Source organism: Janthinobacterium sp. BHSEK (assembly GCF_056174685.1).
The window spans coordinates 113,227-169,101 of record NZ_JBWBYV010000030.1 but is presented as its reverse complement, the minus strand read 5'-3'; the positions used below and the strand labels follow the sequence as shown (position 1 = coordinate 169,101).

Here is a 55,875-nt window from a genome sequence, read left to right as displayed (position 1 = left end):
CACCGTCACGCCGCACGGCGTGAATGCGCTGGCCAGGGTCAACGCGCAAGCGGTGGGCAACTGGCGTGCCGGGCGCCTCGATTTCGAGGACGCCACCCTGGCCGAGGCGCTGGCCGAATTCCAGCGCTATGGCGACACCAACCTCGTGCTCGACGATCCGGCCCTGGCCGGCCTGCGCCTGAACGGCAGCTTCGACGCCAAGCTGCCGGCGCAATTTGCCGCCGCCCTGCCGCTGGCCTTGCCCGTGCGCCTGCTGCGCCAGGACGGCAAGCTGCATATCGTCGCCCGCTGATTTGTCCCCATGTCGCGAAATAAAATCAATCCGCACGTCAGGGTAAATGATACTCATTCGTTTTAACTATGAAGGATCACCAACATCACCATAGGAAAAACATGCATTTGACTCCACCACGCCACCCCTTGCCCGCCCGCCTGTCTCCCCTCTTACTGGCCATCGGCCTGGCCTTCGGCACGCCCGCCGTGCATGCCGCCGCCGCGCCGGTGGCGCAGGTGGAATGGCACATCCCCGCGCAGCCTCTGAACCGCGCGCTGAACGAGCTGGCGCGCCAGGCCGGCATGGTGCTGCTGGCCGACGCGCGCCTGACTCAGGGACGGCAAAGCGCGCCGCTGCAAGGCCGGCATTCGCTGCCCGAGGCGCTGCGCCAGCTGCTGGCCGGCAGCGGCCTGCAGGCGCAGCTGCAAGGCGGTACGACCATCATCATCAGCGCGCCGGCGCCTGTCTCTGCCGGCGCGGTGCAGATCGGCACTCTGCGCGTGAATGGCCAGGGCGGCAGCGGCACGTTCGAGGCGGACGACACGGATCCGGCTGACCTGCCCTACGTCACGTCCGCATCGTCCGCCTACATCGGGCGCGAGCAGATCGAACGCTTCCGCGGCACGTCGCCGGCCGATATCTTCAAGGGCGTGGCCGGTGTGCAGGTGGGCGACAGCCGCAACAGCGGCGCCGTCGACGTCAACGTGCGCGGCATGCAGGGCCAGGGCCGCGTGCCCGTGCTGATCGACGGCAGCCTGCAGTCGTCCACCGTCTACCGCGGATACGCGGGCATCGCCGACCGCAGCTACATCGACCCTGACCTGATCAGCGCCATCCGCATCGACAAGGGCCCGAACCTGTCGGCGCAAGGCGCGGGCGCCATCGGCGGCATGGTCAGCATGCAGACCCTGCGCCCCGAAGACATCCTGCGACCGGGCCAGCGCACGGGCGTGCGCCTGCGCGGCGGCATGCAGGACAACAGCGTCTCGGCGCCCGCCGATTTCGGCAGCGCGCCGCGCACGCACCGCAACAAGCTGGGCGACCCGCGCAGCGGCTTTGGCAGCATCGCCGTGGCCACGCGCCAGGATGACTACGACCTGGTGGCCGCCATCAGCCACCGCAGCATCGGCAATTATTTTTCCGGCACGCGCGGCTTCGGGCGCTATCAAATGCTCAACGAATGGGGCGACGACAATGGCGTGACGCAGTTCTTCAAGAAGGGCGACGAAGTGCTGAACACGGCCAACCGCACCACCTCGGCCCTGTTGAAGGCCAACCTGCACCTGCCGCACGAACAGAAGCTGGAGCTGGGTTACCGCTATTTCGACAGCAGTTATGGCGAAATCATGCCGTCGCAGATCTACCGCAACAGCACCGGCAGCATCCCGCAGTGGGACCCCAGCCAGGTGCGCACCAATGCCCTGACGGCGCGCTACGAGTGGAAGCCGGAAGGCCAGCAGCTGATCGACCTGAAGGCCAACCTGTGGCTGACGGACATGCAGAGCAAGTCGCGCAACGGCGACATCTTCAGCAATCCGCTGGAAGGCAAGCCCAATCCGGGCGGCCATGAATGCAAGGAATGCGTGGAAGTGCTGTACCTGGCGAAGAACCAGGCGCGCCGCGTCGGCGCGGACCTGACGAACAGCTCGCGCTTCGCCACCGGCATGGGCGCGCTGAAGCTGGACTATGGCCTGTCGCTGCAGAACGAGGATATCGGCCCGGCCGACAGCGTGCGCATCCTCGACGAAGACCTGAACGCCAACCACACGCTGCGCAACGGCAAGCGCCACGAGCAGAGCGCATTCGCCTCGCTGCAGTGGCAGGCGCGCGACTGGCTGAGTGTCGAGGTGGGCGGGCGCTTCCAGCGCTTCGAGTCACGCGACCGCAACCGCCGCGCCGAACAGCAATACCAGCCGCAAGGCTGGCAATGGGTCACCATGTGGGACAAGGACGGCGATCAGCTCGGCGCAGCGAAGTGGTACCAGGATGCGCAGGGCCGGTTTACGCCCGCCACCAATCCCGCGCTGGTGGGCGGCATGGTGGAAAAATACGGCGCCGAGCCGGCGCCGCTGGACGTCTCGCAGGTCGCCGACTGGAGCGGCAGTGATTATGTCTTCCGCGACGCCATCCCCGGCCTGTTCAGCTACAGCAAGCCGATCCGCCGCAAGGACCACGGTTTTGCGCCCACGTTTGCGCTGACGGCGCGCCTGTCCGACAGCGTCAGCCTGTTCCTGCGCGACGCGCGCGGCCTGCGCATGCCCAGCCTGTATGAGTCGACAATGGGATTCTCGGCCACGTATTCGTCGCCCTTGAATGCCGAGCGCAGCCACAACCGCGAGATCGGCGTGAGCCTGGTCAAGGATGGCGTATGGAGCGCCGCCGACAAGCTGCGCCTGCGCGTGGCGTACTTCGACAACGTCACCCACGGCTACATCACGCGCCGTCCGCTTCCCGACTTGCCGGCCTACGCGCAGAATTTCTCGATGGCGAATACGGACAAGTACAGCGTTTCGGGCATCGAACTGCAGTCGTCATATGACCGGGGTAGCGTGTTTGCCGACTTTTCCGGCACCTGGAACCGCAAGACCCTGATCTGCGACGCGGCCACGGCGGCCTATTTGCGCACGGCCAGCAAGTGGCAATCGGATATCTGGAACACGCCCGACTGCTCGCCCATCGGCTTTAGCAGCTCCTACGTGAGCAACCATATCCAGCCCAAATTGAGCGCCAACCTGACCCTGGGCACGCGCTGGCTGCAGGAGAAACTCACCGTCGGCACGCGCCTGACGCACGTCGGCCATCCGCTGGCGCGTCAGGATGACAAGGCCGTGTGGCAGTCGTGGACGGGCACCTCGCCGCAGGTGCTGACGCAGGCCTACACCCTGGCCGACCTGTTCGCCAGCTACAGGATCACGCCCAACGCCACCGTCGACGTGGCGGTGGACAACCTGACGGACCGTTACTACCTCGATCCGCTGACCCTGAGCCTGATGCCGGGACCGGGCCGCACGGCGCGCGTCACGCTTGGCCTTCGTTTCTGATTTGATTCATCCTTATAATAGAGAGCAGATATTCCATGCATGCAAGCGACACCACCAGTACCTTGAACGCCGTTCCGACCAACGCGGCCCCGACCCGCAGCCAGCGCCTGAAAGCCGACACCATGGCCACCCACGAATTGCTGGACCAGCGCATCATGGCCAGCGCGCCGTTTTCCAGCCGCGACAATTACGCGCGCTTCCTGCAGGCGCAGTACGCGTTCCTGCGCGACGTCGACGCGCTGTACGACAACGCGCAACTGGCCGCCCTGCTGCCGGATCTGGAACAGCGCCGCCGCTACGCCAGCATCGCGGCCGATCTGCGCGACCTGGGCACCGCCCTGCCAGCCGATGCGGCCACGCCGCCGTTCGACGCGCAGCTGGACCTGGCCACGGCGCTGGGCTGGCTGTACGTGAGCGAAGGCTCGAAGCTGGGCGCGGCCATCCTGTATAAACTGGCCGGCAAGATCGGCCTCGATGAACACCACGGCGCGCGCCACCTTGCGGGCCACCCGGACGGGCGCGCGCGCCACTGGCGCGAGTTTACGTCCGTGCTCGATACGGCCGCCCTTGATGACGCCGGCGAAGCGCGCGTGATCGAGGGCGCGCGCGCCGCCTTTTTGCGCATGTACGGCCACGTGGAGGCCTGCGCCTGATGGAGGAACCAGTGACCCGAGCAAACGCGGAAGCGCACACGGCACGGCTGCGCCGCTGGGCCTGGACGGTGGCCGGCATGCTGATGGTGGCGCTGGGCGTGATCGGCGCCCTGCTCCCCGTCATGCCGACGACGATCTTCCTGATCCTGGCGCTGGCCTGCTTCAGCCGCGCCTCGCCGCGCCTGGAACACTGGCTGCTGCACCACCCGCGCTTTGGCGCGCCGCTGCGCCAGTGGCGCGAACACCGCGCCGTGTCGCGGCGCGGCAAGATCCTCGCTTGCCTGGGCATGGCCATCGGTTTTGTCGCCATGTGCCTCGGCCATCCGCCCTGGTGGGTCATCGTCCTCGTGGCAACGATGGAAATCGCCGTCATCCTCTATCTGCTGCGTCGCCCGGAGGGTCCGGCGCCGGCGCCAGAAAAGCCGCCGCCGCCGGAGTGGCACAAGCCGCTGACCATCGCCACGGTCTTCGCCGTGCATGGCGCCCTGCTGGGATGGGCCGTGCACCACCGGGTGCCAGCGGCGCCCGTACTGGCCATCGCGCCCGACTCCGCACAGCCGGCCATGCTGCTGTTCCTGCCGGCCGCCGCCCCGCCCCGCCCTTTGGAGCAGAATCTTGCTGAACAGGTCAGCGCGGCCGCCGCGCCATCGCACGCCCTTGCCAAAAAGGCAGTGCCGGCCATCCCGCAGTTCGTGCTGCCGCAGCCCGATGCCGCGCCCATGCCGCCGCAAGCCGAGAGCATCGCGGCCGTTGCCGAGGTGCGCCATGCCGCCGTCACGCCGGCACCGGTAGCCACGGCGTCTGTCGCGGCGGCACCGCCCTCGCCTGCCCTGCCGCCCGCGCCACAGGAGCTGCGCAGCGGCGTATCGAGCTGGGAAGGCAAGGTTTTGGCGCGCATGGAGCGCTTCCGCCGCTACCCGACGGCGTCGCGCGCGAAGCAGGAACAGGGCGTGGTGTATCTGCGCTGCCGCATCGACCGCGATGGCCAGGTGCTGGCGGCCGCCATCGAGCGCAGTTCCGGTTCCGCGGCGCTGGATCAGGCCGCGCTCGACACTTTGCAACGGGCGGCGCCACTGCCGCGCATTCCCAAGGAACGGCCGGACCCGCTGGAATTATCGATTCCCGTCGAATTTTCCATCGGCTGAACACGAAAAAACCGCGTTTACTCTCGCCAAATACCCATATAGACATTATTTGCATATTCAAAGCAAGATTCTGTCGTAGGAGTAATAACACGATCGGAGGTATACTACGCAACCGACGTAACAGGCTGGGCGATTTGGCCCCTGCAAGCACGCCTGTCACGGTCCAATAAAAAAGGAAACACTGCATGACCACACCACACCGTACGCCGGTGATTCGCATCGATGGCGCGAACAAGACCTTCGCGCTGCCCAAGGGCGAACAATTCCACGCGGTCAAATCGGTCACGCTGGAAGTCTATCCCGGTGATATTTTCGGCCTGATCGGCAAGAGCGGCGCCGGCAAATCGACCCTGCTGCGCCTGATTAACCTGCTCGAACGTCCCGACAGCGGCACCATTACCGTGGCCGGGCGCGAGCTGACGCGCCTGGGCAAGAGCGCATTGCGCGACGCGCGCCAGAACATCGGCATGATTTTCCAGCAATTCAACCTGCTGCAAAACGCCAGCGTCTTCGACAACGTCGCCTTCCCCCTGAAAATCCATGGCACGGCCAAGGGCGAGCAGATCGCCGCCAGGGTCGAGGAATGCCTGGCGCTGGTGGGCCTGTCCGACAAGCTGCACAGCTATCCGGCGCAATTGTCCGGCGGACAGAAGCAGCGCGTGGCGATCGCCCGCGCCCTGGCCAGCCACCCCGACGTGCTGCTGTGCGACGAGCCGACCTCCGCGCTGGATGCGGAAACGACGCGCGCCCTGCTCGACACTTTGCGCGACATCAATGCGCGCCTGGGCGTGACCATCGTCATCGTCAGCCATGAGCTGTCGGTGCTGGGCGCCATCTGCAACCGCGTCGCCGTCGTGGAAAACGGCGCCATCGCCGAACAATTCGATCTGAGCGACACGGCCACCCCGCGCAAGACGGCGCTGGGACGCGAGCTGGCTTATTACGGCACCGAGGCGTTTGAAGCCACCGCATGGAAGGATGCAACACATGTTTGAAGAATCGATCAATAACGTCGTCAACCTGCTGCCGGAAATCTGGGTGGCGCTGGGCCAGACCATGACCATGCTGGGCATCGGCCTCACGGCCGCCATCCTGATCGGCGGCCCCCTGGGCATTTTGCTGTTCCTCGTCTCGGAAGGCCAGTCGCTGGAAAACCGCCCCCTGTCGACCATCCTCGGCTGGCTGGTGAATACCGTGCGCAGCTTCCCCTTCATCATCCTGCTGGTCGCCCTGACGCCGTTTACGCGCATCATCGCGGGCACCTCGATCGGCCCGCTGGCAGCTGCCGTGCCGCTGTCGTTCGCCGCCATTCCCTACCTGGCGCGCCTGGTGGAACAGAACCTGCGCGAAGTCCCGCGCGGCGTGATCGAGGCTGCGCACGCCATGGGCGCGTCGGAGCTGCAGATCATCTTCCGCGTGCTGCTGGTGGAAGCGCGTTCCGGCCTCGTGCTGGCACTGACCGTGCTGTCGATCAGCTTCCTGTCGTATTCGGCCGTGGCCGGCGTGGTGGGCGGCGGCGGCATCGGCGACCTGGCCATCCGCTACGGCTACTACCGCTTCGAGACGGACATCATGGTCGCTACAGTCGCCATCCTGATCGTGCTGGTGCAAACCATCCAGTTCGCCGGCACGCGCATCGCCAAGCGCCTCGACAAACGTTAATTCAAATTCAGAAACAAGGACCTGCATGAACCACATTCGCCGCACCCTGCTGCTGGCCGCTGCCAGCCTGACCCTCGCCACCGCCGCCCACGCCAAGGACCCGAAGGAAATCGTCATCGGCACCAGCTCCGGCCCTTACTCGGACCAGCTGAAGCTGGGCATCAAGCCCATCCTGGAAAAACAGGGCTACAAGGTCAAGATCGTCGAATTCAACGACTACGTGCAGCCGAACTACGCGCTGGCCGAAGGCTCGCTGGACGCCAACGTGTTCCAGCACATCGTGTATCTAACCAAGTTCGCCACCGATAACAAGCTGCCACTGAGTTCCCTGATCACCGTGCCGACCATGCCGATCGGCCTGTACGGCGGCAAGCAAAAGACGCTGGCCGAAGTCAGGAACGGCGCCACCATCACCATGCCGAACGACCCGACCAACCAGGCGCGCGCGCTGGTGATGCTGGCCAAGATGGGCTGGATCAAGCTGAAACCGAACGTCGACCCGCTGCGCGCGTCCGAGCGCGACGTACTGGAGAACCCGAAGAAGCTGAAACTGGTGCCGCTGGAAGCGGCGCAGCTGCCACGCTCGCTGGCGGACGCCGACTACGCTTTCGTCAACGGCAACTTCGCCCTGGCCGCCGGCATGAAGCTGACGTCGGCCCTCGCCGTGGAAAAGATCTCGGACAGCTACATCAACCTGGTCGCCATCCGCACGGCCGACAAGGCCAAGCCCTGGGTCAAGGACCTGGAAGCGGCCTACCGCTCGCGCGCCTTCCTCGACGCCACCAACAAATACCTGGCCGGCTACGAAAAGACGGACTACCAGCTGGCGCTGGAAAAGACGCTGAAAAAATAAACGACGCATGCAATGCAAAAAGGACGGCCAAGGCCGTCCTTTTTTATTGTCCGCGCCTTGCGGGCGCTATTCCGGCTTAGAAACGGTAGCCGACGCCGATGCCGATCAGGATAGGATCGACCTTGACTTCGCTGGCCTTGGCGCCACCGATGAACACATCGCTGCGGATCTGCACTTTCTTGATGTCGAAGTTCAAGGACCAGTTTTTGTCCAGCTTGTAGTCGACACCGGCTTGCAGCGAGTAGCCCCAGCTGTCATGCTCGAGGCGGCCGGCGCCATTCAGCAATTTCACGTCCGAGATATTCGTGTAGTTGATGCCGGCACCCACGTAAGGGCTGAACTGTTTTTCAGGCATGAAGTGGTATTGCAGCGACAGGGTCGGCGGCAGGTGCTTGAAGGTACCGATATTGTTGCCGTCGAGCTTGACGTCATGCTTTTGCGGGTAAGTCAGGATCAGCTCGGCAGCGATATTCGGGGTGAAGAAGTACGAAATATCGATTTCAGGAATCGTCTTGCTGCTGACCGTCAAACGGTCGGATGCGCCGACGCCACCAACAGGAGCAGATTTATCGGCCGGATCGATGTGCACGGCGCGCGCACGGACCAGCCATGGGCCTTCCTGTGCCATTGCGTTGCCGGCGAATGCGCCGATGGCGGCCAAAACGATTGCTGCTGCAGTTGCGGACTTTTTCATTTTATTTTCCTCTGTCGTTAAGTAACGCTGCGAAGTCTAAGAGTGCAGTGCAACAAAAACTTTGATCCACATCAAATAGTGCTAGATGGCATCAACAGAGGGATTTTTTCCTTTGCCCAGGTCAAGAAAATGCGGCATTGCAAAATCAGGCCGCCTCGGCGAACAGGCTGGCGACCCAGTCTGCAAACACGCGCACGCGCGGCGACAATTGCCGGTGGTGGGGATACAGCACGGACACGGGCAGCGGGTCGGGACGCCAGTCGCGCAGCACCTCCACCAGCTCGCCGGACGCCAGCGCCCGCTCCAGGTGATAACGGGGCGCCTGGATCAAGCCCAGGCCCGCGCGGCAGCAGGCGTGATACGCGTCCGCGTTATTGACGGACACGCTGCCCGGCAAGGCCACGCTGTGCCGCTGCCCATCCGCCTTGAAATCGAAGGGCCAGACCTTGCCCGTCTGGGCGGAAAAAAAATTGACGGCGCGGTGGCCCGCCAGCTGCGCCAGGTTTTCCGGCGTGCCGTGTGCGGCCAGGTAGGCGGGGCTGGCGCACGTCACCTGCTCCAGCAGCGCCACCCTGCGCGCCACCATCGACGAATCGCTCAACTCCCCCACGCGCAGCACGCAATCGACGCCTTCGCGCACCAGGTCGACGAGGCGGTCGCCCATGCCGATTTCCAGTTCGATCAAGGGATAGCGGGCGCAGAACCGGTCCAGCACGGGCATGACGAAGTGCATGGCCAGGGTCGCGTGCAGGTCGATGCGCAGCTTGCCGGCCGGCTGCCGCACCGCCGAGGAAAACACGGCTTCCGTTTCTTCCAGGTCCGCCAGCAGGCGCGCGCAGCGCTGGTAATACGCCTCGCCATCGGGCGTGGGCGTCACTTGCCGCGTGGTCCGCTGCAGCAGGCGCACGCGCAGCCGCGCTTCAAGCTGCTTGATCGCATGCGTGACGGTGGCCTTCGGATAGCCAAGGTCATGCGCCGCCTGCGTGAAACTGCGCAGTTCGACGATGCGGGTAAAGATGCGCATCGCATCGAATCGGTCCATGACCCCTCCATTGTTATTGTCTGCTGCACAGTGTAGCGATCCGGGTGCCATTTTTCCATTCTTAACTATCGCGCTGGCAAACTTGTCCGCAACGCAAGCACTACTTGCACCGATGTCACTGGATTGCCGCCTGCCCATGCAGCATACTATTTTCAATGCGCACATGAGAATGGTAATGATTATCATTTGCGATATAATGGCTTACCTCGCTCAGCGATTACAAAAAGGAATGGGAGACATGGATATATTGAGGGAACTGCGTGAATCGGGATTGAAAGTGACCATCCCCCGCTTGCGGATTCTGCAGCTGTTCCAGGAAGGCACGATCAAGCACCTGAGTGCGGACGATGTCTACAAACTCTTGCTGGCTGAAAAGATCGACGTGGGCCTGGCCACCATCTACCGCGTGCTGATGCAGTTTGCCGAAGCGGGCATTTTGTTTCGCCGGCACTTCGAATCGGGCCACGCCGTCTTCGAACTGAACGAAGGCCAGCACCACGACCACCTGGTCTGCACGGGTTGCGGCAAGGTCGATGAATTCGTCGATGAAGGCATCGAACTGCGCCAGAACGAGATCGCCGCCGAGCGGGGCTTCGTGCTGCACGAGCACGCGCTGTCGCTGTACGGCACCTGCGCCGAGTGCACGGCGAAGAAAATCCCGCCGCGCCGGGTCTGACGATGCCTGGGCCGCCTGGGCGCCACTGCCTTGCGGTAAGATTCGCTCACGCTCGATAAAGGATCACCCATGTACATCGGAGAAATCGCCCGTCTGGCGGGCACCTCGCCCAAAGCCTTGCGCCACTATGAGGCGCTGGGCTTGCTGGGCGATGTGCGCCGTTCCGGCGCCTACAGAGTCTACACGCAGCAAGACCTGGCGCAAGTCAAGCTGATACGCCAGGCGCAGGTCCTGGGCTTCCGCCTGGCCGAACTACTGCCCGTCCTGGCCGGCGATGACACGGACTGGGCCGCCCTGTCGCGGCACATCGACGCCAAGCGCGCGCAGGTGCGGCAGGATATCTCCCGCCTGCGCCAGCTCGACGCGCAGCTGGCCGACATCGACACGGAAATCCGCGACTGCCTGGCGCGCCAGCAATTGCAGGCAGCCTGACATTCCGCGCTTGACTCTGCCACTAGGGGCAGGCTTTAGCATGCAAGCTCTTCTTTAACGGACAGCCTGCATCATGACCAAGACGACACCCAAGCGCATATTGATTCTCCTCGGCCACCCGTCCAGCGACAGTTTCTGCGCCGCCCTGGCCGAGGCCTACGCCGCCACGGCCCGCGGCGCAGGCCATACCGTGCGCGAACTGCGCCTGGGACAGCTGGACTTCGACCAGAACCTGCATAAAGGCTACCGCCAGGTGCAGCCGCTGGAGCCGGACTTGCTGGCCGCGCAGGAAGCCATCAGCTGGGCCGAACACCTGGTGTTCGCCTACCCGATCTGGTGGGGCGGCGCGCCGGCCCTGCTGAAGGGTTTTGTCGACCGTATCTTCCTGCCCGGCTTTGCCTTCAAATACCGCCCGGGCAAGGCGTTTCCCGCCCAGCTGCTGAAGGGCCGCACGGCCCAGCTGCTGGTGGCGATGGACACGCCGCCCTGGTATTTCCGCTGGGTCTACCACATGCCCGGCATTCACCAGCTGCGCAAGACGACCCTGGAATTTTGCGGCGTCAAGCCCGTCAAGGTGGCCTGCTTCGGCCCCATGATCGATTCCACCGGCACGCAGCGCGCACGCTGGCTGGAGCAGGCACAGGCGCTGGCCAGGCGTCTGTAAGCCCGGCAACGGATTGCCATGCAGCCATCTTGCATACGGTTTTGACAAGTCGGTAATCAAGCCGTCACATTCGACGGCTACCATGATGATATTGCCTGTTTGTCAGTCGCCTTGCCCGCGTGACAACAAGGGTCCGATCGTCATGTAAAGGTAGCCGCTGTGGAGTTCAACGCTTCTCGATTGCATCTTCCCCGTTATCGCACGTCCGTGGCGCTTGACCTGTGCATTCCCACGGAATCCGTGCAGGCCGACGCCAGCAACTTCGCCGTGCTGGAACTGTTCACGGAGCGGCGTGACATGATGAGCCTGCCCGTCACGGAACAGCAGAAGCCCATCGGCTTAATCAGCCGCAACATCTTCATGTCGCAGATGTCCAAGCCCTTTTATCACGAGGTGTACGGCAAGAAGAGCTGCATCGCCTTCATGGACAAGGAACCGCTGATCGTCGATGGCGCCATGAGCATCGAGGACCTCACCTTCCGCGCCGTGGAAGCGGGAGAGAAGGCGCTGGCCGACGGCTTCATCATCACCGAAGACGGCGCGCTGGCCGGCGTGGGCTTCGGCCTGCAGCTGATGAACGTGGTGGCCACCATGCAGGCCGAAAAGAACCGGCAGATCATGCACAGCATCGATTACGCCAGCGTGATCCAGCGCGCCCTGCTGCGCACCTCCGATGCGGAACTGCGCGCGGCCCTCCCCGACGCCCACCTGGAATGGCAGCCGCGCGACGTGGTCGGCGGCGACTTCTACTTTTTCGAACGCTACGAAGGGGGCTGGTTCGCCGCCATCGCCGACTGCACGGGCCACGGCGTGCCGGGCGCCTTCATGACCCTGATCGCCTCGTCGGCCCTGAGCCAGGCCCTGCGCGAACGGGGGCCGCGCGATCCGGCCGCCCTGATCGGCGCCGTCAGCCGCGCCATCAAGACCCTGCTGGGCCAGGACGGCGCCGACAGCGGCGCGGCCACCGGCCACGCCGGCTCGAACGACGGCATGGATTGCGCCTTTTTGTGCTACGACGAGGCCAGCGCCAGCCTGCGTTTCGCGGGGGCGAAACTGGCGCTCTACGTGGCGGCCCCCGGCGAAGAAACCGTGCGCGCCATCGACGGCGCTCGCATGGGCGTGGGCTACGTCGACACGCCGGCCGGCTACTGCTGGCACAACGAGACGCCCGACATTCCCGCCGGCAGCCTGCTGTTCCTCACCACCGACGGCTTGCTCGACCAGATCGGCGGCGCGCGCGACATCGCCTACGGCAAGCGGCGCATGCGCGAGCAGCTGCTGGCGCGGCGCGACGCGCCGGCCGGCGAGGTGGCGGCGGCGCTGCTGCAGGACAGCGCCGCGTGGCAGGGAAAACAGCCGCGCCGCGACGACCTGACCTTTTTCTGTTTCCGCCTGTAGTTTGGGCGCCATCGAGCCACCTTATCAACAAGAAACCGGGTCACCGGCTAGCCAGGAGCACGCACGTGCTGTACGAAGAATTCAACGAGTTTTGGGATGTGGCCCGCAAGCGCAACATCATCTTTTTTTACGTGGGCTATTTCTCGCAGCACGTGGTCAGCGCCATTTCCGAAACCATCAAGGCGCGCCTCGATACGGCCGGCGCGGCCGGGCCCACGCGGCGGCGCATCTTTTCCTCGTTCATCGAGATGTCGCAAAACATCATGCATTATTCGGCCGACAGCCTGACGCCCGATGCGCAGCTGGACCAGCAGATGCGGCGCGGCTCGTTCTGCATCGGCACGCGCGGCGACAGCTTTTTCCTGCTGTGCGCCAACCCCGTCTCGACGGACAACGTGGCGCAGATCCGCGCGCGCCTGGAGCCGCTGCACACGATGACGATGGAAGAAATCCGCCTCGCCTACAAGAAGGCCCTGCGCGAGGAAGCGCCGTCCGACAGCAAGGGCGCGGGCCTGGGCTTCCTCACCATGGCGCGCGACGCCAGCGAGCCGCTGGAATTCGAATTCGTCCAGGACCCACAGGAGCCTGGCCACACCATCTTCTGCATCAAAGCCATCATTTGAAAGAGCCGACTCAGGAAAGCATATGCAATTACCGTCACCACTGTTCATCGCCGCGACCCCGAGTTCGCCCGAAATCGACTTCCGTTTCGAGCAGCACACCCTGTCGATCAAGGGCGAGTCGTATCCGGAAAACGCAGCCGCCTTCTATGGCCCGCTGATCGCCGCCGTGCGCGCCTACCTGGAAGACTGCCGCGCAGCAGCCATCACCGTCAACGTCTCGCTGGCCTACTTCAACAGCTCCAGCACGAAGATGCTGTTTACCCTGTTCGACACCCTGAACCAGGCGGCCGTGGACGGCAACCAGGTGCGCCTGAACTGGTATCACGACGAGGACGACGACACCATCCTGGAATTCGGCCAGGAGCTGCAGCAGGACTTTACGGCGCTGGACTTCCACGACCATCCCGTGCAAGGCAGCTAGGGCATGCGCGCCGCCATCTCCGAGGCCGGACCGGAACCCGACCTGTTCACCGTGGAAGCGGCGGCGCTGGCTGCCGCGCGCCGCATGCACGCCGACCTTCACGCCAGCGGCGAGGCGCAGCGCCGCGTGCTCGGTGAACTGATCGTTCACTACGAGCGGCTGATGCGCGAGACGCGCCGGCTGATCGGCCGCAGCGACCGCGCCGAGCGCGACATGCATCTGCTGAACCGCCAGTTGCAGACGCTGGCCGGCCAGCTCGAATACCGCGCCACGCACGACCCGCTGACGGGCGCCCTGAACCGCGGCGCCGTGATCGACCACGCCTCGCGCTGCCTGGAGCAGGGCGACATGGCGCTGATCGTGCTCGATATCGACCTGTTCAAGCAGGTCAACGACGACTTCGGCCACCCGGCAGGAGACGGCGTGATCCAGGCCGTAGTCGACTGTTTAAAAGGATTATTGGGACAGGAGACGGCCATCGGCCGGGTCGGCGGCGAAGAGTTTTCCGTGGTCTGGCCCACCTCTTCGCGCGACGACGCGGCGCAGGTGGCGCAGCGCATCTGCGAGACGGTCGGCCGCCAGCGCCATGCGGCGCCCATCACGCGCGCCATCACCGTCAGCGTGGGCCTGAGCTGGAACCGCGCCGGCACGCCGTTCGACACGGCCTACAGCCATGCGGACCAGGCCCTGTACCAGGCCAAGCGCGAAGGGCGCAACTGCGTGCGCCAGTGGCTGGAGAGCTGAGTCAGCGCACCGGATCAGCGCAGCTGTTCGCGCGCCATGCTGCCGTCGCGGCGCATGGCCGCCGCCGCGCGCTGCATGGCCGCCACCTGCGTCTCGGACACCTTGAGGTTGCAGGCCAGGTAAGTCTGCACGCGATTAAAAGTCAGCAGCGGCACCACCTTGCCCTCCCATTCCTTGCCGACGAAAGGCTTGCTGCCCACCGCCAGCCCGACGGCCCACAGGTCGATGCGCCCCAGCAGCAGCTTTTGCGGATTGAGCCACTCCTGCGTGACGGGCGCCACGTTCAGGCCGTGCTGGCGCAGGTAATCGTCGCGCGCGTCGCCCAGCACCGTGCCGATTACCAGGCCGCGCGCATCGGCCAGGGTGCGCAGCGCCAGATGCCGCTCGGCCAGGCCATACAGTATCCACTCCGCTTCGTTGAGGGGGCCGATCCAGCGAAACTGCGCTTCGCGCTCTTGCGTGCGCGTGGTGGAAAAGATGCAGGTGTCAGGCTCGCGCAGCGCCTGCGCATACGCGCGTTTCCACGGCAGCAGTTCCATCGTATAGCCGATGCCGGCGCGCGCCATGATCTCGCGCACCTTCAGCGTTTCGCGTCCCACGACGACATTGCCTTCCATCATGCTTGACGGCGGCAAATGCTCGCCGACGATGCGCAGGCCTCCCGCCCCGGCCGCCGCCGGCAGCAACAGTGCCGCCAGCAACCATGCCATGCTTGCTTGTTTCATGCTTGCCTTCTTCTACCACAGGGGATACGCATCCCTGCCACCTGCCCGATGGTATCATCGGCCCCCGCCAGCCATGGCCGAACATTATCAATTAAACCATTATTTTCCCGTAACGTGGCTCAGGGCCAACGCCGGGATCATCATGCGAGGGGGAAGATGGCGAGAAAGACAAGTGGCGGAAAACAGTAGGAGTCGAACCTACGGGAGAACGTCTGACGCCCTCCACCGGGTTTGAAGCCCGGCCACATCACCGGATGAGTGTGCTTTCCGCGGTGCCTGAGCTAGTCGTTGGGCAAGGCTGCGGTGTAGGACCACAATGCTTGCGGACGCAACAAATGCCCATTGCCAACACGGCGAGTATAACCGACGCGGTCGAAGAACTCCAGAACCTGGATCGCCCGCTTGCGGCCCAGGCCGCTGGCATCGCGGAAAGTGGCCGCGCCCACGGCGCCATTGCCGGCTGGCAAACCGGCATCCTCTTCCGCCTGGCGCGCCAGTTCCCGCACCAGCTGCGCCAGCCCGGCCAGCGCCGCCTGGTGATAAAACAGGTCGTGCACCACCTGGCTGATCTGCCCTGCCTTGGCCAGTTTGCGCAAGAGCCGGCGCGTGTCGTCCTCGGCCAGGCCGAGGTCGCGCGCCAGGTCGCGCGTCCAGGGCGGATCGGCACGCCCCTGCTCCAGCGCGGCCAGCAAGGGCTCGGCCAGCGCCTGCTCCTGCGGCGTGAGTTCCACGCTGTGCGTCGGCAAGTGCAGACTGGCGCCGCGCGCCAGGATGCCGCCCTGCGCCAGCAAGCCTTCGATCAGGTGGCTCCACAAGGCGTCTTCCATCTCCGCGTCGACGATGCGTTTCAAACGCCACAGTTCCGGCCCCGCCTCGTCGGGGGCGCGCGCATGGAAGACCGCCAGGGCGGCCAGCACCCGCTCTTGCAGCGCCAGCAAGGCTGCTGGCGCCAGCAGCAGGGCGTCGTCGCCGCGCAGGGCAATGCGCCGCGTGTCTGGCGGCAGCGCGATGGCGTCCGCCGGCAGCAGCGACAGCCGCACCAGCAGCGACTCGCGCAGCCCCAGCGGGCTTTGCGCCAGCAGGGCCGCATAGTCGCCCTGCGCCACAAACGCGGCCAAGGCATCGAGCCAGGCCAGGCGCGCCGGGCTGCGGCGCTTGCGCGCGGGGCCGAACGGGTCGAGCACCATGCCGCCGCCCACCGTCTGCGTCGCCTGCGCATTGCGCACCACGAAACGGTCGCCCGGCACGCCGTGCATGGGCGCCTCGAACACCAGCTGTACCCTGCCCGTCTGGCCCGGCGACAGGGTTTCGCCATCGAGCATGACGGCGCGCGCCAGCTGGTGCGCGGCGCCCAGGTGTACGTGCAGCGGCGACCAGGCTTTCAGCTGCACGCCGGCGTCGGGCAGCAGGGTCAGTTCCACGTCGAGGCGCTCGGAGCACTGCGCCAGTGCCGGCGCGACGATCCAGTTACCCCGTTCGATGCGTTCGCGGTCGATGCCGGCCAGGTTCAGCGCCAGGCGCTGGCCCGCCATGCCCGTCTCGGCCGCGCGGTTCTGCGCATGGATGCTGCGCACGCGCGCCGGCGCGCCGCCGGGCGCCAGCTGCAGCATGTCGCCCACCTGTGCGCGTCCCGCCAGCGCCGTGCCGGTGACGATGGTGCCCTGCCCCGACAAGGTGAACACGCGGTCCACGCCCAGGCGGAACAAGCGCCGCTCGTCGCGTTGCGGCAGGCTGCGCGCCACCAGCGTCAGGTGCGCCAGCAAGGCCGCCACGCCCGCATCGCTGTCGCGGTTGGCGGCGGTGGGGAAGATCGGGCTGCCGGCCAGCGGCGTGCCGGCCAGCAGCGCCTCGATGTCCGCCTCCACCTGCGCCACGCGGGCGCTGTCTGCGCGGTCGATCTTGGTCAATGCCACGGCGCCGCGCGTCACGCCCAGCAGCTGCAAGATGGCCAGGTGCTCGTGCGTCTGCGGCATGATGCCATCGTCGGCCGCCACCACCAGCAGGGCGAAGTCAATGCCCGTCACGCCGGACGCCATGGTGCGGATGAATTTTTCGTGGCCCGGCACGTCGATCACGCCCAGCACCGTGCCGTCCGCCAGCGGCAGATAGGCGTAGCCGAGTTCAATCGAGATGCCGCGCGCCTGCTCTTCCTTCAGCCGGTCCGTGTGCACGCCCGTCAGCGCGCGCGTGAGGGTCGTCTTGCCATGGTCGATATGGCCTGCAGTGCCGACGATCATGCGGACAACCCGGCCAGCTGCGCAATGAAGGCCGTCTCGTGCGCCGCTTCCAGGCAGCGCAAATCGAGCCACAGCGTGTCCTGGCCGATGCGGCCGATCACGGGGCAAGGCAAGGCGCGCAGGCGCTGTTCCAGCACACCCAATGGGTTGCTCAGGCGCGAGCCGGGGGCGCTGCGGATGGCCAGGCCAAAGCTGGGCAGCTGATCGACGGGCAAGGCGCCGCTGCCGATCTGGCTTTGCATGGCTTCGGCCGTGACCACATAGGCGACACCGAGCACGCCTTGCAACTGCGGCAGCAGGGTTTGCGCCTGCGCGCGCATGGCGGCCGCGGGGCGCGTCAAGAGGCGCAAGGTGGTCAGGCGTTCGGCCAGCAGGTCCGGCGCGCGGTACAGCTGCAGCACGGGGGCCAGGGCCGCCAGGGTGAGCTTGCCCACCCTCAGTGCGCGTTTCAAGGGATTGCGCTTGATTTGCGCGATCAGGTCGGCGCGCCCGACGATGACGCCGCATTGGGGGCCACCGAGCAATTTGTCGCCGCTGAAGGTCACCAGGTCGGCGCCCGCCGCGATGGTTTCGCGCACCGTCGTTTCATGCGGCAAGCCGTATTGCGCCAGGTCGACGAGGGTACCGCTGCCCAGGTCCACGGCCGTAGGAATCGCGTGTTGCGCCGCCAGCGGCACCAGTTCGTCGAGTTCCACGCTTTTCGTGAAACCCGTGATCGCGTAATTGCTGCAATGGACCTTCATCAGCAGGCTGGTATGCGCGTTGATCGCGTCCGCGTAATCGGCCAGGTGCGTGCGGTTGGTGCTGCCCACTTCGCACAGCACGGCGCCCGCGCGCGTCATCACGTCGGGGATGCGGAAGGCGCCGCCGATTTCCACCAGTTCGCCGCGCGAGACGATCACTTCCTTGTTCTGCGCCAAAGTGTTCAGCATCAGCAGCACGGCGGCCGCGTTGTTGTTGACGATGGTGGCCGCTTCGGCCCCCGTCAGTTCGCGCAGCAGTTCCTCGACCAGGTCGTCGCGGTCGCCGCGCTTGCCCGTTTCCAGGTCGAATTCCAGGTTCATCGGCCACTGCAGCGCCTCGACCACGGCGTGCACGGCGGCGTCGGGCAGCAGCGCGCGGCCCAGGTTCGTGTGCAGCACGGTGCCCGTCAGGTTGAACACGGGGCGCAGCCGCGGGTGCGCTTGCGATTGCAGCCGTTCGTCCACCTGCGCGACGATGGCGGCGATTGACGCGCCCTCTTCGCAGACTGCACCGGCGAGCATGGCCGTGCGCAGGTCGGCCAGCACGGAGCGCGCGCAGGCCAGGGTCTGCGCGCGGCCGTATGCGGCGATCAGCTCAAGGCAAGCCGCGTCGCCCAGGATGCGGTCCACCGACGGCAGGCGCACGGTCTGCCCCGTCGTCATGCTTGCTGGCCCTCGCCGCTTTCGCCCTTCCCCAGCCACAGCAGCGGATTGCCGCTGGCGCGCTGGTAGCCCGCTTCGCCCACCAGCAGGTCGAGCATCAGGCTGGCCAGATCGTCGGCCAGCGGTTCGACGTTGTAATCGTGTTCCTGGTTGAAGACTTTTCGATAGGTATGGCAATCGTCGCAGGTTTCCGCGCGCGCCACCTTCTTCGGGTCATTCGCCTTGTTGGGTAACTTGTCGTCCTTCGCCGCCACGGGGTCGAACGGCGCGGCGTCGGCCGCATCGAGACCCTGGTAGGCGATCTTGCCATTCTGTTCGCAGGTCGAGCACTTCACGCGCACCATATGCCATTCGCTTTCGCAGATGCCGCAATGCAGGTAGCGGTAGCCCTGCGACTGGCCGCCGATGCGGATCACGCTGGCGACGGGGTGCGAGCCGCAGACGGGGCACAGGGTGCCCGTTTCCAGGTCCGGCACGCGCGCGGCGCGCAGTTCGCTGGCCGACACCGACCACAGGATTTGCAGGGCGGCCGCGACGAACGGCGCGTGCATGGGATTGAGGTTGTCGCCGTTTTCATCGAGCACGGCATCGGCGCAGGCGTCCAGCGCTGGCGCGTCGAGCGCGCGCAGTTGCGCCAGCACCTGCGTCAGGCCGCCGGACAGGGCCGGCTGGCGTGCCGCCGTGGCGGCCAGTTCATCGAGCAGGCTGGCAAAGATGTCGCGCCAGACGGGCGGACGGGCGCCGCTGACGGGCAACACCGGCATGCGGTGGGCGATGGCACGGCGCAGCGCATCGGGGTCGGCGGCAGGCACGGCGCCGGGCGCCAGTTTTCCCACCACGGCGGCCTGCGCATCGGCCAGCGCGGCCATCAGCACCAGATAGCCCTGCATGCCCGCGTCGACGGGGATGCCCTTGATATTGCCCTGCGCCAGTTCGCGCAAGCGCAAGGCACGCGCCGTAAACAGGCTGACTGGCTGCGGCAGCAGCAGGCGCGGAATCGCGTTGTGGTCCAGGCCTTCGATTTCGCCTGGCTGAAGAATACGTTGTACCAATGGAGTTCCCATCAAAAAAGGGGATGTAAAAGTATTTTAATCGATACAGTCATAGCAAGCCGCAAAAGAAAACAGGGGTCAGACCCGGCGGGTCTGACCCCAGCATTTAGTGCGGAGGTAAATCGCTTCCGCCTATTTTTCCGTATGACGGATCACGGCCTCAAACCACTTCGGATGGTGCTTGCGCGCCCAGCCATAGGTGACGGTGCCGCGCACCATGGCGCCGACCGAGCCCTTGACCCAGATCGCCGCGTAGATGTGCACGATGATGGCGCAGATGATGCCGAATGCGCAACCGGCATGCAGCAAGGCGGCAAAGCGCACCACGCCGATCGGGAAATAGAACGCGAAATACGCGCGCCAGATCACGATGCCCGACAGCAGCAAGCCCACCATGCAGAACAGCAGCACGAAGAACAGGATCTTCTGGCCGGCATTGTATTTGCCGATCTTCGGAAGCTTGTCCTCGCGGTTGTTGAGCACGTCATCCATCTGTTTCAGCCACTGCTTGTCGCCGTCCTCGAACTTGTTGTGGTGCCAGAAGCGCACCACGAGGATCGCGAACGAGACGAACATCACCAGGCCGGCAAACGGATGCAAAATGCGCGTCCATTGCCCGCCGCCGAACAGGTTCGCCAGCCACGCCATCGAGGGATGGAACATGGCCAGGCCGGACAAGGCCAGCATGACGAAGGTGATGGCCGTCACCCAGTGATTCGTGCGCTCGTTCGGGTTGTAGCGTTCGATCAAGGGATTGCCATCCTTGTCGCGCAGCTTTCCATCATGCAGGTCACTGTGGCTCATTATGTTCCTCCCGGATGCGCCTGGCTTCTTCCAAAGCCTCGTGCTCTTCTTCCTTGCTCACTTCGTTCGGACCGACACGCGTGTAATGGAAGAAGCCTGCCAGCGCCGTGGCGGCCATGCCGGCCACCGCCAGCGGCTTGGACCAGCCTTTCCAGAAGCCCACCATCGGGCTGATGCGCGGGCGTTCCGGCAAGTTCGAATACAGCTTCGGCTTGTCGGCATGGTGCAGCACGTACATCACGTGCGTGCCGCCCACGCCCAGCGGATCGTACAGGCCCGCGTTTTCGAAACCGCGCGACTTCAGGTCGACGATGCGCTCTTCCGCATGCACCTTCATGTCTTCCTTGGTGCCGAAGACGATGGCGCCCGTCGGACAGGTCTTCACGCAAGCCGGTTCCTGGCCCACGGCCACGCGGTCCGAGCACAAGGTGCACTTGTAGGCGCGGTCGTCCTTTTTCGAAATGCGGGGCACGTCGAAAGGACAGCCGGCCACGCAGTAGCCGCAGCCGATGCAGTTTTCCTGGTGGAAATCCACGATGCCGTTCGTGTACTGCACGATGGCGCCCGGCGCCGGACAGGCTTTCAGACAGCCCGGGTCCTCGCAGTGCATACAGCCATCCTTGCGGATCAGCCACTCGAGGTTGCCGTCATTGTTTTCGTGTTCGGCAAAACGCATCACCGTCCACGATTGCGGCGTCAGGTCCGTCGGATTGTCATAGGTGCCATGGTTTTCGCCGACTTCGTCCCGCAAGTCGTTCCATTCCATGCACGCCGTCTGGCAAGCCTTGCAGCCGATGCATTTCGACACATCGATCAGCTTGGCCACGGTGCCCGTCACCGGGCTGCGCCCTTGCGGCGGCGTTACCGTGGTGGCCGACAGGCGCCGGATATCTAAGGATTGCAGTGCCATTATTGAGCTCCCATCATGCTTTTTCCACCTTCACGAGGAAGGACTTGAATTCCGGCGTTTGCGAATTCGCATCCCCCACGCCCGGCGTCAGGGTATTGATCAGATACCCCGGCTTGGCCACGCCCGTAAAGCCCCAGTGCAGCGGCAGGCCCACGGTATGCACCGGCTTGCCTTCGATCATCAAGGCCTTGATGCGCTTGGTGACGACGGCCTTGGCGATGATGTGCCCCCGCTTGGAACTGACGCGCACTTCGCCGCCAGCCACCACGCCGATGCTCTTGGCCAGCTCTTCGCCGATTTCGACGAATTGCTGCGGCTGGATGATGGCGTTCAGGCGCGCATGCTTGGTCCAGTAATGGAAATGCTCGGTCAAACGGTAGCTGGTGGCCACATGCGGATATTCCTCATGCGTGCCGAACAGCTTGCGGTCATCGGCGAACACGCGCGCGGCCGGATTGCTGGTCGCCTGCGGGTTTTTCGGATGCATGGGGTTGTAGCCCAGCGGATTTTCGAACGGCTCGTAATGCTCGGGGAACGGCCCTTCGGCCATGGCGCCGCGCGCAAAGAAGCGCGCCACGCCCTCGCCCAGCATGATGAACGGCCCCATGCCGTTTTCCGGCGGTTCGTCGACCTTGAAGTCGGGAATATCGGCCCCGCTCCAGTTCGTGCCATTCCACTCGATCAACTTGCGGGTCGGATCGAAGGCCTTGCCCTTCAGGTCGCACGAGGCGCGGTTGTACAGCACGCGGCGGTTCGCCGGCCACGCCCAGGCCCAGCCCAGGGTCTGGCCGATGCCGGTCGGGTCGCTGTTGTCGCGCCGTCCCATCTGATTGCCCGCCTGCGTCCAGCTGCCGGCGAAGATCCAGCAACCGCTGGTGGTGGTGCCGTCGTCGCGCAATTGCGCAAACGAGGCCAGCTGTTCGCCCTTCTTCACCAGCAGCTTGGTCGGATCTTTCGGATCGTACAAGTCGGCCAGCGCCTTGCCGTTGAATTCGCGGGCGATTTCTTCCGGCTGCGGGTTATGCGGCTGCGCATAATTCCACGTCAGGTTGACGATAGGATCGGGGAACTTGCCGCCCTCTTTCTTGTACATGCTGCGCATGCGCAGGAACAGGCCGGACATGATCTCCAGGTCGCTGCGCGCCTGGCCCGGCGGTTCGGCCGCCTGCCAGTGCCACTGCAGCACGCGCGAAGAGCTCACCAGCGAACCGCGTTCTTCGGCGAAGCAGCTCGTTGGCAGGCGGAACACTTCCGTCATGATCTTGGTGGGATCGACTTCGTGGTATTGCCCGTGCGCCTTCCAGAATTCGCCCGTTTCCACGGCCAGCGGGTCCATGATGACGAGGAACTTCAGCTTAGCCAGCGCTTCCGTGACCTTCTGCTTGTTCGGCGCGGACGCCAGCACATTGAAGCCCTGGCAGATATAACCCGTCATCTTGCCTTGGTGCATGTTCTCGATGGCTTGCATCAAGTCATACGGCTTGTCGAGTTTCGGCAGATAGTCGAAGGCGTAGTTATTGTCCGCGGTGGCGAAATCGCCCCACCACGTCTTCATGAAGCTGACGTGGAACTTACGGTAATTGCTCCAGTAGCTGAGCTGATTCGGCCGCAGCGGCTTGGTGGCGCGCGCGGCGATATAGCCGTCGAAATCCTGCTCGCCCTCGTTCGGCAGGGTCATGTAGCCTGGCAACAGGTTCGACATCAGGCCCAGATCGGTCAAGCCCTGGATGTTCGAGTGGCCGCGCAAGGCGTTCATGCCGCCGCCCGCGATCCCCATATTGCCCAGCAACAGCTGCACCATGGCGCCCGTGCGGATGGTTTGCGCACCCGTCGAGTGGTGCGTCCAGCCCAGCGCGTACAGGATGGTCCCGGCGCGTCCCGGCACGGCGGTCGAAGCCAGGGCTTCCGCCACCTTGTGGAACTTGTCGGCCGACACGCCGCACGTGCGCTCGACCATTTCGGTCGTGTAGCGCGCGTAGTGCTTCTTCATCATCTGGTAGACGCAGCGCGGGTGTTCCAGGGTCGGGTCGACCTTGGCGTAGCCGTCGTCGCCGATCTCGTAATCCCAGGTGGCCTTGTTGGTGTACTTGCCTTTTTCCTTGTCGAAACCAGAGAACAGGCCGTCTTCGAACGCATAGTCTTCGCGCACGATGAAAGGCATGTCCGTGTAGTTGCGCACGTACTCATGCTGGATCTTGTCGTTCGTCAGCAGATAATTGATGATCGCGCCGAGGAAGACGATGTCCGTGCCGGTACGCGTGGCGCAGTAGTAATCTGCCACGGATGCGGTACGGGTAAAACGCGGATCGACAACGATCAGCTTGGCCTTGTTATGCGCCTTCGCTTCCGTTACCCATTTGAATCCGCAAGGATGTGCTTCTGCTGCATTGCCGCCCATGACCAGGATCACGTCGGCATTCTTGATATCGACCCAATGATTCGTCATCGCGCCACGGCCAAACGTCGGGGCAAGACCTGCCACCGTCGGTCCGTGTCATACACGCGCCTGATTATCAAAGGTCAGCATCCCCATGCTGCGCACTGTCTTGTGGGTCAGATACCCGACTTCGTTGCTGCCGGCGGACGCGGCCAGCATGCCGGTGGAGAGCCAGCGGTTGACGGTCTTGCCGTCGGCATTCTTTTCGATCAGGTTGGCGTCGCGGTCATCCTTCATCAGGCGCGCGATCTTGTCGAGCGCCACATCCCAGGAGATCGGTTGCCATTCCGTGCCGCCCGGTGCGCGGTACTCGGGCACTTTCAGGCGGTTCGGGCTGTGGATGAAGTCGACCAGGCTGGCGCCTTTCGGGCACAGCGTGCCGCGGTTCACCGGGTGATCGGCATCGCCTTCCACGTGGATGATGCTGGAGACGGCGTTTTTCGCGCCATCGCCCAGGCCATACAGCAGGACGCCGCAGCCAACGGAACAGTAAGGACAGGTATTGCGGGTCTCGGTCGTGCGAGCCAGCTTGTATTGCCGTACCTCTGCCAACGCCTGCCCCGGCGCGAAACCGAGCAAGGCGAGGCTGGAGCCAGCAATCGTGGCGCCAGTTACCCGAAGGAACTGGCGCCTGGATATCTGAACCATATCAGACCTCTATGATGTGAGTAAATAAAAAGTCATACGGCGTCATGATAGTGTCATATCACCAAGATATAAGCACCATGCCTGTGCCGTATGACGCGTATTTTACCCCTCAAACCCAGTCAAGGCTCAGTCCGCCGGAAAAAATTGCCCACAGTCAACATTAATTTATCCATACCGAACACTTCCTCTAAATGGGCAGGCATGAAAAAACCCGCTCGCGAGCGGGTTCTTTCGGGGAACGGCAAAAATTACAGGCTGTAGCGCAAGGTCAACGCCACGTTGCGCGGCGCGCCCGGCAAGCTCAGGTTCGGGCTGGAACCGTGGCCCGACACGATGTAGCGCGTGTCGCCGATATTGTTGACGTTCAGCTGCACTTCATAGCGGCCCGTGCGGTAAGCGGCCATGGCGTCGGCCGTCACGTAGCCGGGCAGGACCACCGTGTTGCCCGGATTGGCGAAACGGCTGCCGACGGCATTCGCGCCGCCGCCCACCGTGAAGCCGTGGCCCAGGTCTTTCGTCAGCCACAGGTTGGCCGTATTGCGCGCGGTCAAGGTGGCGCGCTTGCCCTTGACCGGCACTTCTCTGGCGACGGTGCTGCCTGGCACATTGACGCTCTTGTCCTTGGCGATGGAATCGGTGATGGTGGCATCGAGGTAAGCGTAGCCGGCCATCATTTTCCAGCCATCGTGCAAGTCCGCATTGAAGGTCAGCTCCAGGCCATCCGTGCGCTGCGTGCCGACGGGCACGATGCGGTTGGTGATCGGGTCGCTGGTCTTGATATTGTCGCGCTCCAGGCGGAACAGCGACACGGTGGCGTTGGCGCGGCCGCCCCACAGATCGTACTTGGCGCCCACCTCCGTGTTGCGCGTGGTTTCCGGCGCCAGGTCGGCATTATTCGCGGCCAGGGCGAAGTTCTCGCCGCTCGGCTGGAACGAACGGCTCCACGACGCGTAGTACGACTGCGCAGCGCCCGGTTGCCAGACGAGACCGGCGCGGGGGCTGTAGGCCGAATCCGTGCGCGACAGGTCCGCCGTCGTCACGCCTAGCGCATTGGCCAGGCGCGACTGCTGCTTGTAGCGGTCATAGCGCAGGCCGGCCAGCGCCTTCCACTCGTCGCTGAAACTGATGGCGTCCTGCACGTAGGCGGCGGCCGTATCATAGGTGCCGAAGGTATCGCCGCGCGCGCCCAGCTTGGTCCGGTCGACCACGGGCAGCACGGGATGGAAGATCGACACATTCGTCGCCACCACGGTCGAGGCCCAGCTGCTGGCATCCTTGTTCTGCTTGCCGAACTCGGCGCCGTACAGCACTTCGTGGCGCAGGCTGCCCGTGACCAGCTTTTGCGTCAGTTCCGTCTGGTTGAACCAGCCGCTCTCGTCGCGGTTCAGCTTGGCATGACCTAGGCTCATCGTGCCATTGACTTCGTTGACGTTGCCGGAAATATTCGTGTTGTTGCGGTCCAGGTGATAGTCGTAGTAGCGGAAGGCATTGCGCAGCGACAAACTATCGCTGAACTTGTGCGTCAGGGTGGCGGCCGTGGACACCACGCGCGACTGGCTGAAATCCGCATCGCGGGCATTCGCGGCGCCATAATAGGTGCCCGCATCGACGGCGACGGGACGGCCGTGCCAGGAAGGGATGCCGAAGTCCGTCAGGCGGCGGTCTTCCAGGTAGTCGCCCTGCAGCAGCAGTTTCGTCGCGTTTGAGAGGCGGATGGCCAAGGAAGGCGCCAGCGCCGTGCGGTTGATGAATTGCTGGTCGCGGTAGCTGTCGGACAATTCGCGCGCGCCCGTGACGCGCCAGTCCACCGTCTCACCGACACGGCCCACATCGACTTCGCCGCGGCGCCCTGCCGTATTCGTCAGGCTCAAAGCCACGTCCGTGATATCGATACCCGGCTTCTTGGTGATGCGGTTGACCAGGCCGCCCGAGGAACCACGGCCGTACAGCACGGCGGCCGGCCCCTTGATCACTTCCAGGCGCTCGACGTTCGACAGGTCGCGGAAATACAGGGCGTCATCGCGGAAGCCGTCGACGAACTGGTCGCCGATGGCCGTGAAACCGCGGATGAACACCTGGTCGCGCTGGCCGTCGCCCGTGGACAGGCCCACGCCGGGGATATTCTTCATGATGTCCTGGATCGACATGGCGTTCTGGTCGCGGATCACGGCGGCCGGCACCACGTTGATCGTCTGCGGCACGTCGCGCAGGGCCATTTCCGTCTTGGTGCCGCTGGCGGAGGTGGCGGCGACATAGCCATCCTTGTCCTTGGCCGCGGTCACGGTGACGGCGGGCATGCTTTCCTGCGCCCATGCCGCCAATGGCGTGGCGCCGAAGGTCAAGGCGCCCAGTACGGCGATGGTGATCGGTTTGCATCCTGGCTTGCGACGTTGCTGCATACAATTCCCTGGTCGATGGTTTAATACGAATGATTATCATTAGTATTTTATCAGCCACGAATGGAAAAAGTAAGGCGGAATGTAAGTGATAGTACTTATGGACGAGGGACTTGATGTAAAAAAGCAACAGGAAATCAATATCAAAAAATAATTAAAATTGCCGTAAGAAACTATTTCTGTGCGTCAATGCTATACTTGCGGCTTGCTGGGCAACGGTCAGCCTGACCGGCATGCCCCCTGCTTCACCTCCAACGCCACGCTCAGCGCGGCGCGCCGCACAGCCATCACGCGGCACCCGAAGACCCCGATCCCCTGCGCCTTGCGGCGCCTGTCCGCCCCTGCTGGCGGCGGCGATCATGACTATTAAACTGTTAGGAATTACATGAAAAACCTGAACATCGGCAGCCGCCTTGGCGTCGGCTTTGCTGTCGTATTGCTGTTGCTTGCCGCCTTGACCGTTACCGCCCTCGTGCGCATGCAAACGGCCAGCGATCTGACTTACCGCCTGATCAATACCAGCATCAAGAACCAGCGCATGGTGGCCGAATGGTCGAAGATCATTGAACTCAACAGCGTGCGCGGCGTCGCCTCGTTCGAGATCACCGATCCCGTCGTGCGCGCCAAGATCGAGGAAGACCTGAAGGTCGATGCGGAACGTTCCAGCAAGCTGCAGGACGACATCATCGCCTCCTTGCTCAACCCGGCCGTGATCGAGCAGTTCAAGGTCGTGCGCAAGGTGCGCACCGACTACGTGACGACGCGCGCGCGCGCCTTCAAGATGAAGGCCGACGGCGACGTAGCCGGTGCCAAGATCGTATTCGAGAAGGAGGTCGCACCGATCACCGTGGCCTACCTGGCCGAAGTGAAACGCTTTGCCGGCATGCAGATCAAGGCTGCCGACGGCGTCGGCGCCAGCATCATCGAAGCCTACAGCGGCACGCGCATCTTCCTGATCACCATGGGCGTGCTGGCCGTGCTGATGGGCATCGGTTTTGCGTGGTGGATCACGCGCTCGATCACCGGCCCCATCCGCGACGCCGTGAAAGTGGCGGAAACCGTGGCAGCTGGCGACCTGAGCAGCACCATCACGGTGCAGGGCCGCGATGAAACGGCCCAGCTGATGCATGCGCTGAAAACCATGAACGACAGCCTCGTCGGCATCGTGGGCCAGGTGCGCAGCGGCACCGACACCATCGCCACGGCGTCCGCGGAAATCGCCGCCGGCAACCAGGACCTGTCGTCGCGCACGGAACAGCAAGCCAGTTCGCTGGAAGAAACGGCCTCGTCGATGGAAGAACTGACCTCGACCGTGAAACAGAATGCGGACAATGCGCGCCAGGCGAATAAACTGGCCGGCGACGCGGCCGGCATCGCCAGCCGCGGCGGCGCCGTGGTGGCCGAAGTGGTCGCCACCATGGGCGAGATCAATACCTCGTCGAAGAAAATCGTCGATATTATCTCTGTCATCGACGGCATCGCCTTCCAGACCAACATCCTGGCCCTGAACGCGGCCGTGGAAGCGGCGCGTGCCGGCGAACAGGGCCGCGGCTTCGCCGTCGTGGCAACCGAGGTGCGCAACCTGGCGCAGCGCTCGGCAGCGGCAGCGAAAGAGATCAAGGGCTTGATCGACGATTCCGTGCAAAAAGTCGACGTGGGCACGGACCTGGTCGACAAGGCGGGCAAGACGATGGAAGAAATCGTGCAAAGCATCGGCTTCGTCACGTCCATCATGAGCGAAATCAGCAACGCCAGCGAAGAGCAGAGCGCGGGCATCGAGCAAGTCAACCAGGCCATTTCCGAAATGGACCAGGTAACCCAGCAAAATGCGGCGCTGGTGGAAGAAGCGTCGGCAGCGGCCGAAGCGATGCAGGAACAGGCGAGCGAACTGGCGCAGGTGGTCAGCGTCTTCCGCCTGGACGCCAACGCGGCGGCCACCGACCGCTTCAGCGCCAAGGCGGCGCAGCGCAGCGCGCCGGCAACCCCGGCAGCGCCAGTCCGCAAGGCATCGGCCCCTGCCCTGCGCCTGCCCGCGACGCGCGCCAGCGGCAAGGCAACGGCACCTGCCGAAGGCGAGTGGGAAGAGTTTTAAAGCTGCTGCAAGCCGCGCGGCATCAAGCCGCGCCGGCTTGCGCTGTGGCGATCAGTGCCGCCAGCTCGCGCGGCGCGGATTGCCCCAGGAATGCCAGCGCCAGCGCCTCCGGATCGATGGCGGCGTCCATCGGCAAGCCATGCTCGAAGCCGCCCACCATGATGCGGCAGAAATGCGGCGATTCGGCCCGCGTTTCCACATACCAGCAACCCGCATGGCCTTGCACGAAGTATTCGCCGATAAAGTAGCCGAGCATGGTCTTCACCCATTGCCAGCTCTCGTCGCGGATGACGATGGTGCGCATGGCCGCATCGATGTACGGCAGGTACTCGGCCGCGTTGCTCAGCACTTCGTGCGCGGGCTGGATGCCCAGGCGCTCGACGAAATTCACCAGCGACGCACCCAGCGCGTCATAGTAGGCATCAAAAGCCGTCTGGCTTTGTTGCAATAATTGTTCTTGTTCGTACGACAGCATTCACACTCCACAGACATTCGACAATTCCGCCCATCCCGAGAAATCGGGCGGAGCAGACTTTCCCATATTTTACGCCACGCTCACATCCACCCCGGCCCGCTGCAGCAAGGCCTGGTTACGGGCGGACAGATGCGTCACCTGCAGGTGCTTGCCGGCCTTGTCGTAGCGCTCATACAAGGCTTCGATGGCCGCGATGGCCGAGTGATCGGCCATGTGCAGATGCCGGCAATCGAGGATGACGCGGGCCGGATCGGCGGCCGGCTGGAACAGTTCCTGGAAATGCGTGGTCGAGGCGAAAAACAGGGTGCCGTGCGGCAGGTACACGCGCACGCCGGAGCTGCCATCATCGATGTCGGCGCGCATCTCGCGCGCATGTTGCCAGGCAAAATTCAAGGCGGCAATCACGATGCCGCACAGCACCGCCATCGCCAGGTCCGTAAACACCGTGATCACCGTCACGGCGACGATCACCAGCGCATCCTGCAGCGGCACCTTGCCCAGCACGCGCAGGGAACCCCAGGCAAACGTCTGCTGCGCCACGACAAACATCACGCCCACCAGCGCGGCCAGCGGAATGCGTTCGATCAGCGGCGAGAGGAACAGGATGAACAATAAAATCATCACGCCGGCCGTGACGCCGGACAGGCGCGAGCGGCCGCCCGAGCTCAGGTTGATCATGGTCTGCCCGATCATGGCGCAGCCGCCCATGCCGCCAAACAGGCCCGACACGACGTTCGAGGCGCCCAGGGCGATGCATTCGCGATTGGGCTGGCCCCGCGTTTCCGTCATCTCATCCGTGAGATTAAAGGTGAGCAAGGTTTCCAGCAGCCCCACCATGGCCATCAGCGCCGCATACGGAAAGATGATGTGCAAGGTGGCCATGTTCAGCGGCACCGTGGGCCAATGCAGGGCCGGCAAGCCGCCGGCGATATGCGCGAGGTCGCCCAGGGTGCGCGTGGGCAGGTGCAGGAAATGGCTGAGCACGCCCACGCCCAGGATGGCCACCAGCGCCGGCGGCACGGCGCGCGTGATGCGCGGCAGCACGTAGACGATGGCCATGGTGAGCAGCACCAGCGCACCCATCGCATACAAGGGCGTGCCTTGCAGCCATTGTTCACCCTGCGGCGTGGCCTGGCGAAAGTGTTCCAGCTGGGCCATGGCGATGACGATGGCCAGGCCATTCACGAAGCCCAGCATCACCGGGTAGGGCACCATGCGTATCAACTTCCCAAGGCGCAAGAGGCCGAACAGCGCCATGATGATGCCGCTCAGCACCACGGTCGCCAGCAGGTATTGCACGCCATGCTGGGCCACCAGCGCCACGATGACGACGGCCATGGAACCGGCCGCGCCGGAAATCATGCCGGGGCGCCCGCCAAAGATGGCCGTGAATGCGCAGATGATGAAGGCGCCATACAGGCCCATCAGGGGATTCAACTGCGCCACCAGGGCAAAGGCGATGCATTCCGGCACCAGCGCGAACGAGGTGGTCAGGCCCGCCAGGACGTTTTTTTGTATGTTCGAGAACCACTCTTCCCGAAAAGTTGCGTTGATCATTGATGCGTATCCAAAGTCGGAACAGAGAAATGCCGGCCTGATGAAAAATAACCAGGCGCAGCCAAGCCAGCGGGCGTCACAGAAAAGTTGCGCTGAGGTTGAACGGAGCAGGAAAGTCGTCAGTGACTACATCGGTCTGGCGGAAAGGGGAAGTTTCATCAAGGCGCCAGGCGGCGCGGCTGAGCTTGCCGGCATTATACAAGAGGCACAGCGGGCAAAGTCTGGCGAGAGCGCAGACAAAAAAATAGCCCACTCGAAAGTGGGCTATTTTTTTCATCTGGAGGCGAGGACGGGAATCGAACCCGTCTAAACGGCTTTGCAGGCCGCTGCATAACCTCTTTGCTACCTCGCCAGAGGAACTGCTTGGATGCGCCTTGCGGCCCACCTTGAAAACTGGAGCGGGAGAAGAGTCTCGAACTCTCGACCTCAACCTTGGCAAGGTTGCGCTCTACCAACTGAGCTACTCCCGCATTGGAGCTTGTTTACCGCCTGATCACGCCGCATGACTGCGTTGCGGCGGATAAAAAAAGGAAGCCAGCTGAGCTCCCCTTTAGAATTCTGGAGCGGGAGAAGAGTCTCGAACTCTCGACCTCAACCTTGGCAAGGTTGCGCTCTACCAACTGAGCTACTCCCGCATTGGAGCTTCTATTTTCTGCTACTGCCATTCTTGCTGTACTGCTTCAGCTTTCGCTGGAGCGGGAGAAGAGTCTCGAACTCTCGACCTCAACCTTGGCAAGGTTGCGCTCTACCAACTGAGCTACTCCCGCATACGAACCGCTATTTTACTGCTTTTTACTACCGTTTACCAGTGCTGCTTTACTGCTGATCCAGTGTTCACTGGAGCGGGAGAAGAGTCTCGAACTCTCGACCTCAACCTTGGCAAGGTTGCGCTCTACCAACTGAGCTACTCCCGCAGTGGACAACATTGTATCAGAAGCTCTACTACATCGCCAGTACTACTTTTTACTGCATTCGCTGTTTTTACCTATGACACGATCCAGAAAACTGGAGCGGGAGAAGAGTCTCGAACTCTCGACCTCAACCTTGGCAAGGTTGCGCTCTACCAACTGAGCTACTCCCGCGTCATCAACAACAGGCCAGCATTATAGAGGGATTACAGGGGCTGTCAACGGGCAATATCTGGTCTTTTGCAAAATATTCCGAAGAAAGCCGTCGACTGCCTAATCCCTGTGCAATTAATGGAGATTGCCGGCCTTTTCCTTGATCAAGGGCCATGCCAGGCGCAAGTAATAGAACATCGACCACACTGTCAGCACGCAGGCGATCCACAGCAGCTTCTCGCCCCACACATGGGTGTCGATCGCGCCGAAGATCACTTCGTGGTACAGCAGCAGGGGAATGGCCGTCATTTGCGCGGCCGTCTTGATCTTGCCGATCGAGCTGACGGCCACCGATTTCGACGCGCCGATCTGCGCCATCCATTCGCGCAAGGCGGAAATGGTGATTTCGCGGCCGATGATGATGAAGGCCAGCACGGCATTGACCCGGTCCAGCTGCACCAGCACCAGCAAGGCGCCCGCCACCATCAGCTTGTCGGCCACGGGGTCGAGGAAGGCACCGAAGGCCGACGTCTGGTTCCAGCGCCGCGCAAGAAAACCATCGAACCAGTCGGTCACGGCCGCAACGATGAAGACCAGGGTGGCAACCAGGTTCTGGTCGCCATGCAGCAGCATCGACGGCGGCAGGTAAAACACGCCGACGACGAGCGGTATCAGGGCCACGCGCAGCCAGGTCAAAAGGATGGGAATATTAAAAGGCATAAGAGAGCAATCGGCCGACGGGTAAATTGAGCATGAAGAAAGCGTGAAGAAAGCGCCACTAGTCTACATGGCCCGGCAACATTAGCCTAGTCCGGTTGCGGCAGCGCCGGACCAGGCCACGCCGCCATCAGTGCAATTGGCGGTAAATCTCTTCCGCCAGCTGCGTGGAAATTCCCTCCACCGACATCAGGTCCTCGACGCTGGCGTCGACCACGCCGCGCAAGCCGCCAAAGCGCGACAGCAGTTTCTGGCGGCGCTTGGCGCCGATGCCTTCGATCTCCTCCAGGCGCGAGGTCTGGCGCGTCTTGGCCCGCTTGGCGCGCATGCCCGTGATGGCGAAGCGGTGCGCCTCGTCGCGGATCTGCGCGATCAACATCAGCGCCGCCGATTCCTTGCCCAGTTCCTGCGCCGCGCGGCCATCGACGAACAGCAGGGTTTCCAGGCCCACCTTGCGCCCTTCCCCCTTGGCTACGCCGACAATCAAGCTGATATCGAGTCCCAGCTCGGCGAACACCTGGCGCGCCATTTCGATCTGGCCCTTGCCACCGTCGATCAGGACCACGTCGGGCATCACGCCGTCGCCATTCGCCACCTTTTCATAGCGGCGCATCAAGACCTGGCGCATGGCCGCATAATCGTCGCCGGGCGTGATGTCGTTGATGTTGTAGCGCCGGTATTCGCCGTTCTGCATGGCGTGGTGGTGGAACACCACGCACGAGGCCTGCGTCGCTTCGCCCTGCGTGTGACTGATGTCGAAACACTCGACGCGCAGGCTGTCGAGGTCTTCCGTTTCCAGGCGCAGCGCCTCGGCCAGCGCGCGCGTGCGCGACTGCTGCGAGCCCTGCTCCGACAGCAGGCGCGCCAGCGAAATCCCGGCGCCCTTTTGCGCCATTTCCAGCCACTGGCGGCGCTGTCCCTGCGGCTGGAAGATCAGGTTGATGCGGTGGCCGCACTGTTCCATCAGCGCCACCATCAGGGCCGGCTGGTCGAATTCGATGTTCAGGATCAGGGTGCCGGGGATGAATTTCTCCGTGTAGTGCTGGGCCAGGAAGGCGGCCAGCACTTCCACCTCGATGGCTTCTTCGGCAATCGCCGCCGCATCGCTGAGCTGGCTGGGGAAATACGCGCGGTCTCCCAGGTGGCGCCCGCCGCGCACCATGGCCAGGTTGACGCAGGCGCGTCCGCCCTGGACCAGCACGGCGATGATGTCGACGTCGGCGTCGCCCGTCGTTTCCATGCTCTGCTGGTGCAGCACGCGCGACAGCGAAGCGATCTGGTTGCGCACCACGACGGCCTGCTCGAATTTCAGCTCGGCGGCAAACGCGTGCATCTTCTTTTCCAGGTCGGCCAGCACTTCGCTCTGGCGCCCACGCAGGAAGCGCGCCGCGTTTTCCACGTCGTTTTTATAGTCTTCCTTGCTGATCAGGTCCACGCAGGGCGCGCTGCAGCGGCCGATCTGGTGCAGCAGGCAGGGCCGCGTGCGGTTCGCGTAGACGCTGTCCTCGCAGGTGCGGATCAAGAACACCTTTTGCAGGATCTGCATCGATTCCTTGACGGCCCAGGAACTGGGGAACGGCCCGAAATACTGGTTTTTCTTGTCCACCGCGCCCCGGTAATACACCATGCGCGGCGCGTCGCCATTGGTGATTTTCAGATACGGATACGATTTATCATCGCGGAACAGGATGTTGTAGCGCGGCTGCAGCGCCTTGATCAGGTTGTTTTCCAGGATCAGCGCTTCCGCCTCGCTGTGCGTGACCGTCGTTTCCAGGCGCGCGATGCGCTCGACCATCATGGCGATGCGGGGACTGGCCAGGTTTTTCTGGAAATAGCTGGAGACGCGCTTTTTCAGGTCGCGCGCCTTGCCGACGTACAACACCTTGTCGGCGGCATCGAAATAGCGGTACACGCCGGGCAGGTTCGGCAGCTTGGCGACGGTGGCCAGCACCTGCGCGCGCGGGTCGGGCGGCGTTTCCGTGGAATTGAGGTCGGGTATTGCTTCGGTCATTGCTGGCTCATTCTTGCACTGCCTGTTCCACGATCACGAACGCGACCGCATATTCTTCTTCATCGCTGATGGTCACTTGCGCGCTCAGCCGATGTTGCACCATGAAGTCCGCCAGCACGCCGCTGCAGACGATCATCGGCTTGCCGCTGGGGTGGTTCAGCATCTGCGCGGCGGGCCACGTCATCGGCATGCGCAGGCCCAGGCCGATGGCCTTGGAAAACGCCTCCTTGGCCGCAAAGCGGGTGGCCAGGAAGCGCACGCCGCGCACGGCGTTCTTGGCGCTGCGGGCGCGGAACTTGTCCAGCTCCTGCGGTCCCAGTATCTTTTTGGCGAAACGCTCGCCGTGGCGCGCCAGGGCCGCCTCGATGCGGGGAATCTTGCAGATATCGGTGCCGATGCCGTAGATCATGCCGCCTCCTTGCTATCTATGATCAAGCCCGGTGGCCGAGGCGCGTGGCCACCATGATGGCCTTCATTTCGCGCACGGCATTTTCCCAGCCGACAAACACGGCATGCGCGACGATGGCGTGGCCGATGTTCAGTTCGGCGATATCGGGAATGGCGGCAATCGCTTGCACATTGGTGTAATGCAAGCCGTGACCCGCGTTGACCTTCAGGCCGCGCCCGACGCCGAACAGCACGCCCGCCTTGATGCGCTCCAGCTCCGCCTGCTGTTCCGCGCCTGCCGTATCGGCATAGCGCCCCGTGTGCAGTTCGATCACGGGCGCACCGAGTTCGGCGGCGGCGGCGATCTGCTGCTCGTCCGCATCGATGAACAGGCTCACGCGGATGCCCTCGCCTTGCAATTGCTTCACGGCCGCCTGCACTTCCTTGAAGTAGCGCACCACGTCCAGACCGCCCTCGGTGGTCACTTCCGTGCGTTTTTCCGGCACCAGGCACACGTCCGCCGGGCGGATGCGGCAGGCGAAGTCGAGCATTTCCTGCGTCACGGCCGCTTCCAGGTTCATGCGCGTGAGCAATTGCGGCGCGATGGCGATCACGTCCGCATCCTTGATGTGGCGGCGGTCTTCGCGCAGATGCAGGGTGATGGCGTCGGCACCCGCCTGTTCGGCCAGCAGGGCAGCGCGGACCGGGTCCGGATACGCGGTGCCGCGCGCATTGCGCAAGGTGGCCACGTGGTCGATATTGACGCCCAGGTCGATGACGGGGCCGGCAGGCTGCAAAAAGCTCATAGTGATGGTATCCGTAAAGTGCCGTAGCGCTGCAATGTAAAGAGCAGCACTACAGCTGCATTAAATCGATCAGTATCTGGCGCGTGTTCAAGGTGGCGCCCCCCAGTTGATGGGCCAGCAAAAAGCGCATCAGCAGCTTGCTTTGCGCCTGCGTGGCCACATCGAGATAATCTTCGCGCTCCATGTCGAGCAGGGTCTTGCCCGTGATCTTGGGCCAGGCGTCGGCGGCGCGCGCCGGGCGCGGCCCCCGTTCCGGGTCGACCACGTACACCTGCCCCGCTTCGACGGCCTGGCGCGTGCCCGTGCAGCGCGTCAGGTCGGCCGCCACGCCCGTTTCCTTGAGCAGCGCGCGCTCGAACTTGCGCAGCACGATGGGCGGCGGCTCATTGTGCGCCAGTTGATTCAAGGTGGCAACGTAGTGGTCGAACAGGACGGGATGCGGATCGTCGCGCGCCAGCAGTTTCACCAGCAATTCGTTCAAATAGAAACCGCACAGCAGGGCGGTCTTTTCCAGCGGCAACATGCCGCCCACCCATTCCGCGCCCGTCAGGATGCGCAGCTCGGACTTCCCCGTCCAGCCCGCCTGCAGCGGCTGAAACGTCTGCAGCACGCCGCGCAACTGCGAATGGGGCCGCTTGGCGCCCTTGGCGACGAGCGCGATGCGGCCGTACTCGCGCGTAAACACGTCGACGATGAGGCTGGTTTCTTTATGCGGGTAGCTGTGCAGCACGAAGGCGGGCTGGCCCGTGATGCGGCCGTCGCGCGCGGGCGGACGGCTGCGCCGTGGAGGCGCCGACGCAGGCGCTGCGGAAGGTGCGGCCGGCGGCGCGATGGCCGCCGGCGCGGGGACGGGTGCAGATGCAGCAGATGAAGCTGGCGCAGGATCGCGCTGCGCTGGCGTGGTGGTGCTCATGCGTGTAGCGTCGCCCCCGGGTTGCGGATTACTCGTAGCCGTAGGCGCGCAAGCCCGCCTCGTTGTCGGCCCAGCCCGACTTGACCTTGACCCAGATTTCCAGGTACACGGGGCCGCCGAACAGCTTTTCCATGTCCAGGCGGGCCTGGGTGGAGACTTCCTTCAGGCGCGCGCCCTTGTTGCCGATAATCATGGATTTATGCGTATCGCGCTCGACCAGGATGGCGGCGAACACGCGGCGCAGATCGCCTTCCTGCTCGAATTTCTCGATCAGCACGGTGCTCGTGTACGGCAGTTCGTCGCCCACGAAGCGGAACAGTTTTTCGCGCACGATTTCCGAGGCGAGGAATTTTTCGCTGCGGTCCGTGATGTCGTCCGGGCCAAAGATGGGCTGGTTTTCCGGCAAGAAACGCTTGATCTCGTTCTGCAAGCCTTCCAGCTGGAAATGCAGCTTGGCCGAGACAGGCACGATGGCGGCGAAGTCGCGCATGGCGGCGATCTTTTGCGCGAACGGCAGCAGCACGGCCTTGTCCTTCACGCGGTCCGATTTATTGATGACGAGGATGCACGGCACTTCCTTCGGCAGCAGGTCCATCACTTGCTGGTCGGCCGGACCGAAGGTGCCCGCCTCGATCACGTACAGGATGACGTCCGAGGAAATCAGCGTGTTCGTGACGGTCTTGTTCAGCGTCTTGTTCAGCGCGTTCGAATGGCGCGTCTGGAAGCCAGGCGTGTCGACGTAGATGAATTGCGCGTCCGGCAGCGTCTGGATGCCCGTGATGCGGTGGCGCGTGGTTTGCGCCTTGCGCGAAGTGATGCTGACCTTCGCGCCGATCAGCACGTTCATCAGGGTCGATTTGCCCACGTTGGGGCGGCCCACGATGGCGATATAGCCGCAGCGGAAGTTGTCGGGCATTTTGGTGGCTGTCATGCTAGTGTCGATTCTGTTTAGTGTGAGCGGCGATCGCTGGGGCAGCGGTGGCTTGCGCGTCGTCGCTCTGGATGGTGGCAATGCCGGCCAGCTTGAGCTGGGCGGCGCGCGGTTTGGGCTTGCGGCTGGCGGCAGGCGACTTCAACAGTGCCTGCTCGGCCACGTCCAGCGCCAGTTTGGCGGCGGCTTGCTCACCGGCGCGGCGGCTTCCGCCACGGCCGTAAACCTGGATATTCAATTTCGGCACCAGGCATTCGATCTCGAATTCCTGGCTGTGGGCGGCGCCGTGGGTGGCCACCACGTTGTACTGTGGCAGCGAAATTTTCTTGCTCTGCAGAAACTCCTGCAGCAGGGTCTTGGCATCCTTGCCCAGCGTTTGCGGATCGACCGAGTCGAGGATGGGGATATAGAACGCGCGGATCACCGTGCTGGCGGCGTCGAAACCCGTGTCGAGGAAGATGGCGCCCAGCAGGGCTTCCAGCGTGTCGGCGAGGATCGATGGACGGCGGAAGCCGCCCGATTTCAGCTCGCCTTCGCCCAGGCGCAGGAATTGCGACAGTTCCAGCTTTTGCGCGATCTCATACAGCGACTGCTGCTTGACCAGGTTGGCGCGCAGGCGCGACAGATCGCCCTCGTCGATGGACTTGAAACGCTCGTACAGGATGGAGGCGACCACGCAGTTGAGGATGGAGTCGCCGAGGAATTCCAGCCGCTCGTTATGCAAACTGCTGTGGCTACGGTGCGTCAAGGCTTGCTGCAACAGGCCAGCATCCTGGAACGTATAGCCTAAACGGGTTTGCAATAGCTGAAGATTCATTATTGTTTCTGTGTCATCTGAGTAATTCGGCTGGCCGCCGCGCGGGGAATCGGCGCGGCAGCCAGGGGCGGTCCATTACAGACCAGGCCGGCTTAGTGTATGCCGCCCACGCGTTTCGGATTGCTGAAGTTCATCCACACCAGGAAAGCCTTGCCGACGATGTTCTCGTTCGGCACGAAGCCCCAGTAGCGGCTGTCCGCGCTATTGTCGCGGTTGTCGCCCATCATGAAGTAATTGCCTTGTGGCACCACACACGTAAAACCGTCTTCGTTGTAGTTGCACGCCTCCTTGTGCGGGAAATCCTTCACTTCACGCAAGTTCAACGTGGGAGCGGGCTCGTCGTTGAGGATGCGGTGGCTCACGCCCGTCAGGTTTTCTTCCAGCTGCTTGTGGTAGACCGTGCTTTCGTCATCGAGGTAGTCGTCCAGCGGGGTGTACGCCACTTCCTTGCCGTTAACCGTCAAGCGCTTGTTTTCATAGGTGATTTTATCACCGGGCACACCGATCACGCGCTTGATATAGTCTTGCGACATATCTTTCGGGTACTTGAACACCATCACGTCGCCGCGCTGCGGATCGTTGACTTCAATGATGCGCTTGTTGACGATCGGCAAACGAATGCCATAGGTGAACTTGTTGACCAGGATCAAGTCACCGACCAGCAAGGTCGGCACCATCGAGCTCGACGGGATCTTGAACGGCTCGTACAGGAACGAGCGCAGACAGAACACCAGGGCGATGACGGGGAAGAAGCTGCCCGAATACTCGACCCAGGTGGGCTGGCGCAACAGGGCCGCCTCGATGCTCGCGCGGCTGCCGCCCGCATCGGACTTGATGCCCTCGGCGGCCAGCTTGGACTGGCGCGCATCGAACTCGGCCAGGGCGCGGTCGGCCGCCTTGCGGCGCTGCTTGGACAGATAAAACACATCCAGGCACCAGACCAGGCCCGTCAGCACCATCAGCACGAACAGGATTAAAGCGAAATTTCCTAAGATCACTTGCAGGTTCATTTATCGTCCACTTGTAAAATTGCCAGGAATGCTTCTTGCGGGATTTCCACGGAACCCACTTGCTTCATGCGCTTCTTGCCCGCCTTTTGTTTTTCCAGCAATTTCTTCTTGCGGCTGATATCGCCGCCATAGCACTTCGCCAGCACGTTCTTGCGCAGGGCTTTCACGTTCTCGCGCGAAATGATGTTCGCGCCGATGGTCGCCTGGATCGCCACGTCGAACATCTGGCGCGGGATCAGTTCGCGCATCTTGGCGGCCACCTGGCGGCCACGGTACTGGCTGTTCGAACGGTGGACGATGATGGCCAGCGCATCGACTTTTTCGCTGTTGATCAGCATGTCGACCTTGACCACGTCGGCCGCGCGGTATTCCTTGAACTCGTAGTCCATCGAGGCATAGCCGCGCGACGTCGATTTCAGGCGATCGAAGAAGTCCAGCACGATCTCGGCCATCGGCATTTCATACACCAGCTTGACCTGGCGGCCGTGGTAGCTCATGTCCATCTGGATGCCGCGCTTGGCGATGCACAGGGTAATCACGGAACCCACATATTCCTGCGGCATGTACAGGTTGACGGTGACGATAGGCTCGCGCACTTCCTCGATGCGCGACGGGTCCGGCATCTTCGACGGGTTGTCGACGTTGATCAGGCTGCCATCGCGCTGGATCACTTCATACACCACGGTCGGCGCCGTCGTGATCAGGTCCATGTCGAATTCGCGCTCGAGGCGCTCCTGCACGATTTCCATGTGCAGCAAGCCCAGGAAGCCGCAGCGGAAACCGAAGCCCAGCGCCTGCGACACTTCCGGCTCGTACATCAGGGCCGCGTCGTTCAGTTTCAGCTTTTCCAGCGAGTCGCGCAGCGCGTCGTACTGGTTCGCTTCCACGGGGAACAGGCCGGCGAACACCTGCGGCTGCACTTCCTTGAAGCCAGGCAATGGCTCGGCGGCGGGACGATTGGCCAGGGTGACGGTGTCGCCCACTTTCGCCGCTTTCAATTCCTTGATGCCGGCGATGATGAAGCCCACCTGGCCAGCGGAGAGTTGCGGCAGGGATTGCGAACGGGGCGAAAATACGCCGATGTCTTCCACCAGCTGCACCGAATCGGTGGCCATCAGGCGGATCTTGTCCTTTGGCTTCAGGGTACCGTTGACCACGCGCACCAGCATGACCACACCCACATAGGAGTCGTACCAGGAATCGACGATCAGCGCCTGCAGCGGCGCATCCGGGTCGCCCTTCGGCGGCGGCACCTTGGCGATCAGGGATTCCAGCACGTCCTGCACGCCCAGGCCCGTCTTGGCCGAGCAATGCACGGCGTCGCCCGCGTCGATGCCGATCACGTCTTCGATCTCGGCAATGGCGTTCGGCGGGTCGGCGTTCGGCAAGTCGATCTTGTTCAGCACGGGCACCACTTCCACGCCCAGGTCCAGCGCCGTGTAGCAGTTGGCGACCGTTTGCGCTTCCACGCCTTGCGACGCGTCCACCACCAGCAGCGCGCCTTCGCACGCTGAGAGCGAGCGCGACACTTCATAGCTGAAGTCGACGTGGCCCGGCGTATCGATCAGGTTCAGGTTGTAGATCTGGCCGTCGCGCGCCTTGTAGTGCAGGGCCGCCGTTTGCGCCTTGATGGTAATGCCGCGCTCGCGCTCCAGATCCATCGAATCGAGCACCTGCGCCTCCATCTCGCGGTCGGACAAGCCGCCGCACAATTGAATGATGCGGTCAGCCAAGGTCGATTTACCGTGGTCAATATGGGCGATGATGGAGAAGTTGCGTATGTTGTTCATTAACTAATATAAGTGCGAAGTTGACGACACTGCTTTAACAGGAATCAGGGGGATCATGTCCGGGCCAAACAGGGCCAAAACCAGGCGCCCCACTCATGATGAAAAAAGCGCTCCGAGCAGGACATCTGCATGCCCAGGCGAGCGCTTTTGAAGCGACAGAAGCTGCTGCCTCGGACAGTAGCTTTTTCGACCTCCCCATTTTACCGGATTTCAGAGTAGAAAGCCCGTCTTATGAGGCCGGCACCGGGGCAAGCCGACATTTTCGGCTGTTTTCAGCACCAGAATGGTGCATTGCAGTGTCAATATTGGCAATTAAGCTACACCAGGCAGCGCCGCACGGCCGCCTCGTCGAGAAAATAATGACAGAGTTCGGGCTGCGCCAAGTCGCCAAACAGCACCGGCACCAGCTCGTCGAAACGGGCCAGCAGCGTGGCATCGGGCGAGGCATCGATATCGATCACGTCCACCGTGAACGGTTTTTCAGGTGGCTGCAGCAGGAGCAAGGCGTCGAGCATGTCCTGGCATAAATGGCAATAACTGCGGGAATAGAGGGTGAAGTGCATGAAGAAAGGGGAAAGGCATCCCTGCCGGAGCCGGGATGCGGGTGAATCAGCAACTTACTTGGCCGACGGACGCAGCGAAACGAATTGCGCCGTATCGCCACGGCGCACCAGCACGGCCGACGATTTCTTCGGATCGAGCTTGGCCACCAGGGCATTGAACTGCTTGGCATCTTTCACGGCAACATTATTCAATTGCAAGATCACGTCGCCAGGCTGCAGGCCGGCCAGGGCCGCCACGCCATCGGCATCCTCGACCAGCACGCCGGCGTCGATCTTCAATTCCTGCTTCTTCGCGGCCGGCACGTCGCTGACCTTCAGTCCCAGCGCATTGACGGCTTGCGCTTCCGGCTCCCTGGCGCCCTTCTTCGCCGTTTTCTCGCTTTCCAGCTCGACGACGGTGACGGGAATGTCCTGCTGCGCGCCCTTGCGCCAGACGGTGACCGTGGACTTGCCGTTGACGGCGGCGCCGCCCACCAGGCGCGGCAGGTCGGACGAACGCTCGATCGGCGCGCCGTTGAATTTCAGGATGATGTCGCCCGGCTTGATGCCCGCCTTGTCGGCCGGACCGCCCGGCTCCACCATCGACACTTGCGCGCCCTTGGCGTTCGGCAAGCCCAGCGATTCCGCCACATCCTTGCTCACCTCGCCGATCTGCACGCCGATGCGGCCGCGCACGACCTTGCCCGTCTTTTTCAGCTGCTCGCCCACGCGCATGGCTTCATCGATGGGCACGGCAAACGAAATGCCGTTGTAGGCGCCGGACAAGGTGGCGATCTGCGAATTGATGCCGATCACTTCGCCGCGCATATTGATCAAGGGACCGCCCGAGTTGCCGGGGTTGACGGCGACGTCGCTCTGGATCAGGGGCAGGTAGTCGCCCGTATCGCGCGATTTGGCGGAAATGATGCCGGCCGTCACCGTGTTTTCCAGGTTGAACGGCGAGCCGATGGCGATGACCCACTCGCCCACGCGTATCCTGTTCGAGTCGCCGATGGTCAGGCGCGGCAGGTTGCCGCCCTCGATTTTCAGCAGGGCCACGTCGGTGCGCGCATCGGCGCCGATCACCTTGGCCTTGAATTCGCGCTTGTCCGTCAGGGTCACGTAGACCTCATCGGCGCCATCGACCACGTGGGCATTGCTCAGCACGTAGCCATCGGCCGAGATGATGAAGCCGGAACCGACGCCGCGTTGCACTTCCTGTTCCTGCGGCACGGCGCGGCGGCCGCCGCGCGGCGCCTGCTGGCGCGGGGTCGGCATGGCGCCGCCGAAGAAGCGGCGCAGAAATTCCTGCATTTCCTGCTCGTCCTGGCTACCGGCGCCAGCGCCGGGGCCGCCCATTTTCAGGCGCTCGGTGGTGCGGATATTCACGACGGCGGGGCCGACGGCGTCGACCAGGTCCGAGAAATCAGGCAGCTTCACAGCCGGCACGGCGGCCTGCGCCTGCGGCGCCAGCCCCAGCATGGCGGGAGCCAGAAACACGCCAGCGGTACCGAACAATAAGGCGGAAAGCGTCTTCACGGAAAACGACTTGCTGGCGGCACACATGTTTTTTTTCATGGAAAGGATCTCTTCGAAGATATAAACGGATCAAAACGCGGATCAGGCGATTGCCTGCGTGCATGATTTGGCCACAATGACGGCACCTCAGGGACATCCACACCCGGCAGCGCGCATGGCAGCAACAATATATCGCAAAAGCAAGATATTGCCTGCACACAGTGTCAATCGTACCGAAGTCCAGTGTCAAGAGGGTGACGCGGGCGTTAAGCCTGGCATAAGATGGAAAGCAGCCCTGGCGCTAGCGCTGCGCCAGCGGTCCCGCCTCCAGCGGCTCGGCCGCACCGGTCGGCACGATGGCGGCGGACAAGGGCAGCACCGGCTCCGCATGGGCAACCGGGTCCTCAGGCGCCGCCTCGGCGGCCAGGCGGCTGGCCAGGCGCCCGTCGAACTGGGCGCTCAGCGCGTGGCCGCACTCCTCCGAGCGCAGCACGTCACCGATATGGCGATAGGCATTCCAGGCTTGCCGCCCCGATGGCGTATCGAGAGCGGCAAAAGCCAGTTCGAGTTCGCTCGCCGCCAGCTCGCCATCGGCCAGCGCGGAAATAGTCTCGTGCAATCGTGTATGCGTATCCATGATGGGTCCTGCCATTTCAAGAGGATCGGTGCGAAAACCGGACGCAGCCATGCCAACCTCATACTCCTCAGATTACCAGCGCTTGTCAATCGGCATGTCCAACAACGGTTTCAATTTCTCCGCAATCACTTCGCGCGCACGAAAAATCCGGCTGCGCACGGTGCCGATGGGGCACGCCATGATCTCCGATATTTCTTCATAGCTCAGGCCCTCGATTTCGCGCAGCACGATGGCCGTGCGCAATTCGATGGGCAGCACATCCATGGCCGCATTGACGGTGGCCGCAATCTGTTTGCTGGCCAGCACCGATTCGGGTGTATTGTTGTCGCGCAATTTATTGCCATCATCGAAGGACTCCGCCTGCTCGGCGTCGGCATCGCTGGACGTGGCGGCGCGCCTCCCCTGCGTGACGAGATAATTCTTGGCCGTATTGATGCCGATGCGATACAGCCAGGTATAGAAGGCGGCATCGCCGCGAAAATGGCGCAGCGCCCGGTACGCCTTGATAAAGGTTTCCTGCACCACATCTTCGGCCTCCGCCGGGTCATGCACAAGACGCGACACGAGACGCATCAAGCGGCGCTGATATTTCGATACCAGCACATCGAATGCCCGTTTGTCGCCAGCCTGCACCCGCTCGACCAGTAACTGATCATACTCGCGCTCTGTCCTCACGCCCAATGTCCCTGTAGTCATGCAGCGTGGGCGCCTGTATGGATATAGAGTTGGCCCGCTGCAAGAAGTTCAGTGTTCATCCCACTTTTATTCTTCCCCACTCCGCGCCGCGATGGCCCGGCACGCCACGGCCAGCGGACGGAAGGCGGGGCAACTGCCGCCGCGCTGCACCAGCACCTGCATGTGCCGCCCCGCAGCATCGGCCAGGCACAGCACCAGCAGCGACGGCCACAGGGTCGAGCCCGGCAACAGGCGCAGCCCTGACGGCGGCGCCAGCCCCGCGCCGGCCGGCACCGCCAGCCCGGCGGCATCCGTCCGCGACGTCCCGCCACGCTCCAGATATACCGCCAGCCGCAACTGGCCGACCGGCGAAATATCAAGCGCCAGCGGCTTTCTGCGCCTGCGCAGCAAAGCCAGCAAAAACACACCGCCAGCCGCACTCAGCACTGCACCGGGCCAGCCCAGCGCATAGCCGCCCACCAGCTGGGCAGGCACCGCCGCAGCGCGCCACGCGCCGCTCAAGGGCCAGGCGGCGAGCAAGGCACACAGTCCCAGCACCGCTTGCAACAGGCGCAAACAGACAGGCGTGCGAATGACAGCCGCTACCGCGATCGACATACTTCATGGAAAAAAAAAGGCGCGCCGGCACCATGCCGGGCAAATTCAGGCGCCAACGAACGTTGGCGCCGAATCAGCGCTCACTACGATTTGACCGTAGCGAGCGCTTGAAAGTTCCTGCTTATTTCGCTTTACCGAAAATCAGCGTGCCATTCGTTCCGCCAAAGCCGAACGAATTCTTCACTGCATAATCGATCTTCATGTCCCGCGCCGTGTTGGCGCAGAAATCGAGATCGCAAGCCGGATCCTGGTTGAAGATGTTGATGGTCGGAGGCGACACCTGATGGTGCAATGCCAGGACCGTAAACACCGCTTCCAGACCGCCCGCGCCGCCCAGCAAATGGCCCGTCATCGACTTCGTCGAGTTGACGACCAGATTCTTGGCGTGCTCGCCGAAGGTGCGTTTGATGCCCATCACTTCCGCCACGTCGCCTTGCGGGGTCGACGTGCCGTGCGCGTTCAGGTATTGAATCTGATCCGCGTTCAAGCCGGCGTTGTTGAGGGCCGCGATCACCGATTTGCTGCCGCCGCTGCCATCTTCCAACGGCGAGGTCATGTGATAAGCATCTGCGCTCATCCCGAAACCATGCACTTCGGCATAGATCTTGGCGCCACGGGCCACCGCGTGCTCGTAGTCTTCCAGCACCATGACGCCAGCACCCTCGCCCAGCACGAAGCCGTCGCGGTCGGCATCCCACGGACGCGATGCCGTTGCCGGATCGTCGTTGCGGGTCGACAAGGCGCGTGCCGAGGCGAAACCGCCCAGGCCCAGCGGCGACACGGTCGATTCGGCACCGCCGGCGATCATGACGTCGGCATCGCCGTACTCGATCATGCGCGCTGCGGCACCGATGCTGTGCAAACCGGTGGTACACGCCGTCACGATCGCCAGATTCGGGCCCTTCAGACCATATTTGATCGAAAGGTTGCCAGAAATCATGTTAATGATCGAGGCAGGCACGAAAAAGGGCGAGATACGGCGCGGACCGCGCTTTTCGTACTCGGACTTGGTTTCCTCGATCAGCGGCAAGCCGCCGATACCGGAACCGATGATCACGCCGATGCGCTCGGCGTTTTCCTCGGTCACTTCCAGGCCGGAGTCCTGCATCGCCTGGATGCCCGCAGCCATGCCGTAATGGATAAAGGTATCCATATGGCGGGCTTCCTTACCGGAGATGTAATCTTCGATATTGAAGCCTTTGACTTCACCGGCAAAATGCGTGGTGAATGGCTGTGCATCAAACTTGGTAATCGTGGCAATGCCGGATTTACCTTCAATGATTGCGCCCCACGCCTCGGCAATAGTATTGCCGACAGGTGAAACGCAGCCCAGGCCGGTAACAACAACACGACGGTTTTTAGAACGGCTCAAGCGATTCTCCTGAAGTCGGTCAGACAGGCTTAGGCCTTGACGTGTGCGGTGGCGTAGTCGATCGCCTGTTGCACGGTGGTGATTTTTTCAGCTTGTTCGTCAGGGATTTCCATTTCGAATTCGTCTTCCAGGGCCATGACCAGTTCCACGGTGTCCAGGGAATCGGCGCCGAGATCGTCGACGAAGGAGGATTCGATTTTGATGTCTGCTTCTGCAACGCCCAGTTGCTCAGCGACGATTTTCTTAACGCGTTGTTCGATATCCGACATGTTATGGCTCCAAAGTGTGTGTTACGGAAAGTGCGCGCATTTTATCAGGTTTGCGCGTCCGAATACTAATTTCGGTGTCTGCTGCTAATTCGACCGAAGCTGCTGCTAAAAGATGCGATTATAGACAAAAACGGCCGTTGAATCATGCCACAAACGCCCGCCCTGTCTAGCTTTCACATCAATTCATGTACATTCCGCCGTTCACGTGCAGGGTCGTGCCCGTGATATACGCCGCCTGCGGCGAAGCCAGAAAGGCCACCGCCGCCGCCACATCTTCCGGTTTGCCCAGGCGGGACAGGGGAATTTGCGTCAACAGGGCCGCGTGCTGCTCTTCGCTCAGGGCCTTGGTCATGTCGGTATCGATGAAGCCGGGGGCGATGCAGTTCACGGTAATGTTGCGGCTGCCGATTTCGCGCGCCAGCGCGCGGCTCATGCCTTCCACGCCGGCCTTGGCCGCCGCGTAATTCATCTGCCCCGGATTGCCCGACGAAGCCACCACCGACGTGATGTTAATGATACGCCCGGTTTTGGCTTTCATCATGCCACGCAGTACCGCGCGCGACAGGCGGCCGACGGCCGACAGGTTCGTCGAAATGACGCTGTCCCACTCCTCATCCTTCATGCGCATGGCCAGCTGGTCTTGCGTGATGCCCGCATTGTTAACCAGGATGGACAGGCTGCCGTAGGTTTTCTGCACCTCGTCGACGACAGCCGCGCAACGCGCCGCATCGGTCACGTTCAGGACCAGGCCCTTGCCCGCCACGCCTTCGGCGGCCAGATAATCGGTGATCGCTTGCGCGCCGCTTTCCGAGGTGGCGGTGCCGACGACGGTGGCGCCCTGCTTGCCCAGTTCGGTGGCGATGGCGCGGCCGATGCCGCGCGAGGCGCCCGTGACCAGCACGACTTGATTTGCTAAATTCATGAGTTTCCTTAAGAGCAACCGCGGCAGGCAGGCTGCCGCGATCTGATGTTTATTTGAGCTGCGTCAAAATACGTTCCAGCGATGCCTGGTCGACGATGGCGTCGCCCACCAGCACGGGATCGATGCGCTTGGCCAGACCCATCAGGACCTTGCCCGGACCGCATTCGATCACTTGCGTAATGCCGTCGGCTGCCACTTTCTGCATGGTTTCCACCCAGCGCACGGGGCTGGCTGCCTGACGCACCAATGCATCCTTGATGCCGGCGACGTCGTTGACGATGGCCACGTCGACGTTGTTGATCAGGGCGATCTGCGGCGCGGCGAACGTCAGGCCGGCCATGTACTCGCGCAGGCGGTCCGATGCCGGTTGCAGCAGCGACGAGTGGAATGGCGCGGAGACGGGCAGCTTCATGGCGCGCTTGGCGCCCTTGGCCTTGGCCAGTTCGCAGGCGCGCTCGACGGCAGCAGTGTGGCCGGCGATGACGACTTGCGCAGGCGCATTGAAATTGACGGGCTCGACCACGAGGGCCGGGTTTTCCGCCGCTGCTTCCGCACAGGCGGCGCGCACGTCGTCGTCTGACAGGCCCAGCACGACGGCCATCGTGCCCTGCCCCACAGGCACGGCTTCCTGCATGGCTTGCGCGCGGAAACGCACGAGCGGCACGGCATCCTTGAACGAGATCACGCCGGCGGCGACCAGCGCCGAATATTCACCGAGGCTATGACCGGCCACGACCGTCGGCACGGGGCCGCCGGCCGCCAGCCAGGCGCGGTAGAAGGCCACGGCCGCCGTCAGCATCACCGGTTGCGTGTTGGTGGTGAGATCCAGCTCTTCCTTCGGACCTTCGGCGATCAGCTTGCCCAGGTCGCATTGCAGGGCATCCGACGCTTCGGCGACGGTTTGCGCCACCACGGGGTTGCCGGCAAAACCATCGAGCATCGCAATCGCTTGCGAGCCTTGGCCTGGAAAAACAAATGCAAATTGTGTCATGTCGACTCCGTTTTTTTAATAGTGTTGCGGGATTACATGCGCGCCAGCACGGCGCCCCAGGTAAAGCCTCCGCCCACGCCTTCCATCATGACGTTGTCGCCTTTCTTGACGCGGCCGTCGCGCACGGCGATGTCGAGCGCCAGCGGGATCGAGGCGGCCGATGTGTTGCCATGCTGGTCGACGGTGACGACCATCTTGTCCAGTGGCAAGCGGAGTTTCTTGGCCGTGCTGTTCATGATGCGGATGTTCGCCTGGTGCGGGATCAACCAGTCGATCTGGTCCGACGTCATGTTGGCGTGCGCCAACGCTTCGTGCGCGACCTTTTCCAGCACGGACACGGCCAGCTTGAACACGGCCGGGCCATCCATGTACAGGAAAGCGCTGCCGGCCAGCGCGCCGCCGGCCAGGCTGCCGGGCACGCTGAGGATGTCCGAGTGGCGACCGTCCGCGTGCAGCTTGGTGGCCAGGATGCCCGGCTCTTTCGACGCCGTCATGACGATGGCGCCGGCGCCGTCGCCGAACAGCACGCAAGTGCCGCGGTCGTCGAAATTGAGGATGCGCGAAAATACTTCGGCGCCGATCACCAGCACGTTTTTATGCATGCCCGATTGAATGAAACTGTCGGCCGTGGCCACCGCATACACGAAGCCGCTGCAGACGGCTTGCACGTCGACGGCGGCGCAGTTGTTCGTGATGCCCAGCTTGTTTTGCACGATGCAGGCCGTGCTGGGGAAGCTGCCGAAGAAATCGGGGGTCGAGCTGGCGACGATGATCAGGTCCAGGTCATTGCCGTTCAGGCCCGCCATGTCCAGGGCCTTTTTGGCCGCTTCCACGCCCAGGTCCGAGGAATTTTGCGACGGCGCCGCGTAATGGCGCGCCGAAATGCCGCTGCGCGAGACGATCCATTCATCCGACGTCTCGATGCCCTTGGCGGCGAGCTGTTCGGTCAAATCCTGGTTCGTGACGCGCTTCTCCGGCAAGTAGCTGCCGGTACCGATAATTTTGCTGTAAGTTTTGCTAAAAACAGTCATGCAAATACCCGTCCACTAAATGGTAGAGCTTGTTGATGTAGGTTCGTCCGGTACTGGCGTGCGCGGCATCAGCTCGGCGATCAGGCTGGCCAGGTGCGCTTGCACGTCATTTTTTGCCGCATCAAAGGCGCGGCGCAAGGCCCATTCGAAGGAATAGGCATCGGCGCTGCCATGGCTCTTGAAGACGAGACCACGCAAGCCCAGCAGGCTGGCGCCGTTGTAACGCGAGGGATTCAAACGGTTGCCGATGGCTTTCAGGGCCCCGCGGGCGATCAGCGCGCCCAGCATGGTGATCGGATTGCGCTTGAATTCGGAAGTGAGCACGTCTTTCATGAAGCGCGCCAGGCCCTCGATGGCTTTCAGGGTGACATTGCCGACAAAACCGTCGCAGACGACGATATCGGTCGTGCCCTTGAAGATATCGTTGCCTTCCACGTTGCCGTAGAAGTTCAGCGCGCCACGCTCGTGGTCGGCCTGCAGCAGCTTCGAGGTGAGTTTCACCACTTCATTGCCCTTGATATCTTCCGTGCCCACGTTCAGCAAGCCGATCGTCGGGCGTGCGATGCCTTCCATGGCGGACACGAGCACGGAGCCCATGATGGCGAACTGGTGCAAGTGATGCGGTTCGCAATCGACGTTGGCGCCCAGGTCCAGCATGTAGGTCGGGCCGTTCTTTTGATTCGGCAAGATGCTGCAGATGGCAGGGCGGTCGACGCCAGACATGGTTTTCAATACATAGCGCGACACGGCCATCAGGGCTGCCGTATTACCGGCGGAAACGGAGGCTTGCGCCACGCCGCTCTTGACCTGTTCGATGGCCACGCGCATGGAGGAATCCTTCTTGCGGCGCAGGGCCACTTCCAGGGGATCGTCCATGGTAACTTGTTCGGAGGCATGCAATACCGACAGGCGCGGATGCGTGTCGGCTTTATGTTTTTTCAGTTCGGCACGGATCACGTCTTCCAATCCAACAAGGATCAGTTCGGCTTCAGGCTCATGTTTTACGAAGGAAATTGCTGCGGGAATAGTGACTGAGGGACCGTGATCTCCGCCCATGCAGTCGATAGAAATTTTGATTGTCATTTGTGTTGATTCAATACCGCTGCGGGCGTGCGGCAAGATGTGAATCGGACTGGAGCATATGCAGGGCGCAGCATGTCATGCACGCCTGAGCAAGCTTGATTCAAAATGACGGGTGCGCAAGATGAATTGCAGCCGATAAAAAAGAAGAAGCGGCGCCACGCCGAATAACCACGCAACACCGCTTTCATCTTACCCAACAAAAACGTCGATTACTCGTCGTTTTTGGTCTTCAACACTTTACGGCCACGATAGAAGCCGTTAGGGCTGATATGGTGACGCATGTGTGTTTCGCCGGTAACTGGCTCGACGCTCAATTGCGGCGCGACCAGGAAGTCGTGCGAACGGTGCATGCCGCGCTTGGAAGGGGTTTTCTTGTTCTGTTGAACTGCCATGATGACTCCTAATACATAAGTTCTAAAATTTTAGCACAATCGATTGGCAAATACATGCGAATCGAGTATCCCAGCGGCAAAGACTACCCGAAAACAGTCCGGACCGACATCGTTTATTACAATTACATTTCACTACACTTGCCATACTCGATTACTACACGCGTTTGACACGTTCTTTACAGGAAGCATAAAAAACCTACTGAGCTTCCCGCTATCGCCTCGGCGTTGCTCAGCGTACCTTCGTACGCTTGCGCTACTCAAGACGATATCGGGCCGCTCGCTACGGTTTTTTAAGGCTTCCTTTCTTACACTACTTATTCTGGCTTCAAGTCTTTCAGTGCCGCGAACGGCGACTTCTTTTCAGACTTGAGAGCATCGAGCTGCGCCGTATCGGGGCAGACGTCGTGTTTGGGTACCTGCGGCAGGGCCAGCAAGGCTTCATCTTCGATCAGGGCCGCGGCATCCATGCTGCGGCTGCCGACGATCACGTCGATCGTTTCATCGTTGATGATTTCTTCGATCTCGTCCGCGTGCTCGTCATCCTTGCCCAGCATCAGAACAGTCGAAGAATCAATTGCGTAAGCATACGGAGTCAGGCAGCGCTGGCAAACCAGCTGAACGGTGCCGTTGACCGACAAGGTCAGTTGCGGGTAGCCCAGCTTGCTGGTGCCGCCGACGATCTTCCAGGCGATCTCGCCGGAACTATCTGCACAATCCTTGGTCAACCGGGTCATTTCAGCGACAGGAGTTACACCCTCGCGGCTCCCGCTGATACGACAAAAATCAAAGGCGTCGATCACAAAAGCATTCATTGGTAGAAAATTTCCCCGGAAAACCTGCGATAATAACAGGGTTTTTAGCACCGAGTCAAAGACTAAGCATCTTTTTTGACGTAATGATTGCCATAAACATGACATATTCATCAACACCGTCATGCCGCATGGAGCCTCAGTTATGGGCTCCGCGCCCTGGAATTTGCATGAAATTCCACTGACACCGACCAGTGCGGCCATGCCGGCCGCCATCCACTGCCGAATGATACCAACTTCCGCCCCATCGCGCTTGATTCTTGCATCGAGTTCGACCTACCGCAAGGAATTGCTGCAACGCCTGCGCCTGCCTTTCGAGGTGGCCGTGCCCGATCTCGACGAAAGCCCCCTGCCAGACGAAAGCCCCAGCGCCACGGCCCTGCGCCTGGCCCAGGCCAAGGCGCAGGCCGTGCTCGACCGCTATCCTGGCAGTCTCGTCATCGGCTCCGACCAGGTCGCCACCCTGGACGGCGCGCAGATCGGCAAGCCCGGCAACCATGCCAATGCCCTGCGCCAACTGCAAACCATGCGCGGGCGCCGGACCGTGTTCCACACGGCACTATGCCTGCTCGACGGGCGCCACACTCCCGCCGTGGCGCAGGTGGAAGACATCCAGACCCTCGTCACTGTGCGCGACTTGCCCGACGCGGAACTGGACGCCTACCTGCGCATCGAGCAGCCGTACGACTGCGCCGGCAGCGCCAAGAACGAAGGCCTGGGCATCGCCCTGCTCGAACGCATCGACAGCACCGACCCGACCGCCCTCACAGGCTTGCCGCTGATCGCCCTCACCGGCATGCTGCGCAAGGCGGGCGTGGCGTTTTTCACCCCTTAACCACCCTGGGGTCAGACCCGACGGGTCTGACCCCGGCCAATACAAAGCTAAGAATATGACCGGCACCCTGTACCTGATCCCCAACCACCTCGGCCTGTCCGACGGCGCCATCGACCCGCTGGCCCGCATCATTCCGGAGCAAGTACGGCAGATCACCTCGCAACTCGATTATTTCGTCGCGGAAAACGCCAAGACGGCGCGCGCCTTTTTGAAATTGATCGGCAGCCAGCATCCGCTGGCCAGGCCGCTGCAGGAAATCACGATTTCCGAACTGAACGTGAATACCCCGGCGCAAGCGCTGGCTGGCCTGCTGGCACCGCTGTTGGCGGGCCGCGACGCGGGCCTCGTGTCGGAAGCGGGCGTGCCCGCCGTGGCCGATCCCGGCGCCGACCTGGTGCGTCTGGCGCATCAGCACGGCATCAAGGTGCGTCCGCTGGTGGGACCGTCGTCGATCCTGCTGGCCGTGATGGCCAGCGGCTTGAACGGCCAGAGCTTCGCCTTCAACGGCTACCTGCCCACCGATGCGGCCCTGCGCGCCAAGCGCATCAAGGAACTGGAAAGCCGGTCGCGCAATGAAAAGCAGACACAGCTGTTCATCGAAACGCCATACCGCAACGCCGCCATGCTCGAAGCCCTCGTGGCGCAATGCGCGCCATCGACCCTGATCTGCGTCGCCACCGACCTGAGCCTGGACTCGGAAAGCGTGCAGACGTGGAATGGCGGACAGTGGAAGAAACAATTGGCCGCTGGCAAGGCACCGGACTTCCACAAGAAACCGACCGTGTTCCTGTTGCTGGGACAGTAATCTCCCTCTCATAAAAAAACGCCACGGCTGCATCAACCGTGGCGTTTTTTATTGCAGCACCAACCGAGGACGACTATACGCGCCGTGTACCGGTGTTCTTTTGGCCGCCCTTGCCCGTCTCCAACACAAACTTCGCGCCATCGTCGCGGCCCAGCACCTTCACCAGGTAAGGCATGACTTCGCGCAACATCGGCTCCAAGGTGTACGGCGGGTTCAAGATGAACATGCCGCTGCTGTGCAAGCCGAAGCCATCCGGCGACGGCGTGTTGACCGTCAGGGTCACATGCAGCCAGTCCGAGCTGGGCAATTGCTTGAGCTTGTCGGCGAACTGGCGCGATTCCATGCGCTGCAGCACCGGATACCAGACGGCGTACATGCCGGATGGGAAGCGCACGAGGGCGTCGGCCAGGGTGTCCTTGACCTTGCGGTAATCCATCTTGTCTTCGTACGGCGGGTCGATCAGCACCAGCGCGCGGCGCGATGGCGGCGGCAGCAGAGCCTTCAGGCTCTGGAAGCCGTCCGCCTTGGTGATGAGCACGCGCTTGCCGCGCACGGTGGGACGCTCGCCCTGGGCCAGCGCATGCGCCTCGACCTTGCGGAAGTTGTCGGCCAGAATCTTTGCATCGGCAGGATGCAGTTCGAACAGGCGCAAACGGTCTTGCTCGCGGCTGACCTTGTCGGCGCAGTACGGCGAACCCGGGTAGTAGCGCATCTTGCCGCTCGGATTCATTTCCTTGATCAGCTTCATGTACTCGGCGAGCGAGGCCGGCCAGTCCGTGCGGTCCCACAGGGGCGCGATGCCCGTTTCGTACTCGGCATTTTTCGAGGCATAACCGCCGTCGAGCGCGTACACGCCCGCGCCGGAGTGGGTATCGATATAACTATAGGCGGTATCTTTTTGATTCAGATATTGCAACAACTGAATCTGCACATAATGCTTCAACACATCGGCGTGATTACCCGCGTGAAAGGCGTGGCGGTAACTCAACATAAGCTGGCTAATTCCATAATAAAAATAAACAAAGGCGGGAGCGCTGACACCGGGCAGGGCATGAGAACAGACTGGAGGGGTCAGGCTGCGGGGCCAGGAAACAGCATGGACCAGCGTAATCAGCGCGCAATTATCAGCATTATCCACCAGAAAGGTGTATTGCATCAAAAAACACCCATAAACAAGCTCATGCATTCTCGGGACCGCGGGGGCCGGGCGCGGTAGAATACGCGCATCGGGCGCCCCGCGTCCATCCGCCTACCAACTAGATACAACCATGCACAGCCTGACCCTCACGACCGATAACCGCGCCGACGTCGCGGCAGCCCTGGCCGGCCCGCGCTGGACGGTGGCCTGCCTGTGCGCGCTATGGTGCGGCACCTGCGGCAGCTACCGCGCCACGTTCGAGGAACTGGCCGCGCGCCACCCGGACGTCGTCTTCGTCTGGATCGACATCGAAGACCAGGCCGACGTGGTCGGCGACCTCGACATCGACAACTTCCCCACCCTGCTGATCCAGCACGAGGATAACGTGGCCTTCTTCGGCACCGTGCTGCCCGACGGCGGCCTGGCGCACCGCATGGTGCAGGCGCAGCAGGCGCTCAGCGCCGGGGAACTGGCGGCGCTGGCCGCCAGCACGCAGGAACGGCGCGACTGGCAGCGCGACTGCAATCTGCGTCATCTGCTGGCCGCCACCCTGGCCTGATCCACATCAAGCCAGGCGCAGCGGCAGGCTGCGCAGCCGTTTTCCCGTCAGACTGAACACCGCGTTGGCCACGGCTGGCGCGATCGGCGGCGTGCCCGGCTCGCCCACGCCTTCGGGATGCTCGGCGCTGGCGATGATGATGGTTTCCACCTCGGGCGTTTGCCCCATGCGCAGC

At 62.8% G+C, this 55,875-nt stretch carries 55 protein-coding genes and 7 tRNA genes (2 of these 62 cut by a window edge); 19 read left to right on the top strand and 43 right to left on the bottom strand.

Annotated elements, in window-relative coordinates; genetic code table 11:
* The 7 genes from AC0V2Y_RS12340 to AC0V2Y_RS12310 form a co-directional block, all read left to right on the top strand.
* A protein-coding gene (locus AC0V2Y_RS12340) for a FecR family protein (RefSeq protein ID WP_475415335.1) crosses the window boundary here: on the top strand, positions 1-292 show its end. The gene continues 704 nt to the left of window position 1, outside the view; 292 of the gene's 996 nt are visible here — the last part of the coding sequence; the start codon falls outside the window, past its left edge; its stop codon occupies positions 290-292.
* Positions 293-393: 101 nt separating this feature from the next.
* Positions 394-3,315, top strand: coding sequence for a TonB-dependent receptor (locus AC0V2Y_RS12335; RefSeq protein ID WP_475415334.1), 2,922 nt, complete (start codon positions 394-396; stop codon positions 3,313-3,315).
* A 35-nt stretch (positions 3,316-3,350) separates the two neighbouring features.
* On the top strand, positions 3,351-3,968 hold the full coding sequence (locus AC0V2Y_RS12330; protein WP_475415333.1) for a biliverdin-producing heme oxygenase: 618 nt from the start codon (positions 3,351-3,353) through the stop codon (positions 3,966-3,968).
* An 11-nt stretch (positions 3,969-3,979) separates the two neighbouring features.
* Positions 3,980-5,113: a TonB family protein gene (locus AC0V2Y_RS12325; protein WP_475415332.1), complete on the top strand. Its 1,134-nt coding sequence runs from the start codon at positions 3,980-3,982 to the stop codon at positions 5,111-5,113.
* A gap of 185 nt (positions 5,114-5,298) precedes the next feature.
* The gene (locus AC0V2Y_RS12320; protein ID WP_475415331.1) at positions 5,299-6,108 is read left to right on the top strand and encodes a methionine ABC transporter ATP-binding protein; all 810 of its coding nucleotides are present in this window, start codon (positions 5,299-5,301) and stop codon (positions 6,106-6,108) included.
* On the top strand, positions 6,101-6,775 hold the full coding sequence (locus AC0V2Y_RS12315) for a methionine ABC transporter permease (RefSeq protein ID WP_475415330.1): 675 nt from the start codon (positions 6,101-6,103) through the stop codon (positions 6,773-6,775). The genes AC0V2Y_RS12320 and AC0V2Y_RS12315 overlap by 8 nt, the downstream gene beginning before the upstream one ends.
* Before the next feature lie 25 nt (positions 6,776-6,800).
* A complete protein-coding gene (locus AC0V2Y_RS12310; protein WP_475415329.1) occupies positions 6,801-7,628 on the top strand; it encodes a MetQ/NlpA family ABC transporter substrate-binding protein in 828 nt (275 codons plus the stop codon).
* A 76-nt stretch (positions 7,629-7,704) separates the two neighbouring features.
* On the opposite strand, the gene AC0V2Y_RS12305 is transcribed toward AC0V2Y_RS12310, so the two are convergent.
* Positions 7,705-8,322: an OmpW/AlkL family protein gene (locus tag AC0V2Y_RS12305; protein ID WP_475415328.1), complete on the bottom strand. Its 618-nt coding sequence runs from the start codon at positions 8,320-8,322 to the stop codon at positions 7,705-7,707.
* A 145-nt stretch (positions 8,323-8,467) separates the two neighbouring features.
* Positions 8,468-9,364 carry a LysR family transcriptional regulator gene (locus AC0V2Y_RS12300; RefSeq protein WP_475415327.1) on the bottom strand — a complete coding sequence of 299 codons (897 nt, stop codon included), beginning with the start codon at positions 9,362-9,364 and terminating at the stop codon, positions 8,468-8,470.
* A 238-nt stretch (positions 9,365-9,602) separates the two neighbouring features.
* On the opposite strand from AC0V2Y_RS12300, the gene fur reads away from it, so the two are divergent.
* The 7 genes from fur to AC0V2Y_RS12265 all read left to right on the top strand — a co-directional run bounded on the left by fur (position 9,603) and on the right by AC0V2Y_RS12265 (position 14,322).
* On the top strand, positions 9,603-10,040 hold the full coding sequence (gene fur / locus AC0V2Y_RS12295) for a ferric iron uptake transcriptional regulator (RefSeq protein ID WP_475415326.1): 438 nt from the start codon (positions 9,603-9,605) through the stop codon (positions 10,038-10,040).
* A gap of 69 nt (positions 10,041-10,109) precedes the next feature.
* Positions 10,110-10,472, top strand: coding sequence for a MerR family transcriptional regulator (locus tag AC0V2Y_RS12290; protein WP_475415325.1), 363 nt, complete (start codon positions 10,110-10,112; stop codon positions 10,470-10,472).
* 73 nt (positions 10,473-10,545) lie between these two features.
* Positions 10,546-11,136: an NAD(P)H-dependent oxidoreductase gene (locus AC0V2Y_RS12285; protein WP_475415324.1), complete on the top strand. Its 591-nt coding sequence runs from the start codon at positions 10,546-10,548 to the stop codon at positions 11,134-11,136.
* A gap of 180 nt (positions 11,137-11,316) precedes the next feature.
* Positions 11,317-12,534 carry a SpoIIE family protein phosphatase gene (locus AC0V2Y_RS12280; protein ID WP_475415323.1) on the top strand — a complete coding sequence of 406 codons (1,218 nt, stop codon included), beginning with the start codon at positions 11,317-11,319 and terminating at the stop codon, positions 12,532-12,534.
* Between the two features lie 65 nt (positions 12,535-12,599).
* A complete protein-coding gene (locus AC0V2Y_RS12275; RefSeq protein ID WP_070222302.1) occupies positions 12,600-13,157 on the top strand; it encodes a SiaB family protein kinase in 558 nt (185 codons plus the stop codon).
* A 22-nt stretch (positions 13,158-13,179) separates the two neighbouring features.
* Positions 13,180-13,578, top strand: a complete 399-nt coding sequence (locus AC0V2Y_RS12270; protein WP_475415322.1) for a DUF1987 domain-containing protein — start codon at positions 13,180-13,182, stop codon at positions 13,576-13,578.
* A 3-nt stretch (positions 13,579-13,581) separates the two neighbouring features.
* Positions 13,582-14,322, top strand: a complete 741-nt coding sequence (locus AC0V2Y_RS12265; protein ID WP_475415321.1) for a GGDEF domain-containing protein — start codon at positions 13,582-13,584, stop codon at positions 14,320-14,322.
* A 14-nt stretch (positions 14,323-14,336) separates the two neighbouring features.
* On the opposite strand, the gene AC0V2Y_RS12260 is transcribed toward AC0V2Y_RS12265, so the two are convergent.
* From AC0V2Y_RS12260 to AC0V2Y_RS12220, 9 genes are all read right to left on the bottom strand, one after another.
* Positions 14,337-15,047 (bottom strand): substrate-binding periplasmic protein, encoded by a 711-nt coding sequence (locus AC0V2Y_RS12260; RefSeq protein WP_475415320.1) that lies wholly within the window; start codon positions 15,045-15,047, stop codon positions 14,337-14,339.
* A gap of 173 nt (positions 15,048-15,220) precedes the next feature.
* Positions 15,221-15,316, bottom strand: a tRNA-Sec gene (locus AC0V2Y_RS12255).
* Between the two features lie 12 nt (positions 15,317-15,328).
* A complete protein-coding gene (gene selB / locus AC0V2Y_RS12250) occupies positions 15,329-17,284 on the bottom strand; it encodes a selenocysteine-specific translation elongation factor (protein WP_475415319.1) in 1,956 nt (651 codons plus the stop codon).
* Positions 17,281-18,690, bottom strand: a complete 1,410-nt coding sequence (gene selA, locus AC0V2Y_RS12245; RefSeq protein WP_475415318.1) for an L-seryl-tRNA(Sec) selenium transferase — start codon at positions 18,688-18,690, stop codon at positions 17,281-17,283. Before selA ends, selB begins: the two co-directional genes overlap by 4 nt.
* The gene (gene fdhE / locus AC0V2Y_RS12240; RefSeq protein ID WP_475415317.1) at positions 18,687-19,754 is read right to left on the bottom strand and encodes a formate dehydrogenase accessory protein FdhE; all 1,068 of its coding nucleotides are present in this window, start codon (positions 19,752-19,754) and stop codon (positions 18,687-18,689) included. Before fdhE ends, selA begins: the two co-directional genes overlap by 4 nt.
* Positions 19,755-19,874: 120 nt before the next feature.
* Complete coding sequence (locus AC0V2Y_RS12235; RefSeq protein ID WP_475415316.1) at positions 19,875-20,546, bottom strand: formate dehydrogenase subunit gamma; 672 nt, start codon at positions 20,544-20,546, stop codon at positions 19,875-19,877.
* On the bottom strand, positions 20,533-21,456 hold the full coding sequence (gene fdxH / locus AC0V2Y_RS12230; RefSeq protein WP_475415315.1) for a formate dehydrogenase subunit beta: 924 nt from the start codon (positions 21,454-21,456) through the stop codon (positions 20,533-20,535). Before fdxH ends, AC0V2Y_RS12235 begins: the two co-directional genes overlap by 14 nt.
* A 13-nt stretch (positions 21,457-21,469) precedes the next feature.
* Positions 21,470-24,541 (bottom strand): formate dehydrogenase-N subunit alpha, encoded by a 3,072-nt coding sequence (gene fdnG, locus AC0V2Y_RS12225; RefSeq protein ID WP_475415314.1) that lies wholly within the window; start codon positions 24,539-24,541, stop codon positions 21,470-21,472.
* Between the two features lie 248 nt (positions 24,542-24,789).
* Positions 24,790-26,940, bottom strand: a complete 2,151-nt coding sequence (locus AC0V2Y_RS12220) for a TonB-dependent receptor (protein WP_475415313.1) — start codon at positions 26,938-26,940, stop codon at positions 24,790-24,792.
* A gap of 382 nt (positions 26,941-27,322) precedes the next feature.
* Between AC0V2Y_RS12220 and AC0V2Y_RS12215 the strand changes: the two genes are divergently transcribed.
* On the top strand, positions 27,323-29,029 hold the full coding sequence (locus tag AC0V2Y_RS12215; protein WP_475415312.1) for a methyl-accepting chemotaxis protein: 1,707 nt from the start codon (positions 27,323-27,325) through the stop codon (positions 29,027-29,029).
* Positions 29,030-29,051: 22 nt separating this feature from the next.
* On the opposite strand, the gene AC0V2Y_RS12210 is transcribed toward AC0V2Y_RS12215, so the two are convergent.
* The gene (locus AC0V2Y_RS12210) at positions 29,052-29,504 is read right to left on the bottom strand and encodes a hypothetical protein (protein WP_475415311.1); all 453 of its coding nucleotides are present in this window, start codon (positions 29,502-29,504) and stop codon (positions 29,052-29,054) included.
* 69 nt (positions 29,505-29,573) lie between these two features.
* Positions 29,574-31,061: a SulP family inorganic anion transporter gene (locus AC0V2Y_RS12205; protein ID WP_475415310.1), complete on the bottom strand. Its 1,488-nt coding sequence runs from the start codon at positions 31,059-31,061 to the stop codon at positions 29,574-29,576.
* Between AC0V2Y_RS12205 and AC0V2Y_RS12200 the strand changes: the two genes are divergently transcribed.
* A complete protein-coding gene (locus AC0V2Y_RS12200) occupies positions 31,021-31,371 on the top strand; it encodes a hypothetical protein (protein ID WP_475418124.1) in 351 nt (116 codons plus the stop codon). The two genes, AC0V2Y_RS12205 and AC0V2Y_RS12200, sit on opposite strands and share 41 nt — an antisense overlap.
* On the opposite strand, the gene AC0V2Y_RS12195 is transcribed toward AC0V2Y_RS12200, so the two are convergent.
* From AC0V2Y_RS12195 to AC0V2Y_RS12060, 28 genes are all read right to left on the bottom strand, one after another.
* Positions 31,340-31,413: transfer RNA gene (locus tag AC0V2Y_RS12195), tRNA-Cys, on the bottom strand. The two genes, AC0V2Y_RS12200 and AC0V2Y_RS12195, sit on opposite strands and share 32 nt — an antisense overlap.
* 42 nt (positions 31,414-31,455) lie before the next feature.
* A tRNA-Gly gene (locus tag AC0V2Y_RS12190) sits at positions 31,456-31,531 on the bottom strand.
* Positions 31,532-31,620: 89 nt separating this feature from the next.
* Positions 31,621-31,696: transfer RNA gene (locus AC0V2Y_RS12185), tRNA-Gly, on the bottom strand.
* 56 nt (positions 31,697-31,752) lie between these two features.
* A tRNA-Gly gene (locus AC0V2Y_RS12180) sits at positions 31,753-31,828 on the bottom strand.
* Between the two features lie 71 nt (positions 31,829-31,899).
* Positions 31,900-31,975, bottom strand: a tRNA-Gly gene (locus AC0V2Y_RS12175).
* Between the two features lie 92 nt (positions 31,976-32,067).
* A tRNA-Gly gene (locus AC0V2Y_RS12170) sits at positions 32,068-32,143 on the bottom strand.
* A gap of 114 nt (positions 32,144-32,257) precedes the next feature.
* Positions 32,258-32,842, bottom strand: coding sequence for a CDP-diacylglycerol--glycerol-3-phosphate 3-phosphatidyltransferase (pgsA, locus tag AC0V2Y_RS12165; protein WP_034749601.1), 585 nt, complete (start codon positions 32,840-32,842; stop codon positions 32,258-32,260).
* A 127-nt stretch (positions 32,843-32,969) separates the two neighbouring features.
* Positions 32,970-34,850: an excinuclease ABC subunit UvrC gene (gene uvrC, locus AC0V2Y_RS12160; RefSeq protein ID WP_475415308.1), complete on the bottom strand. Its 1,881-nt coding sequence runs from the start codon at positions 34,848-34,850 to the stop codon at positions 32,970-32,972.
* Between the two features lie 7 nt (positions 34,851-34,857).
* Positions 34,858-35,259 carry a holo-ACP synthase gene (gene acpS, locus AC0V2Y_RS12155; protein WP_475415307.1) on the bottom strand — a complete coding sequence of 134 codons (402 nt, stop codon included), beginning with the start codon at positions 35,257-35,259 and terminating at the stop codon, positions 34,858-34,860.
* 22 nt (positions 35,260-35,281) lie between these two features.
* Positions 35,282-36,043: a pyridoxine 5'-phosphate synthase gene (gene pdxJ, locus AC0V2Y_RS12150; protein WP_475415306.1), complete on the bottom strand. Its 762-nt coding sequence runs from the start codon at positions 36,041-36,043 to the stop codon at positions 35,282-35,284.
* A gap of 49 nt (positions 36,044-36,092) precedes the next feature.
* Complete coding sequence (recO, locus tag AC0V2Y_RS12145; protein WP_475415305.1) at positions 36,093-36,956, bottom strand: DNA repair protein RecO; 864 nt, start codon at positions 36,954-36,956, stop codon at positions 36,093-36,095.
* A gap of 28 nt (positions 36,957-36,984) precedes the next feature.
* Positions 36,985-37,887, bottom strand: coding sequence for a GTPase Era (gene era, locus AC0V2Y_RS12140; RefSeq protein ID WP_076566641.1), 903 nt, complete (start codon positions 37,885-37,887; stop codon positions 36,985-36,987).
* A gap of 1 nt (position 37,888) precedes the next feature.
* Positions 37,889-38,704: a ribonuclease III gene (gene rnc / locus AC0V2Y_RS12135; RefSeq protein ID WP_436495046.1), complete on the bottom strand. Its 816-nt coding sequence runs from the start codon at positions 38,702-38,704 to the stop codon at positions 37,889-37,891.
* A 92-nt stretch (positions 38,705-38,796) separates the two neighbouring features.
* Positions 38,797-39,714, bottom strand: a complete 918-nt coding sequence (lepB, locus tag AC0V2Y_RS12130) for a signal peptidase I (protein ID WP_099400487.1) — start codon at positions 39,712-39,714, stop codon at positions 38,797-38,799.
* A complete protein-coding gene (gene lepA, locus AC0V2Y_RS12125; protein ID WP_475415304.1) occupies positions 39,711-41,504 on the bottom strand; it encodes a translation elongation factor 4 in 1,794 nt (597 codons plus the stop codon). The genes lepB and lepA overlap by 4 nt, the downstream gene beginning before the upstream one ends.
* A gap of 317 nt (positions 41,505-41,821) precedes the next feature.
* Positions 41,822-42,067: a glutaredoxin family protein gene (locus AC0V2Y_RS12120; protein ID WP_475415303.1), complete on the bottom strand. Its 246-nt coding sequence runs from the start codon at positions 42,065-42,067 to the stop codon at positions 41,822-41,824.
* A 54-nt stretch (positions 42,068-42,121) separates the two neighbouring features.
* On the bottom strand, positions 42,122-43,624 hold the full coding sequence (locus AC0V2Y_RS12115; RefSeq protein WP_475415302.1) for a DegQ family serine endoprotease: 1,503 nt from the start codon (positions 43,622-43,624) through the stop codon (positions 42,122-42,124).
* Between the two features lie 241 nt (positions 43,625-43,865).
* Complete coding sequence (locus tag AC0V2Y_RS12110; RefSeq protein WP_475415301.1) at positions 43,866-44,201, bottom strand: RseA family anti-sigma factor; 336 nt, start codon at positions 44,199-44,201, stop codon at positions 43,866-43,868.
* A 72-nt stretch (positions 44,202-44,273) separates the two neighbouring features.
* Positions 44,274-44,897: an RNA polymerase sigma factor RpoE gene (gene rpoE, locus AC0V2Y_RS12105; RefSeq protein ID WP_070223871.1), complete on the bottom strand. Its 624-nt coding sequence runs from the start codon at positions 44,895-44,897 to the stop codon at positions 44,274-44,276.
* Between the two features lie 66 nt (positions 44,898-44,963).
* The gene (locus tag AC0V2Y_RS12100; protein ID WP_475415300.1) at positions 44,964-45,494 is read right to left on the bottom strand and encodes a hypothetical protein; all 531 of its coding nucleotides are present in this window, start codon (positions 45,492-45,494) and stop codon (positions 44,964-44,966) included.
* A 121-nt stretch (positions 45,495-45,615) separates the two neighbouring features.
* Positions 45,616-46,866 (bottom strand): beta-ketoacyl-ACP synthase II, encoded by a 1,251-nt coding sequence (gene fabF, locus AC0V2Y_RS12095; RefSeq protein ID WP_326455852.1) that lies wholly within the window; start codon positions 46,864-46,866, stop codon positions 45,616-45,618.
* Between the two features lie 29 nt (positions 46,867-46,895).
* Positions 46,896-47,135, bottom strand: coding sequence for an acyl carrier protein (acpP, locus tag AC0V2Y_RS12090; protein ID WP_008449912.1), 240 nt, complete (start codon positions 47,133-47,135; stop codon positions 46,896-46,898).
* A gap of 178 nt (positions 47,136-47,313) precedes the next feature.
* Positions 47,314-48,057 (bottom strand): 3-oxoacyl-ACP reductase FabG, encoded by a 744-nt coding sequence (gene fabG, locus AC0V2Y_RS12085; RefSeq protein ID WP_035820245.1) that lies wholly within the window; start codon positions 48,055-48,057, stop codon positions 47,314-47,316.
* A gap of 49 nt (positions 48,058-48,106) precedes the next feature.
* Positions 48,107-49,048, bottom strand: a complete 942-nt coding sequence (gene fabD, locus AC0V2Y_RS12080; RefSeq protein ID WP_475415299.1) for an ACP S-malonyltransferase — start codon at positions 49,046-49,048, stop codon at positions 48,107-48,109.
* 32 nt (positions 49,049-49,080) lie between these two features.
* Entirely contained in the window at positions 49,081-50,079 is a 999-nt protein-coding gene (locus AC0V2Y_RS12075; protein WP_475415298.1) for a beta-ketoacyl-ACP synthase III, read from the bottom strand.
* A gap of 15 nt (positions 50,080-50,094) precedes the next feature.
* Positions 50,095-51,162, bottom strand: coding sequence for a phosphate acyltransferase PlsX (gene plsX, locus AC0V2Y_RS12070; RefSeq protein WP_102294926.1), 1,068 nt, complete (start codon positions 51,160-51,162; stop codon positions 50,095-50,097).
* A 209-nt stretch (positions 51,163-51,371) separates the two neighbouring features.
* Positions 51,372-51,554: a 50S ribosomal protein L32 gene (rpmF, locus tag AC0V2Y_RS12065; RefSeq protein WP_034749653.1), complete on the bottom strand. Its 183-nt coding sequence runs from the start codon at positions 51,552-51,554 to the stop codon at positions 51,372-51,374.
* Positions 51,555-51,868: 314 nt separating this feature from the next.
* Positions 51,869-52,366 carry a YceD family protein gene (locus AC0V2Y_RS12060; RefSeq protein ID WP_475415347.1) on the bottom strand — a complete coding sequence of 166 codons (498 nt, stop codon included), beginning with the start codon at positions 52,364-52,366 and terminating at the stop codon, positions 51,869-51,871.
* A 223-nt stretch (positions 52,367-52,589) separates the two neighbouring features.
* On the opposite strand from AC0V2Y_RS12060, the gene AC0V2Y_RS12055 reads away from it, so the two are divergent.
* Together AC0V2Y_RS12055 and AC0V2Y_RS12050 are read left to right on the top strand one after the other, a co-directional pair.
* Complete coding sequence (locus tag AC0V2Y_RS12055) at positions 52,590-53,198, top strand: Maf-like protein (RefSeq protein ID WP_475415297.1); 609 nt, start codon at positions 52,590-52,592, stop codon at positions 53,196-53,198.
* 55 nt (positions 53,199-53,253) lie between these two features.
* On the top strand, positions 53,254-54,003 hold the full coding sequence (locus tag AC0V2Y_RS12050; protein WP_475415296.1) for an SAM-dependent methyltransferase: 750 nt from the start codon (positions 53,254-53,256) through the stop codon (positions 54,001-54,003).
* 73 nt (positions 54,004-54,076) lie between these two features.
* Here AC0V2Y_RS12050 and AC0V2Y_RS12045 read toward each other — a convergent pair whose 3' ends face one another.
* The gene (locus AC0V2Y_RS12045) at positions 54,077-54,994 is read right to left on the bottom strand and encodes a 23S rRNA (adenine(2030)-N(6))-methyltransferase RlmJ (protein ID WP_092714677.1); all 918 of its coding nucleotides are present in this window, start codon (positions 54,992-54,994) and stop codon (positions 54,077-54,079) included.
* A 277-nt stretch (positions 54,995-55,271) separates the two neighbouring features.
* On the opposite strand from AC0V2Y_RS12045, the gene AC0V2Y_RS12040 reads away from it, so the two are divergent.
* On the top strand, positions 55,272-55,700 hold the full coding sequence (locus tag AC0V2Y_RS12040; RefSeq protein ID WP_475415295.1) for a thioredoxin family protein: 429 nt from the start codon (positions 55,272-55,274) through the stop codon (positions 55,698-55,700).
* 6 nt (positions 55,701-55,706) lie between these two features.
* Here AC0V2Y_RS12040 and AC0V2Y_RS12035 read toward each other — a convergent pair whose 3' ends face one another.
* Positions 55,707-55,875, bottom strand: the 3' end of a protein-coding gene (locus tag AC0V2Y_RS12035) for a xanthine dehydrogenase family protein molybdopterin-binding subunit (protein WP_475415294.1). 2,105 nt of this gene lie beyond the right edge of the window; only the last 169 of its 2,274 coding nucleotides appear in the window; its start codon lies off the right edge, out of view; its stop codon occupies positions 55,707-55,709.

What these genes read in the sequence shown, in the direction of transcription:
- AC0V2Y_RS12335 (WP_475415334.1), top strand. Translation starts at nt 394, where the DNA reads ATGCATTTGACTCCACCACGCCACCCCTTGCCCGCCCGCCTGTCTCCC.
- AC0V2Y_RS12330 (WP_475415333.1), top strand. Translation starts at nt 3,351, where the DNA reads ATGCATGCAAGCGACACCACCAGTACCTTGAACGCCGTTCCGACCAAC.
- AC0V2Y_RS12320 (WP_475415331.1), top strand. Translation starts at nt 5,299, where the DNA reads ATGACCACACCACACCGTACGCCGGTGATTCGCATCGATGGCGCGAAC.
- AC0V2Y_RS12315 (WP_475415330.1), top strand. Translation starts at nt 6,101, where the DNA reads ATGTTTGAAGAATCGATCAATAACGTCGTCAACCTGCTGCCGGAAATC.
- AC0V2Y_RS12310 (WP_475415329.1), top strand. Translation starts at nt 6,801, where the DNA reads ATGAACCACATTCGCCGCACCCTGCTGCTGGCCGCTGCCAGCCTGACC.
- AC0V2Y_RS12305 (WP_475415328.1), bottom strand. Translation starts at nt 8,322, where the DNA reads ATGAAAAAGTCCGCAACTGCAGCAGCAATCGTTTTGGCCGCCATCGGC.
- AC0V2Y_RS12300 (WP_475415327.1), bottom strand. Translation starts at nt 9,364, where the DNA reads ATGGACCGATTCGATGCGATGCGCATCTTTACCCGCATCGTCGAACTG.
- fur (WP_475415326.1), top strand. Translation starts at nt 9,603, where the DNA reads ATGGATATATTGAGGGAACTGCGTGAATCGGGATTGAAAGTGACCATC.
- AC0V2Y_RS12290 (WP_475415325.1), top strand. Translation starts at nt 10,110, where the DNA reads ATGTACATCGGAGAAATCGCCCGTCTGGCGGGCACCTCGCCCAAAGCC.
- AC0V2Y_RS12285 (WP_475415324.1), top strand. Translation starts at nt 10,546, where the DNA reads ATGACCAAGACGACACCCAAGCGCATATTGATTCTCCTCGGCCACCCG.
- AC0V2Y_RS12270 (WP_475415322.1), top strand. Translation starts at nt 13,180, where the DNA reads ATGCAATTACCGTCACCACTGTTCATCGCCGCGACCCCGAGTTCGCCC.
- AC0V2Y_RS12265 (WP_475415321.1), top strand. Translation starts at nt 13,582, where the DNA reads ATGCGCGCCGCCATCTCCGAGGCCGGACCGGAACCCGACCTGTTCACC.
- AC0V2Y_RS12260 (WP_475415320.1), bottom strand. Translation starts at nt 15,047, where the DNA reads ATGAAACAAGCAAGCATGGCATGGTTGCTGGCGGCACTGTTGCTGCCG.
- selB (WP_475415319.1), bottom strand. Translation starts at nt 17,284, where the DNA reads ATGATCGTCGGCACTGCAGGCCATATCGACCATGGCAAGACGACCCTC.
- selA (WP_475415318.1), bottom strand. Translation starts at nt 18,690, where the DNA reads ATGACGACGGGGCAGACCGTGCGCCTGCCGTCGGTGGACCGCATCCTG.
- fdhE (WP_475415317.1), bottom strand. Translation starts at nt 19,754, where the DNA reads ATGGGAACTCCATTGGTACAACGTATTCTTCAGCCAGGCGAAATCGAA.
- AC0V2Y_RS12235 (WP_475415316.1), bottom strand. Translation starts at nt 20,546, where the DNA reads ATGAGCCACAGTGACCTGCATGATGGAAAGCTGCGCGACAAGGATGGC.
- fdxH (WP_475415315.1), bottom strand. Translation starts at nt 21,456, where the DNA reads ATGGCACTGCAATCCTTAGATATCCGGCGCCTGTCGGCCACCACGGTA.
- AC0V2Y_RS12220 (WP_475415313.1), bottom strand. Translation starts at nt 26,940, where the DNA reads ATGCAGCAACGTCGCAAGCCAGGATGCAAACCGATCACCATCGCCGTA.
- AC0V2Y_RS12215 (WP_475415312.1), top strand. Translation starts at nt 27,323, where the DNA reads ATGAAAAACCTGAACATCGGCAGCCGCCTTGGCGTCGGCTTTGCTGTC.
- AC0V2Y_RS12210 (WP_475415311.1), bottom strand. Translation starts at nt 29,504, where the DNA reads ATGCTGTCGTACGAACAAGAACAATTATTGCAACAAAGCCAGACGGCT.
- AC0V2Y_RS12200 (WP_475418124.1), top strand. Translation starts at nt 31,021, where the DNA reads ATGTTCGAGAACCACTCTTCCCGAAAAGTTGCGTTGATCATTGATGCG.
- AC0V2Y_RS12205 (WP_475415310.1), bottom strand. Translation starts at nt 31,061, where the DNA reads ATGATCAACGCAACTTTTCGGGAAGAGTGGTTCTCGAACATACAAAAA.
- pgsA (WP_034749601.1), bottom strand. Translation starts at nt 32,842, where the DNA reads ATGCCTTTTAATATTCCCATCCTTTTGACCTGGCTGCGCGTGGCCCTG.
- uvrC (WP_475415308.1), bottom strand. Translation starts at nt 34,850, where the DNA reads ATGACCGAAGCAATACCCGACCTCAATTCCACGGAAACGCCGCCCGAC.
- acpS (WP_475415307.1), bottom strand. Translation starts at nt 35,259, where the DNA reads ATGATCTACGGCATCGGCACCGATATCTGCAAGATTCCCCGCATCGAG.
- pdxJ (WP_475415306.1), bottom strand. Translation starts at nt 36,043, where the DNA reads ATGAGCTTTTTGCAGCCTGCCGGCCCCGTCATCGACCTGGGCGTCAAT.
- recO (WP_475415305.1), bottom strand. Translation starts at nt 36,956, where the DNA reads ATGAGCACCACCACGCCAGCGCAGCGCGATCCTGCGCCAGCTTCATCT.
- era (WP_076566641.1), bottom strand. Translation starts at nt 37,887, where the DNA reads ATGACAGCCACCAAAATGCCCGACAACTTCCGCTGCGGCTATATCGCC.
- rnc (WP_436495046.1), bottom strand. Translation starts at nt 38,704, where the DNA reads ATGAATCTTCAGCTATTGCAAACCCGTTTAGGCTATACGTTCCAGGAT.
- lepB (WP_099400487.1), bottom strand. Translation starts at nt 39,714, where the DNA reads ATGAACCTGCAAGTGATCTTAGGAAATTTCGCTTTAATCCTGTTCGTG.
- lepA (WP_475415304.1), bottom strand. Translation starts at nt 41,504, where the DNA reads ATGAACAACATACGCAACTTCTCCATCATCGCCCATATTGACCACGGT.
- AC0V2Y_RS12120 (WP_475415303.1), bottom strand. Translation starts at nt 42,067, where the DNA reads ATGCACTTCACCCTCTATTCCCGCAGTTATTGCCATTTATGCCAGGAC.
- AC0V2Y_RS12115 (WP_475415302.1), bottom strand. Translation starts at nt 43,624, where the DNA reads ATGAAAAAAAACATGTGTGCCGCCAGCAAGTCGTTTTCCGTGAAGACG.
- AC0V2Y_RS12110 (WP_475415301.1), bottom strand. Translation starts at nt 44,201, where the DNA reads ATGGATACGCATACACGATTGCACGAGACTATTTCCGCGCTGGCCGAT.
- rpoE (WP_070223871.1), bottom strand. Translation starts at nt 44,897, where the DNA reads ATGACTACAGGGACATTGGGCGTGAGGACAGAGCGCGAGTATGATCAG.
- AC0V2Y_RS12100 (WP_475415300.1), bottom strand. Translation starts at nt 45,494, where the DNA reads ATGTCGATCGCGGTAGCGGCTGTCATTCGCACGCCTGTCTGTTTGCGC.
- acpP (WP_008449912.1), bottom strand. Translation starts at nt 47,135, where the DNA reads ATGTCGGATATCGAACAACGCGTTAAGAAAATCGTCGCTGAGCAACTG.
- fabG (WP_035820245.1), bottom strand. Translation starts at nt 48,057, where the DNA reads ATGAATTTAGCAAATCAAGTCGTGCTGGTCACGGGCGCCTCGCGCGGC.
- fabD (WP_475415299.1), bottom strand. Translation starts at nt 49,048, where the DNA reads ATGACACAATTTGCATTTGTTTTTCCAGGCCAAGGCTCGCAAGCGATT.
- AC0V2Y_RS12075 (WP_475415298.1), bottom strand. Translation starts at nt 50,079, where the DNA reads ATGACTGTTTTTAGCAAAACTTACAGCAAAATTATCGGTACCGGCAGC.
- plsX (WP_102294926.1), bottom strand. Translation starts at nt 51,162, where the DNA reads ATGACAATCAAAATTTCTATCGACTGCATGGGCGGAGATCACGGTCCC.
- rpmF (WP_034749653.1), bottom strand. Translation starts at nt 51,554, where the DNA reads ATGGCAGTTCAACAGAACAAGAAAACCCCTTCCAAGCGCGGCATGCAC.
- AC0V2Y_RS12060 (WP_475415347.1), bottom strand. Translation starts at nt 52,366, where the DNA reads ATGAATGCTTTTGTGATCGACGCCTTTGATTTTTGTCGTATCAGCGGG.
- AC0V2Y_RS12055 (WP_475415297.1), top strand. Translation starts at nt 52,590, where the DNA reads ATGATACCAACTTCCGCCCCATCGCGCTTGATTCTTGCATCGAGTTCG.
- AC0V2Y_RS12050 (WP_475415296.1), top strand. Translation starts at nt 53,254, where the DNA reads ATGACCGGCACCCTGTACCTGATCCCCAACCACCTCGGCCTGTCCGAC.
- AC0V2Y_RS12045 (WP_092714677.1), bottom strand. Translation starts at nt 54,994, where the DNA reads ATGTTGAGTTACCGCCACGCCTTTCACGCGGGTAATCACGCCGATGTG.
- AC0V2Y_RS12040 (WP_475415295.1), top strand. Translation starts at nt 55,272, where the DNA reads ATGCACAGCCTGACCCTCACGACCGATAACCGCGCCGACGTCGCGGCA.